Annotated in this window: 58 protein-coding genes (1 of these 58 running past the window's edge); 43 read left to right on the forward strand and 15 right to left on the reverse strand. The window is 40.6% G+C overall.

Annotated elements, in window-relative coordinates:
* From Q1X33_RS14815 to Q1X33_RS14920, 22 genes are all read left to right on the forward strand, one after another.
* A partial coding sequence (locus Q1X33_RS14815) for a helix-turn-helix transcriptional regulator (protein ID WP_301996794.1) occupies positions 1-175 on the forward strand: 175 nt, incomplete at its 5' end.
* A gap of 15 nt (positions 176-190) precedes the next feature.
* The gene (locus Q1X33_RS14820; RefSeq protein WP_301969747.1) at positions 191-859 is read left to right on the forward strand and encodes a hypothetical protein; all 669 of its coding nucleotides are present in this window, start codon (positions 191-193) and stop codon (positions 857-859) included.
* A 1-nt stretch (position 860) separates the two neighbouring features.
* Complete coding sequence (locus Q1X33_RS14825; protein ID WP_301969746.1) at positions 861-1,271, forward strand: DUF6508 domain-containing protein; 411 nt, start codon at positions 861-863, stop codon at positions 1,269-1,271.
* A gap of 13 nt (positions 1,272-1,284) precedes the next feature.
* Positions 1,285-2,271 carry a hypothetical protein gene (locus tag Q1X33_RS14830; RefSeq protein ID WP_301969745.1) on the forward strand — a complete coding sequence of 329 codons (987 nt, stop codon included), beginning with the start codon at positions 1,285-1,287 and terminating at the stop codon, positions 2,269-2,271.
* Complete coding sequence (locus tag Q1X33_RS14835) at positions 2,268-3,281, forward strand: hypothetical protein (protein WP_301969744.1); 1,014 nt, start codon at positions 2,268-2,270, stop codon at positions 3,279-3,281. Before Q1X33_RS14830 ends, Q1X33_RS14835 begins: the two co-directional genes overlap by 4 nt.
* An 18-nt stretch (positions 3,282-3,299) precedes the next feature.
* Positions 3,300-3,569 carry a hypothetical protein gene (locus Q1X33_RS14840; protein WP_301969743.1) on the forward strand — a complete coding sequence of 90 codons (270 nt, stop codon included), beginning with the start codon at positions 3,300-3,302 and terminating at the stop codon, positions 3,567-3,569.
* On the forward strand, positions 3,569-4,165 hold the full coding sequence (locus tag Q1X33_RS14845) for a hypothetical protein (RefSeq protein WP_301969742.1): 597 nt from the start codon (positions 3,569-3,571) through the stop codon (positions 4,163-4,165). Before Q1X33_RS14840 ends, Q1X33_RS14845 begins: the two co-directional genes overlap by 1 nt.
* Positions 4,166-4,731: 566 nt before the next feature.
* A complete protein-coding gene (locus tag Q1X33_RS14850; protein ID WP_301969741.1) occupies positions 4,732-6,393 on the forward strand; it encodes a phosphoenolpyruvate carboxykinase (ATP) in 1,662 nt (553 codons plus the stop codon).
* A 73-nt stretch (positions 6,394-6,466) separates the two neighbouring features.
* A complete protein-coding gene (locus Q1X33_RS14855; protein WP_005230069.1) occupies positions 6,467-6,895 on the forward strand; it encodes a VOC family protein in 429 nt (142 codons plus the stop codon).
* Positions 6,896-7,230: 335 nt separating this feature from the next.
* Positions 7,231-8,061 carry a prenyltransferase gene (locus tag Q1X33_RS14860; protein WP_005230072.1) on the forward strand — a complete coding sequence of 277 codons (831 nt, stop codon included), beginning with the start codon at positions 7,231-7,233 and terminating at the stop codon, positions 8,059-8,061.
* A 109-nt stretch (positions 8,062-8,170) separates the two neighbouring features.
* Entirely contained in the window at positions 8,171-8,863 is a 693-nt protein-coding gene (locus Q1X33_RS14865) for a response regulator transcription factor (RefSeq protein ID WP_005230074.1), read from the forward strand.
* A complete protein-coding gene (locus tag Q1X33_RS14870) occupies positions 8,856-9,839 on the forward strand; it encodes a sensor histidine kinase (RefSeq protein ID WP_005230080.1) in 984 nt (327 codons plus the stop codon). Before Q1X33_RS14865 ends, Q1X33_RS14870 begins: the two co-directional genes overlap by 8 nt.
* A 93-nt stretch (positions 9,840-9,932) precedes the next feature.
* Entirely contained in the window at positions 9,933-10,691 is a 759-nt protein-coding gene (locus tag Q1X33_RS14875) for an ABC transporter ATP-binding protein (protein WP_005230082.1), read from the forward strand.
* 3 nt (positions 10,692-10,694) lie between these two features.
* On the forward strand, positions 10,695-12,668 hold the full coding sequence (locus tag Q1X33_RS14880) for an ABC transporter permease (RefSeq protein WP_301969740.1): 1,974 nt from the start codon (positions 10,695-10,697) through the stop codon (positions 12,666-12,668).
* A gap of 320 nt (positions 12,669-12,988) precedes the next feature.
* Entirely contained in the window at positions 12,989-13,681 is a 693-nt protein-coding gene (locus tag Q1X33_RS14885; protein WP_005230086.1) for a M23 family metallopeptidase, read from the forward strand.
* A gap of 127 nt (positions 13,682-13,808) precedes the next feature.
* Complete coding sequence (locus Q1X33_RS14890) at positions 13,809-14,360, forward strand: CDP-alcohol phosphatidyltransferase family protein (protein ID WP_005230087.1); 552 nt, start codon at positions 13,809-13,811, stop codon at positions 14,358-14,360.
* Between the two features lie 141 nt (positions 14,361-14,501).
* Positions 14,502-15,485 carry a serine hydrolase gene (locus tag Q1X33_RS14895; RefSeq protein ID WP_005230090.1) on the forward strand — a complete coding sequence of 328 codons (984 nt, stop codon included), beginning with the start codon at positions 14,502-14,504 and terminating at the stop codon, positions 15,483-15,485.
* Positions 15,486-15,772: 287 nt separating this feature from the next.
* A complete protein-coding gene (locus Q1X33_RS14900; RefSeq protein ID WP_010749616.1) occupies positions 15,773-16,129 on the forward strand; it encodes a hypothetical protein in 357 nt (118 codons plus the stop codon).
* Between the two features lie 165 nt (positions 16,130-16,294).
* The gene (locus Q1X33_RS14905) at positions 16,295-16,597 is read left to right on the forward strand and encodes an antibiotic biosynthesis monooxygenase (RefSeq protein WP_015509867.1); all 303 of its coding nucleotides are present in this window, start codon (positions 16,295-16,297) and stop codon (positions 16,595-16,597) included.
* A 58-nt stretch (positions 16,598-16,655) separates the two neighbouring features.
* Positions 16,656-17,120, forward strand: coding sequence for a hypothetical protein (locus tag Q1X33_RS14910; protein WP_005230093.1), 465 nt, complete (start codon positions 16,656-16,658; stop codon positions 17,118-17,120).
* A 575-nt stretch (positions 17,121-17,695) separates the two neighbouring features.
* A complete protein-coding gene (locus tag Q1X33_RS14915; protein WP_005230094.1) occupies positions 17,696-18,067 on the forward strand; it encodes a hypothetical protein in 372 nt (123 codons plus the stop codon).
* A gap of 204 nt (positions 18,068-18,271) precedes the next feature.
* Complete coding sequence (locus Q1X33_RS14920) at positions 18,272-19,048, forward strand: MurR/RpiR family transcriptional regulator (protein ID WP_241761042.1); 777 nt, start codon at positions 18,272-18,274, stop codon at positions 19,046-19,048.
* A 1,036-nt stretch (positions 19,049-20,084) separates the two neighbouring features.
* Here the strand turns inward: Q1X33_RS14920 and Q1X33_RS14925 are convergent.
* Entirely contained in the window at positions 20,085-20,696 is a 612-nt protein-coding gene (locus tag Q1X33_RS14925) for a ChbG/HpnK family deacetylase (protein WP_301969739.1), read from the reverse strand.
* Positions 20,697-20,894: 198 nt separating this feature from the next.
* Between Q1X33_RS14925 and Q1X33_RS14930 the strand changes: the two genes are divergently transcribed.
* Positions 20,895-22,256, forward strand: a complete 1,362-nt coding sequence (locus tag Q1X33_RS14930; protein WP_034869387.1) for a PTS sugar transporter subunit IIC — start codon at positions 20,895-20,897, stop codon at positions 22,254-22,256.
* Between the two features lie 45 nt (positions 22,257-22,301).
* Positions 22,302-23,663: a 6-phospho-beta-glucosidase gene (locus Q1X33_RS14935; protein ID WP_005230099.1), complete on the forward strand. Its 1,362-nt coding sequence runs from the start codon at positions 22,302-22,304 to the stop codon at positions 23,661-23,663.
* Between the two features lie 300 nt (positions 23,664-23,963).
* Here the strand turns inward: Q1X33_RS14935 and Q1X33_RS14940 are convergent, their stop codons facing one another.
* Entirely contained in the window at positions 23,964-24,560 is a 597-nt protein-coding gene (locus Q1X33_RS14940) for a hypothetical protein (RefSeq protein ID WP_005230101.1), read from the reverse strand.
* Between the two features lie 128 nt (positions 24,561-24,688).
* Positions 24,689-24,886, reverse strand: a complete 198-nt coding sequence (locus Q1X33_RS14945; protein WP_338389123.1) for a helix-turn-helix transcriptional regulator — start codon at positions 24,884-24,886, stop codon at positions 24,689-24,691.
* A gap of 771 nt (positions 24,887-25,657) precedes the next feature.
* Here Q1X33_RS14945 and Q1X33_RS14950 point away from each other — a divergent pair.
* Positions 25,658-26,071, forward strand: coding sequence for a VOC family protein (locus tag Q1X33_RS14950; RefSeq protein WP_005230106.1), 414 nt, complete (start codon positions 25,658-25,660; stop codon positions 26,069-26,071).
* An 88-nt stretch (positions 26,072-26,159) separates the two neighbouring features.
* Here Q1X33_RS14950 and Q1X33_RS14955 read toward each other — a convergent pair whose 3' ends face one another.
* On the reverse strand, positions 26,160-27,044 hold the full coding sequence (locus Q1X33_RS14955) for a LysR family transcriptional regulator (protein WP_005230108.1): 885 nt from the start codon (positions 27,042-27,044) through the stop codon (positions 26,160-26,162).
* Positions 27,045-27,381: 337 nt separating this feature from the next.
* Between Q1X33_RS14955 and Q1X33_RS14960 the strand changes: the two genes are divergently transcribed.
* From Q1X33_RS14960 to Q1X33_RS14970, 3 genes are all read left to right on the forward strand, one after another.
* Complete coding sequence (locus tag Q1X33_RS14960) at positions 27,382-28,353, forward strand: alpha/beta hydrolase (protein ID WP_213357375.1); 972 nt, start codon at positions 27,382-27,384, stop codon at positions 28,351-28,353.
* A gap of 122 nt (positions 28,354-28,475) precedes the next feature.
* Complete coding sequence (locus Q1X33_RS14965; RefSeq protein ID WP_005230112.1) at positions 28,476-28,988, forward strand: cyclophilin-like fold protein; 513 nt, start codon at positions 28,476-28,478, stop codon at positions 28,986-28,988.
* A 22-nt stretch (positions 28,989-29,010) separates the two neighbouring features.
* Positions 29,011-29,580, forward strand: coding sequence for a sugar O-acetyltransferase (locus tag Q1X33_RS14970; protein ID WP_005230114.1), 570 nt, complete (start codon positions 29,011-29,013; stop codon positions 29,578-29,580).
* A 78-nt stretch (positions 29,581-29,658) separates the two neighbouring features.
* Here the strand turns inward: Q1X33_RS14970 and Q1X33_RS14975 are convergent, their stop codons facing one another.
* Complete coding sequence (locus Q1X33_RS14975; protein WP_005230116.1) at positions 29,659-31,113, reverse strand: flotillin family protein; 1,455 nt, start codon at positions 31,111-31,113, stop codon at positions 29,659-29,661.
* 25 nt (positions 31,114-31,138) lie between these two features.
* Positions 31,139-31,666, reverse strand: coding sequence for an NfeD family protein (locus Q1X33_RS14980; protein ID WP_034869394.1), 528 nt, complete (start codon positions 31,664-31,666; stop codon positions 31,139-31,141).
* Positions 31,667-32,092: 426 nt separating this feature from the next.
* Here Q1X33_RS14980 and Q1X33_RS14985 point away from each other — a divergent pair, with 426 nt between their 5' ends.
* The gene (locus Q1X33_RS14985; protein ID WP_005236316.1) at positions 32,093-32,221 is read left to right on the forward strand and encodes a hypothetical protein; all 129 of its coding nucleotides are present in this window, start codon (positions 32,093-32,095) and stop codon (positions 32,219-32,221) included.
* Between the two features lie 79 nt (positions 32,222-32,300).
* On the opposite strand, the gene spxB is transcribed toward Q1X33_RS14985, so the two are convergent.
* The 3 genes from spxB to Q1X33_RS15000 form a co-directional block, all read right to left on the reverse strand.
* Positions 32,301-34,034 carry a pyruvate oxidase gene (spxB, locus tag Q1X33_RS14990; RefSeq protein ID WP_034869396.1) on the reverse strand — a complete coding sequence of 578 codons (1,734 nt, stop codon included), beginning with the start codon at positions 34,032-34,034 and terminating at the stop codon, positions 32,301-32,303.
* A 127-nt stretch (positions 34,035-34,161) separates the two neighbouring features.
* The gene (locus tag Q1X33_RS14995; protein ID WP_005230122.1) at positions 34,162-34,854 is read right to left on the reverse strand and encodes an N-acetylmannosamine-6-phosphate 2-epimerase; all 693 of its coding nucleotides are present in this window, start codon (positions 34,852-34,854) and stop codon (positions 34,162-34,164) included.
* Positions 34,855-35,033: 179 nt separating this feature from the next.
* A complete protein-coding gene (locus Q1X33_RS15000; RefSeq protein ID WP_005230125.1) occupies positions 35,034-35,519 on the reverse strand; it encodes a MerR family transcriptional regulator in 486 nt (161 codons plus the stop codon).
* Between the two features lie 137 nt (positions 35,520-35,656).
* Between Q1X33_RS15000 and Q1X33_RS15005 the strand changes: the two genes are divergently transcribed.
* Complete coding sequence (locus Q1X33_RS15005) at positions 35,657-37,135, forward strand: MDR family MFS transporter (RefSeq protein WP_005230127.1); 1,479 nt, start codon at positions 35,657-35,659, stop codon at positions 37,133-37,135.
* Complete coding sequence (locus Q1X33_RS15010) at positions 37,132-37,839, forward strand: DUF4811 domain-containing protein (protein ID WP_005230129.1); 708 nt, start codon at positions 37,132-37,134, stop codon at positions 37,837-37,839. Before Q1X33_RS15005 ends, Q1X33_RS15010 begins: the two co-directional genes overlap by 4 nt.
* A 134-nt stretch (positions 37,840-37,973) precedes the next feature.
* Here the strand turns inward: Q1X33_RS15010 and Q1X33_RS15015 are convergent, their stop codons facing one another.
* The 3 genes from Q1X33_RS15015 to Q1X33_RS15025 are packed head-to-tail and all read right to left on the reverse strand — an operon-like array spanning position 37,974 to position 41,342.
* Positions 37,974-39,128, reverse strand: coding sequence for a pyridoxal phosphate-dependent aminotransferase (locus Q1X33_RS15015; protein WP_005230130.1), 1,155 nt, complete (start codon positions 39,126-39,128; stop codon positions 37,974-37,976).
* 17 nt (positions 39,129-39,145) lie between these two features.
* Positions 39,146-39,868 (reverse strand): amino acid ABC transporter ATP-binding protein, encoded by a 723-nt coding sequence (locus tag Q1X33_RS15020; protein ID WP_005230134.1) that lies wholly within the window; start codon positions 39,866-39,868, stop codon positions 39,146-39,148.
* Positions 39,861-41,342: an ABC transporter permease subunit gene (locus tag Q1X33_RS15025; RefSeq protein WP_005230136.1), complete on the reverse strand. Its 1,482-nt coding sequence runs from the start codon at positions 41,340-41,342 to the stop codon at positions 39,861-39,863. The genes Q1X33_RS15020 and Q1X33_RS15025 overlap by 8 nt, the downstream gene beginning before the upstream one ends.
* 415 nt (positions 41,343-41,757) lie before the next feature.
* Here Q1X33_RS15025 and Q1X33_RS15030 point away from each other — a divergent pair, with 415 nt between their 5' ends.
* The 5 genes from Q1X33_RS15030 to Q1X33_RS15050 all read left to right on the forward strand — a co-directional run bounded on the left by Q1X33_RS15030 (position 41,758) and on the right by Q1X33_RS15050 (position 46,715).
* Positions 41,758-42,420, forward strand: coding sequence for a 2,3-diphosphoglycerate-dependent phosphoglycerate mutase (locus Q1X33_RS15030; RefSeq protein WP_005230139.1), 663 nt, complete (start codon positions 41,758-41,760; stop codon positions 42,418-42,420).
* Positions 42,421-42,523: 103 nt separating this feature from the next.
* A complete protein-coding gene (locus Q1X33_RS15035) occupies positions 42,524-42,790 on the forward strand; it encodes an ACT domain-containing protein (protein WP_005230142.1) in 267 nt (88 codons plus the stop codon).
* 8 nt (positions 42,791-42,798) lie between these two features.
* Positions 42,799-44,148 (forward strand): PFL family protein, encoded by a 1,350-nt coding sequence (locus tag Q1X33_RS15040; RefSeq protein ID WP_005230144.1) that lies wholly within the window; start codon positions 42,799-42,801, stop codon positions 44,146-44,148.
* A gap of 140 nt (positions 44,149-44,288) precedes the next feature.
* Positions 44,289-45,881 (forward strand): TPM domain-containing protein, encoded by a 1,593-nt coding sequence (locus Q1X33_RS15045; protein WP_034869398.1) that lies wholly within the window; start codon positions 44,289-44,291, stop codon positions 45,879-45,881.
* 216 nt (positions 45,882-46,097) lie between these two features.
* A complete protein-coding gene (locus tag Q1X33_RS15050) occupies positions 46,098-46,715 on the forward strand; it encodes an HAD-IA family hydrolase (RefSeq protein ID WP_005230151.1) in 618 nt (205 codons plus the stop codon).
* Between the two features lie 72 nt (positions 46,716-46,787).
* Here the strand turns inward: Q1X33_RS15050 and Q1X33_RS15055 are convergent, their stop codons facing one another.
* Together Q1X33_RS15055 and Q1X33_RS15060 are read right to left on the reverse strand one after the other, a co-directional pair.
* Positions 46,788-48,230 carry a cell wall metabolism sensor histidine kinase WalK gene (locus Q1X33_RS15055; RefSeq protein ID WP_301969750.1) on the reverse strand — a complete coding sequence of 481 codons (1,443 nt, stop codon included), beginning with the start codon at positions 48,228-48,230 and terminating at the stop codon, positions 46,788-46,790.
* On the reverse strand, positions 48,220-48,888 hold the full coding sequence (locus Q1X33_RS15060) for a response regulator transcription factor (protein ID WP_005230154.1): 669 nt from the start codon (positions 48,886-48,888) through the stop codon (positions 48,220-48,222). The genes Q1X33_RS15055 and Q1X33_RS15060 overlap by 11 nt, the downstream gene beginning before the upstream one ends.
* Before the next feature lie 170 nt (positions 48,889-49,058).
* Between Q1X33_RS15060 and Q1X33_RS15065 the strand changes: the two genes are divergently transcribed.
* From Q1X33_RS15065 to holA, 6 genes are all read left to right on the forward strand, one after another.
* On the forward strand, positions 49,059-50,858 hold the full coding sequence (locus Q1X33_RS15065; protein WP_195961641.1) for a penicillin-binding transpeptidase domain-containing protein: 1,800 nt from the start codon (positions 49,059-49,061) through the stop codon (positions 50,856-50,858).
* A 198-nt stretch (positions 50,859-51,056) separates the two neighbouring features.
* Positions 51,057-52,097 carry a CAP-associated domain-containing protein gene (locus tag Q1X33_RS15070; protein ID WP_087627577.1) on the forward strand — a complete coding sequence of 347 codons (1,041 nt, stop codon included), beginning with the start codon at positions 51,057-51,059 and terminating at the stop codon, positions 52,095-52,097.
* A gap of 121 nt (positions 52,098-52,218) precedes the next feature.
* A complete protein-coding gene (locus tag Q1X33_RS15075) occupies positions 52,219-52,860 on the forward strand; it encodes a helix-hairpin-helix domain-containing protein (protein WP_005231939.1) in 642 nt (213 codons plus the stop codon).
* Positions 52,861-52,953: 93 nt separating this feature from the next.
* Complete coding sequence (locus Q1X33_RS15080) at positions 52,954-53,451, forward strand: ComE operon protein 2 (RefSeq protein WP_005230159.1); 498 nt, start codon at positions 52,954-52,956, stop codon at positions 53,449-53,451.
* A complete protein-coding gene (locus tag Q1X33_RS15085; RefSeq protein WP_005230160.1) occupies positions 53,423-55,666 on the forward strand; it encodes a DNA internalization-related competence protein ComEC/Rec2 in 2,244 nt (747 codons plus the stop codon). Before Q1X33_RS15080 ends, Q1X33_RS15085 begins: the two co-directional genes overlap by 29 nt.
* A 31-nt stretch (positions 55,667-55,697) precedes the next feature.
* The gene (holA, locus tag Q1X33_RS15090) at positions 55,698-56,717 is read left to right on the forward strand and encodes a DNA polymerase III subunit delta (protein WP_034869424.1); all 1,020 of its coding nucleotides are present in this window, start codon (positions 55,698-55,700) and stop codon (positions 56,715-56,717) included.
* Between the two features lie 52 nt (positions 56,718-56,769).
* Here holA and rpsT read toward each other — a convergent pair whose 3' ends face one another.
* Entirely contained in the window at positions 56,770-57,024 is a 255-nt protein-coding gene (gene rpsT / locus Q1X33_RS15095) for a 30S ribosomal protein S20 (protein WP_005230162.1), read from the reverse strand.
* A 236-nt stretch (positions 57,025-57,260) separates the two neighbouring features.
* Here rpsT and Q1X33_RS15100 point away from each other — a divergent pair, with 236 nt between their 5' ends.
* Positions 57,261-57,671: the start of an inorganic phosphate transporter gene (locus Q1X33_RS15100; RefSeq protein WP_005230169.1), read on the forward strand. 645 nt of this gene lie beyond the right edge of the window; the window shows 411 of its 1,056 coding nt (coding positions 1-411); it begins with the start codon at positions 57,261-57,263; the stop codon falls past the right edge of the window.

The following is a 57,671-nucleotide window of genomic DNA, read 5'->3' on the forward strand; positions in this document are numbered from 1 at the left end:
CGTTTCTGAACTTGCCAGACGTATCGGCCAGACTCCACAAAATTTCAATAAGAAATTACAACGTGAAACGGTAACCTTGGATGAGTTGAAAGCCATCGCAGATGTACTGGGTGTCAGGTTTGAGCAGGCATTTATTTTGCCCGATGGAGATGAAATAAAAATATCTAACAAATAAAGGAGGCGGTCTAATATGATGATTAGTCCGGAAAGTTACTATGAAGAGTATCTCAAAGGAAAAACAAAAGAAGAAATAATGACCGCCATCCGAGGACTTAAGCAAGAAATAGGTCGTCTAAAAAATTCTATGGAAAACCCGTATGATGGCATGAAAACTGTTATTCTTCCAAGTGAAGATACCCGCATTTATTGGAGCCGTGAATATTTGGATAAAGCCAAGCAAGCCTATGTTGAGGCTGGCGGAACTTATTCTTTATCAAAGTCTGAAGAAAAGGCAGCCGATTTTGATGCGAACATAAATGATATCCGCAAGATCACCTTCAACATTGGTGGTTACTTTGGCGGTTATAGCACCTATATTGTAGAGTTATCCGAAGAAATGAAAGCATATACGAAGTTATGGGAAGATGAAGAACCACTTTTTTTATTAGATGATAATGAGGAGCCATTTACAAAGAATAGCTACATTGCTGCACTTAAGGAACTTCACATCGGTGAGTGGCGAAGACGTTATACGACTAAACGTTTCGGATACATGGTACTTGATGGAACACAGTGGGAGTTGGAATTCGAATATAACAATGGCCATAAGCCAGTAAAATTTGATGGCGATAACTCTTACCCTTATAACTTTGATAAGTTCCAAATGTTATTTGGCATTGATGATCCTGAGGAGGATTAGGATGAGTAAATTCGATATTTTGACAAAATACATACCTATAATTCAGGCGGATAGCATTGGTGAATGGGTGATTGATAATGAAAACGATGGAACACTGGAACATCCGATACAGATGCCTTTTGTAGATTATTCCGAAATGGTAGATAACTTTATCGATGATGTTTATGCCTTTGAAGAAAGCAATAAAGATATGGAGCTTACCCGTTATGAAGATATTCTCAAAGATAACGGACTTGAATGGGATTCAGAATCTATGAAGAATGCTGATATTTCAAGTTTGAATGCACAGTGTGTGCTTGCGCTTATTATGGGTGCTGTTAGAGCAGAACGCTTTTGCGATGGTGCATTATTAGATTTCTTCAAAAGTGGCTGCATATTGAAGTGGCTTGATAGATTAAAGAATATTGAGTAAAGGGGGGATAAAATTGGATATAAACAAAATGAAAGCTTTACCTTATGATGAGCTGCGTGCATTGTACAGGAACTTCCTACATAGCCAGAACATTTCGCAATTAACAATTAATACTGCTTATACAGATACCTTCTACCTTTGGAGGAAAGGAAGCAAAGACCTATTCTGGAAAGCAGTGACTGATACTGATTTTGAGGATATAGCAAAAGACGAGTTAATAAAGGCTCTTTCTGAGAACTCGACCGGTAATGCTAAATCACTTGCTAATAGTTACTTGTCTCACCTTAGAAGGTTTCGAATATTTTTAGCTTCTGATGGAACTGCCGAGCCATCTGCGCCTACGCAGGAAAAGACTGCTTACCGTGCATATACTCGTAAAAATAAAATGGACATTGACGTTCCTAATCCTTCAATCGAGCAGGTTGAGATTTATCTTACAAAGTGGGACGGCCTTGAGAACTACCACCTGCAGGAGGATGCACTTAATAAACTGTTCTTTGAGCTATGCCCTGAGAATACAGACGTTATCGATATTCTATTAAAGGCATCAACGCTTAATGATTTTTATAGTACTAACATTTTCTCAATCTACCCGGTGGCTAAGCATATATGCGCTTTGGATATCGATTTGAGACTTAAAACTGGTGATGTTACCCTGGTTGGAGATATCCAATATGTAAATATCGGGGATACATTGAAGAATTTTTACTCCTTTGCTTCAAAGTATTGTAGCCATCACAATCCACTTGATTATCCGATTTATGATAGCTATGTAGATGAGGTGCTTCGGTATTTTAGAAATCGTGATAACTTCTCGGATTTTCAAGATTGCGAATTGAAGGACTATGTTAAATTCAAAGGTATACTGATAGATTTCCGTGCCTTCTATGGCTTAGATAAATATAACCTAAAGCAAATTGATCAGTATGTTTGGCTACTTGGGAAGGATTACTTTCCAAAAAATTATGGAAAGAAAAAGAGAGGAGACAAGCAGAAATGAAAATTCACTATTTTCAGAGATACCATGCGAAAGAAAATGTTGCTACAGCAAATACAATGTTGTTGTTATCTCGCCTATATCAATATTCCTCTGATAAGTTTTTTCGCTTTTTAAAGTCGGAATTTTTCTCTGATTCCTTTGAGCCAGAAATCGTATTTAACTTACAAGAGAAGAGTGTTGATAGTATTCCTGATGCGACCATAACACAGGAAAGCTTTAAGATTGTTGTTGAAACAAAAATGTCTGACTGGTTTTATTCTGAACAACTTATGAGACATTTGAATTCCTTTGGTGATGAGAAGTATAAGGTAATGATTACTCTAGCCCCTGAGTTAATGGCAGAAGATAAAAAGAAGATTTTTGAACAACAATTAAAGGAATATAACTCTGCACAAAGTAAACCAGTAATTCATATCAATACAACATTTGAAGGTATAGTAAATGCAATACAGGAAGTAATTGATGATAGGGATTACGAAATGCAGGAGGTTTTGGATGATTATCTGAATTACTGCTATAACGATGGCCTCATTGCTGTTTCAGATTCATGGAAATTTATGAGGATGCAATTGGCAGGAAAAACACTAGATTTTAATGTAAGTCAGGATATTTACTATGATAATGCTGAGCGTGGTTTTCGCGCACACGATTATTTGAGCTTGTATAAAAATAAAAGCGTACGTGCGGTTGGCAAGATTAGTGCTCGTATCACGGCTGTAGATACTGATAATGGTATGCAATATGAAGTAGAGTTTGGCGAATTGACCGACGAAAGAAAACAGAAAATTGCAGATGCAATTATTGATGGTGTTCAACATGGATATGATATAAAAAGTAGTAAGCACAGATACTTCTTTGTTGAAAAATTCTATGAGACTGATTTCAAGAAAATCACACCGAGGCCTCCTATGGGAACGAGGGTATTTGATTTAACACAAATCCTGGAGACGGAACATCTACCTGAAACTAAGGATATTGCAGAGCTATTAAAAACAAAAACATGGAGTTAATAGATTGGAGGATATAAGATGGCTAATTCAAAAGTTCCTGTTGCTACAGCGATTTCTCTATCTTCGATGGATGGAGAGGAGTTTTATGCAGTTATTACTCAGGAAGAAAGAAGTAAGAGAAAGTGGAATATAATGTGGCTGTTCCGAAAAGGATGTGGAGTGGCACATTTTTGCGTGGAGACAAGTGCGGATAATGATGATGGTACCATGACACCAGATGGAATTAAAGCATTGGACGCAATAGGGCGTTTTGATGAAAACAAAGAAATGCTTATCGAGGAAAACTAATGGCTAAAAGAAAACAATATGAAGTACTCGTTATACTTACAAATAATGCGGCTCTCATATGGAAAGAAGCTCGTGGGATTGCACCAGATTCGGCAGCAGATAAGTTGGACGATGCTATGCTCGAATGGCAAAGTGAATTAACAAAAACATTGAAAATTTGGATTGATAAAGGTCTCGCAATGACTACAGGTGAGCTGATTCTTGCTCGTGCAAATCTAGGCGCAGTCGTTGAATCATGGCTGAAATTCTTTTACTGTGTTTATTATGATGATTATTGCAAGAACCCCATTACAAATAATAAAGGCAAAATGATAGAACCAGAAAAAGCCTCGTTCAATGATCTTAAAGATTTTAGTTGTGGAAAGCTATGGGATGATAAAAATTCTCAGGAGTATGTTTGGGTTGATTCTGTACAGCATAAAAGGAATGCAATTCATTCGTTTAGATATAGAGATATTGGAACTACACTGGAATTTTTAGATGATATTAAGCATCTTTATAGTTTTGTAGATAATGTACTTTCACACTTTCCACCACTTGAGGACTGTATCGAGGTATATCCAGCAGGCTATGTGATGAATCCATATCTTGATTGATATGTTCCCTCATACAAAAGCCCTCAGTGGATATGTTCCCTCAAAGATAATTTAGCAGAAAAGTAAAATGAAAATTTTCCTTTGACAGCTATCCACTCATCTCAAAACATGTGGAGTGTGTCGTGTTGTTAGAACGTCGTTAAGAAAAACGAGTTCTTTTCAGTGATTTTGACCGTGAGTTCTTTTTATGGTAATTGTCATAAAGTCTTACGATAACAAAGTTACTAGAGAAGGCGAGTCAATTGAGAAATAAGCAACTATAACCCATCTGTCTATCTAATTACGTCGATTGTGATGTTTGGAATGGATGAAATATAAAACCAGAAACTGGAGCAGAAAGACATTCTTTTTTGTTCCAGTTTTTTTGTTCTTTCTCACTATTGATGAGCGGGGAGAAAATCAATGCAAAAAGCAGGGAAGCTACAAATATGCAGACAGCCAAATCCTTTAACAAAATGGTTTGTCGGCAATTTATAGTTAATGTGTATAAAAATATGGCGTGTGGTGATTAGAAAGTATTATAATAAACGTAGTGAATAGAAAATTTTTGTTAGGAGGGATTGCACATGGCAACGATTCGTGCATTTTCACACAAAGAGATTACACCGCAAAATACGCATTTGTCTAGTTTTAAAGTGTTGATAGAGTCAGCTTTTTATGGGAACAATGTCACTTGGATTCATGATCTAGCCACTGCCTATCACTTAGCAAAAGAATCTTCTGGCGCTATTCTTACGGATATGCCGGTAACACACACCAAGGAGTTAGGACTACCAGAGGATGCAAAAGTCATCGTGTTTAATGACGGAAAAGTGGTTGGACGGACAGCGGCAGCTCGACGCATCATCGGGCATCCTGGAATCCAGCGAGAATTATATGAAGACATTTTGCGAGATGCCTTATACCAAGGAACCCGCAAGCAATTTTATGGTGGTGAAGTTGTTGTAGGATTAGATGAAGCGTTTATGGTCAAAGCTCACCTGTTGATACCAGAGCACTATGAATCCAACTTTTACTCTTATTTGTTGAATTTTCAATTGATGACGAAATCATGGGAAGAAAGGTACCAACGTTCCAAAGAATATCCAGAGACGGACATTTTTTTGTACGCTGATCCAGACTGGTCTCATCCTGATTTTCCTTATGGGCTGTCTCTTTTTGATCCTGAACACAATGTTGCGGCAGTCTTAGGCTTAAACTATTTTGGTGAATTGAAAAAAGCGACATTAACTTTGGCTTGGGCTACCGCGCATCGCCATGGCTTTGTGGCGTGTCATGGGGGAATGAAGCAGTATCAGTTACCGAATCGAACATTTACGATGGCTGCTTTTGGTCTTTCAGGATCAGGAAAATCGACCATCACATTGGCAGAACATGGTGGCAAATATGAGATCAAGGTTCTGCACGACGATGCATTTGTGATTAATCAAACAAGTGGTGCCTCCACTGCTCTGGAACCTTCTTATTTTGATAAAACGCAAGACTATCCATTAACCAACCCAAATGTCCGCTACTTTATCACCTGTCAAAATGTTGGGGTTACTTTAGACGAGAAAGGAAAAAAGGTCCTCGTGACCCAAGATATTCGTAATGGGAATGGTCGAACCGTCAAATCACGATATGTCACACCTAATCGGGTGGACCATTTAGATTCGCCGATCGATGCCGTATTTTGGATCATGAAAGATGACACGCTGCCTCCGGTAGTAAAAATTGACGATCCGATTTTAGCCGCTGTTTTTGGGTTGACCTTAGCTACGAAGCGCACGACAGCTGAACAGATTGTCGAGACCACGGATATAGATAAACTGGTCATCGAACCTTATGCCAATCCATTTAGAGTCTATCCTTTAGGGGAAGATTTTGCCCATTTCATGCACTTGTTTAAAGAAAACCAAACGGCTTGTTACATTCTAAATACAGGCTTTTACAAAGACAAGAAAGTCACGCCTGAAGTCACGCTGACATCGATTGAAAAAATTGTGGAAGGTGAGGCTAAATTTAAAAATTTCGGCGGGATCACCGAAATGAGTTTCCTGCCAGTAACAGGCTTTAAAGTCGATTTTCAAGATGCCTCCTATGTTGCTCATTTAAGAGAGCGGATGCAAGGACGGCTGGACTTTATTTTGGCTCAAGAGACAGAAAATGATGGCTATAATAAGTTGCCTAAAGAAGTAGCAACGGCAATGGAAAAGGTGATTTCTACATTAAGTGAGCTTCCTAGCTAATTTAGTTGAATCAAACTTCCGCAAGCGGCTTTTTTCCTGAAACACTTAATTTGTTAGCCAGAAAGGAGCGAATATGAACATTCAGTTTCACCATATCCAAATCACAGTCAATGATGTAAAAAAAGCAGAAGGCTTTTATGATCAATTATTTGCAGTATTAGGTTTTGACCTTCAGAAGAAATATTCTGGGTACTTAGAACATGCCGATATGGAAGTTGTAGAATATATAGGCGATTCATTTGATTTCGGCATTTGTTCCCCACGAAAAGAATGGAAGAACGAGAAAATCGATTCAAGAAAACCGGGCTCTGTTCAACACATAGCATTTAAGGCGGAAAGCCGCGAAGTCGTAGATGCGATCTTTCCCAAAATAAAAGCTTTAGGGGTAAAGATCCTTCACGATCGACCAATGGAATACAAAGAGCGCATCGCCCCTAACTACTATGCCTTATTCTTTGAAAGCCCAGAAGGCATTCGTTTTGAATTATTTCATTATGCCTGATTCCTTTTACTAAAAGAGTGGGGCATGAACTTGTTGCGTGAGCGTGTTCCTATTCAGGTGATCTTTCATTATGGGGTTCGGATGATCATGCGATTTCAGAGACAAACTTTTTTAAAACCTGTCATCAGGAAAACTAGAACATTCTTTTTAAAAGTACGTCCGTCGGGAAAAAACTATTTGATTTCTAAAATTCATTTGGACAATTCAAAAACAAAAACTTAACTCATGTGTTAAAAAACGTTCGAATTTTTATCATTCTAGAAGCGAGTGCACCGTGGGTCAATGAGGATTATTGGGTTGATTGCACGACACTTAAGAGATGGAGGAAGATCAATATGGATCAGAGGGTTCAGCAAGACATCGAGGCAATCATTTCCCATCAATATGATCATGGCGCCGATTTATGGTCGACGCCAGACCATAAATTACTAAAAGGAGCACCCTTTACGACCTTAGAAAGTCCTCTTTATTTACTTGAACTTGGCATGTCACGTGAGGAGAACTTATTAAAAGAAACAGCCGCATTAATCTTTCAAGGATGGAGAGAAGACGGCAGATTTAAAATTTCTCCGTCAGGGGGGATCTATCCATGTCATACGGCGTTGGCTTTGCGAACGCTGTGTGCTCTTGGTTACACAAGGGACCAGCGGCTGCAACAGACCTTTCACTATTTTCTTGCTACTCAGGAAGCAGATGGCGGCTGGAAGTGCAATAAGTATAGTTTTGGTCGCGGCCCTGAGACCCACTTTTCCACGCCAATGACGACGTTAACGGTCCTTGATGCCTTTCGCTATACTCATGATCGTGAACAGATGGAAACGCTTAAGCAAGCAAGCGAATTTTTGCTTGCTCATTGGGAGATCCGTCAGCCAATCAGTCCCTGTCACTATGGGATGGGTACATTGTTTATGCAGACAGAATATCCCTTTAGAGGATACAATCTTTTTTATTATCTGTATGTCTTGTCTTTTTATCCTTCTGCTAGAAAAGACGCACGATTTTTGGAGGCTTTGCAGCAGTTTGAATCGAAAGTTCAAAATGGCAATGTCATCGTAGAACGGGTCGTACCCAAACTGGGGAAACTGAATTTTTGCCAAAAAGGGCATATCAGTCCCTTTGCCACACAGCGTTACCAAGAAATTCTTGCTCGATTGGCAGAGGATTGAGGAAAAAAACAGCCCTTTGAAAGGTTCCCCCCATCTAGACGATTCTTTTTCTTTTCTGGTACACTGTCTGTAAAGAAGCAAGTGATTAATCAACAGAGAGGAGAAAGACATGCAAAAAATATATCTTGTTGAAGATGATGCAACGATCGTCTCTGTTCTAGCAGAATATTTGCAGCAATGGGGGTACGAATGTGTTTCCGCGAAGAATTTTGCTAGCATCTTGCAAGAGTTTCATGAGATCAAACCGGATATCGTTCTTTTAGATATTTCGCTGCCTTATTACAACGGGTATCATTGGTGCCAAGAAATTCGCAAGAAGTCAGAAGTGCCGATCATTTTCCTTTCGTCGATGGATCAACAGATGAATCAGATCATGGCAATGAACATGGGAGCAGATGATTATTTAACAAAACCCTTTGATTTAGCCTTCGTTTTGGCAAAAATCCAAGCATTGCTGCGGCGGAGCTATCAGTATAGCCACCAACAAGCGCTGACCTTTGAGATAGGGCAAGTAACCTTTTATCCCACAGAAAATGTATTAAAAAAACAGGGGGAACAGTTGCCACTGTCTCCAAATGAAGCTCGGATTCTTTCCTTGCTTTTGCAGCATCGAGGGAAGATCGTAGCCAAAGAGACCATCATTGAAATGCTCTGGAATAGTGAAGAATTCATCGATAATAACACATTAGCGGTCAATATGACTCGCTTGCGAAAAAAATTAAGCCAGATCGAACTATCCGATTTGATCCAGACGGTAAAGAATAAAGGGTATTTGATAGAAAAGGAACACGCCTATGACTAACGTGAAAGAATATTTCGTCCTTTATGGAAAGTTTTATCTCGTTTACCTGCTGTTTAGTGCGGGCCTATTTGGGCTATTCTTTCTCCACAGCCTTTCGTTGGAGCCCTTCATTGACTATGTGGTCTTTTCAGGGGTGATCTTAGGGGGACTTTCCCTTTTTCATTATTTTCGTTACGCACAAAAAAGAAAGCAGCTGCAGCATTTATTAAGAAAAGAACGTATGACGGAAGCGGCGTTGGCGTTCTTGCCTGCCACTCGAAATCGTTTAGAAGACGAATACCAAGCCCTTCTTAAACAATTGGCAAGAGAAAAAACCACTTCTGATTACAAGGCAGCGTTAAAAAATGAAGAAATTTATGAAGATTTCGGCTTGTGGCTTCATCAAATCAAAACGCCTCTAGCTGCGCTGGATCTTTTGGTCCAAAGCGATTCGTTGTCACCGACGGAGGTCAAAGCGGAATTATTTAAGGTGAATGATTACTTGCAAATGATGTTGAATTATTTGCGACAAAATTTAGCGAATGAAGATTTTGTCTTTGAGTCGATTGCTTTAGCGCCCCTCGTTCGTCAAACGATCAAAAAGTATGCCTTGTTTTTCTCGAAAAAGAATCTGCAACTGGACATGGCGGTGGATTTGACAGTGACATCCGATCGAAAGTGGCTCGTTTTTATTTTTGAACAGGTTCTTTTCAACAGCTTGAAGTATACCGAAACTGGTGGCATCAACGTTTTCACTAAAGACAATGCCTTGGTGATCCAAGATAGCGGCATTGGTATTCGTAAGGAAGACTTGCCAAGGGTGTTTGAGAAAGGATATACGGGACAAAATGGTCGCTTTCAGCAACGAGCGAGCGGGCTAGGCTTATATATGAGTCAACAAGCGGCTGAAAAAATCGGCTGCCGTTTAGCGATTGATTCTGAAGTAGGACAGGGAACCATCGTCACACTTCATTTTCCCACCGCAAATAACCGATAGCCGCAAACTTTCAACACTGTAAGTTTGCGGTTTTTATTGTAAGTCGCTTTTTTCTGCCAGTCAGCTTATTCTAAAAAGGAAGGAGGGAACAAGATGACACTTTTAAACATTCAACAAGTAAAAAAAATCTATCAAAGCCAGCTGAACGGACAACCCGTTGAAGCGTTGAAAAATATTACCTTTATGGTAGAAGAAGGGGAATATGTCGCTATCATGGGGGAATCAGGTTCGGGAAAGAGTACGCTGCTGAACTTGATGGCGACGTTAGACCAACCGACAGCGGGTGAAATGCAGCTGAATGGCATCGATCTGACCACGATCAAAGAAAAAGACGCAGCGAGTTTTCGACGGGATCACTTAGGCTTTGTTTTTCAAGACTTTAATTTATTGGACACCTTTTCGGTAAAGGACAATATTTTATTGCCATTAGTTTTATCGAAAGTTTCCGTCAAACAAATGGAAAAGCAGCTTCAGCCCATCGTACAAACTTTAGGGATCGCCGATTTATTGCAGCACTATCCGTATGAATTGTCTGGCGGACAAAAACAACGAGTTGCTGTCGCACGAGCAATCATCACAAAACCGGAACTGCTATTAGCAGATGAGCCAACCGGAGCGCTGGATTCGAAAACCTCTGATCAATTACTGACATTGTTTCAAAAGATCAATCAAAATGGACAGACGATCGTGATGGTCACTCACAGTTCGATCGCAGCCAGTCGCGCACAACGCGTCTTGTTTATCAAAGACGGGTATGTGTTTCACCAGCTGTATCGAGGGGATCGCAGCAATACCGCTTTTCTAGAAGCAATCGCCGAAACAATGACTGCTGTCTTTGCAAAGGAGGAGTAACGAATGTTCTTTCAGAAAATCGCCTTCTCCAATTTGCGTAAAAATGCCAAAGCTTACACACCCTTTTTATTATCTATGAGTTTCTTGGTGGCTGTTTTGATGATGACGCAAATCATCGTGAACAATCCAGGAATGAAGGAACTTCCTAGTAGTCAAAGCGCCATCTTCATGTTTCGTTTAGGAAATATCATCCTCATGATTTTTGCGGCGATCTTTTCCTTTTACACCAATAACTTTTTGATCAAACAGCGAAAAAAAGAATTTGGTCTCTACAATGTTTTAGGACTAGGAAAACGTGAGATCGCCTTCGTGGTCTTTTGGGAACTCTTTTACAGTTTTCTCATTAGCCTTGCCGCCGGACTGATCAGTGGCTTATTGTTTGCACGATTAGGATTTTTGATACTGAAGAAAATCTTAGCCGTAGGCGAGTTCTTTGTCTTCAAACTGTCATTTGAGAGTATTGGCTTGGTGATCCTGTATTTTATGTTCGTCTTTGGTTGTTTATTTTTATTTGACATACTGCAAGTACGCAAAACCAATCCACTTCAATTACTGCAAGGAAGCAAGCGAAATGAAAAAGAACCACGAGCAAAAGGTATTTTGGCACTATTAGGTGTCCTATGCTTAGTGGCAGGCTATACGATCTCTGTGACGATCAAGTCGCCCATCAGTGCCTTAGGCATGTTCTTTGTCGCCGTCGTCCTCGTAATCTTGGCTACCTATTTGTTGTTTATTGCGGGCAGTATCAAAGCATTGCAATTTTTAAGAAAACGAACGACCTATTATTATCAAACGACCCATTTTATCAATGTCTCTACCATGTTGTATCGGATGAAGCAAAATGCGGCTGGTTTAGCAAGCATTTGTATTTTATCAACGATGGTGTTAGTGACCGTTGCTACGACCGCCAGTCTTTATTTTGGACAAAAGAATGTGATCGAAACCCGTTTTCCTTACGATGTTCAAATTGAGTCAGCGGCTGATTCCCAGCAAATCAACACAGCAATTAATGGACTTGAAGAGAAGCTAACGATCAAAGAGCGCCAGCAAGTCACTACAACAAGACCGTTGCTTTTTACCTTTGAGGAACCAAATTTTGTTCCCTCAACTTCTTTTGAAGAAAATTTCGGTAGTTTTGATAAAGCTGTTTACCTTACTTTTCTTACCAGTTCTGAATACCATGGAATCACCGGGAAAACAGGACCGACACAAGATGAACTCTTCGTTTTTCCTGAAACGTGGACTCATCAAGTATTACCAGAAATGACGACGATCGATGAACGTCAATTTCGATTGCAGGAATTGAAAGAACTGCCAACATTCACGAAAACAGAAAACCCGGTTCAGCATCTTGTTCTCGTGGCAGATGATCAGTGGCTTACCGAAAAGCTAAGCTCTTGGTATCAAAACGAAGAGTTTCAACTTTACCAGCAACCTGTGACAACAACAGTCTTTAATTTTCAAACAGCAGAAGCAAGCGATCGTGAAACCATCGCAAAAGAGATTCGCAGTGAACTCCTATCAGCAGATGCCAATGCGAGCGTTGAGTCAAAAGATCTTTTTGAAGTTGAGACAAAAACATTTACCGGCGGCTTCTTCTTCTTAGGCTTGATTTTTGGTGTGATCTTTATTTTAGCTGCCGCATTGATCATTTATTATAAACAAGTTTCCGAAGGGATGGAGGACAAAGAACGTTTCGAGATCTTACAAAAAGTTGGGTTAAGCCATAAGGAAGTCAAACAAGTAATCCAGCAGCAAGTCTTGATGATCTTCTCATTTCCTTTGGTTGTAGCGATTATCCATCTAACGTTTGCTTTTCCGATGATTCAGAAGTTGTTGCTTCTTTTTGGTCTGTCAGATCGCAACTTATTGATTACGGTATCGATTATTTCTGTCCTATTGTTTACAATGATTTATCTGCTGGTGTATTCCATCACCGCAAGAGTCTACTATCGATTGGTGGATCGCAAACAGTAGAGGATGGACAGACGCTATTTTGTCAGACGATAGCTGGATGGATTAGCCGTCACCGACAGGAGCTACAAATATAAAATGTAAGAACACCTCATTCATAAAGCGACGCTCAAAAGTTAGAATTTTTGGTCTAACAGTTTGGAATCACTACATGATTGAGGTGTTTTTTTGATAGGCACGCCCGTTAGCCCACTTTTTAGAGTTGAAAAAAATCCTTAGGTGACCTATAGTGAAAAGGAGTAAAGCACGGGTATAGAGTGCCGCGCGATTGATAGTCATTTCAAAATAAAAGAGATCATGTGATCCAAAAAGGAGAAAGCCCTATGAAAGAGCAGCCGATAACCATTGGATTCCCCTTAAGAGGTGAGTGGCTTGCGCCGACTACACCAGCCGAGAAGATTCCTAGCCATGGTACCGATCGAATGGGGTTGCGTTATGCCTTTGATTTTTTACAAGTTAATTTTGAGGGGAAAACCAAAGCTTTTCATGATCGAAGCTTTTTGCGCTATTTCTTCTTAGGGGTCCCGCTGGAGAGCTGTTATTGTTGGGGCGAAAAAATCTATGCGCCTTGTGATGGCGAAGTCATTGTTGCAAGAGATGGCTATCGGGAACGGAAAATCGTTCACTGGATCAGAGATTTTTCGATCGCTGTAAAAAATGGTTTGTTTTTTAATGAACAAAAAGATGATTATCAACAAATAGCTGGCAACTACATTGTGATAAAAGCTTCTGAGGGCGTTTATATGGCATTTGTTCATCTGCAAAAAGGATCTGTCACTGTTTCCGTAGGACAAAACATCACCAAAGGGATGGTGATCGGAAACGTTGGCCATTCAGGAAATTCGACTTCGCCTCATCTGCATTTTCAAGTGATGGACACAAGTGATATCGCCCATGCAAAAGGTCTTCCTTGCCGCTTTCAAGAATATGAAGTATACCAAGCAGGGGGGTGGACAAAGGTGCAGAATCGGATACCAGGAAGTACGGATCGGATACGATTGTTGAAGGAATACTAAGAGCCAGTTTTGAAACATTCGCATCAGGGCTTGCAGGATGCTCAACTGAAAGAACGTTTAAAAGTCTTTGGACTACTTTTAAGTACGTAAAATAATCTTAGGCTTCAAAATTTGTGAAGAAAATGAAATGCAGGGAGTACAAATGAATTATTTACCCAATATCCTTACCACTTCTCGACTGATTCTCGCACCACTTTTACTATTCCTTCAGCCAATGTCTGGCTGGTTTTGGCTGCTTTATTCCTATTGTTTTTTAAGTGACCTCGTCGATGGGCTGCTTGCAAGAAGGATGAATCTTACGAGTGAGGTGGGTGCCTTACTAGATAGTTTCGCAGATGTAAGCTTTTTTCTCGCAGTTTTTCTTTCTTTTCTACCTCAGCTGTTGGCGGCACATACACTTTGGGTCTGGCTACTAGTGATTGCTATGATTCGTTTTGTCAGTTATCTGATTGGCTATGTAAAATATCGGTCTTTTAGTAGTCTGCATACATGGCTCAACAAAGCAGTCGGTTTTCTTTTAGGTATTTCCCCATTGCTGCTCATGGTGAGTCCTGCAAAAATTGTTGTCTTGATTTTGGGGACCATCGCCACTGTTTCCGCATTAGAAGAATTGCTGATAACGATCCTCTCAAAAAATCTGGATAGAAATCAAAAATCGATATTCGAAAGTTTTAAGTAAGGCACCTCTATCATTGAGGGCCTTTTTTTGCGTATTCATCGTTAATAGTCTTTTAAAAGACCCTTCAAAAACAATTTTAAAAATAACATTGAAAACAATTTTTAATGGTATTATGCTTATCTTTGAAGGGAGGCTTCACAAATGAATAGACAAGAACTGCATGCATGTATCAGTAAAAACCAGCCCAATATTTGCCAAATTGCTGCCTACCAAAATGGAAAGGAAGTTTACTCGGATGAATGGCATGAGTATAAGCCAGAGGATACTTGCCACCTTATGTCCGCTACGAAAAGTATCGTTTCTCTACTAGTTGGGATAGCGATCGATCAAGGTGTCATCCGAAGTGTCAATGACAAAGTACTCGATTATTTTCCAGACTATCAAGTAAAACGGGGCGAAAAAACGATTCAGGATATTACGATCAGACACCTATTAACGATGCGAGCCCCGTATAAATGCAAAGGTGATCCATGGACAAAGGTTTGTTCGAGTGACGACTGGACCAGCGCCTCGCTTGATTTATTGGGAGGAAGAAAAGGGGTGACAAATGAATTCAATTATCAAACCGTTTGTCTGCAGATCCTCACTGGTTTGTTAGCGAAAGCTTCTGGAATGACGACCGTTGATTATGCGAACCATTATTTATTTCGACCTCTTGGTGTAGCCGAACTGACCAATTATTATGCGGAAACGGCACAAGAGCATAAGCACTTTACGATGAGCAAGGCACCAAAAAAACCGGTTTGGTTTTGCGATCCTTTAGATATTGGCACTGCAGGTTACGGGCTTTGTCTTTCAGCAAAAGATTTAGCCAAAATTGGTGAGCTATGCTTGAACCAAGGCATCCATCAAGGACAACAAGTGATTTCTTCACAATGGCTCACTGAAATGGTCAATCCGCTAGAGACAAACATAGAGAAACTTCAAAATATGAGTTATGGGTATTTATGGTGGATCTTGGATGCTGAGAAAAGCACCTATGCCGCCATCGGCAATAGTGGAAATGTCCTTTATATTGATCCCGAATCAGAGACTGTTATCGCCATTACGGCGTATTTTAAGCCAACTGTCTTTGATCGCATCGACTTTATCGAGACAGAGCTAAAACCTTTCCTTTTGCACTAATGAGCGTTAAGAAAAAGCAGTCTGCTGTCAAAAGTTGATTGCTTTTTTTGTAGGCGAAAGCTTAATGATCCCTTTTGTGACTATGTCAGGCAGGTGACCTACTGATAAAGCTCGGCTGCTAGCCTTTTATGAAATTATAATTTAGCAATTTGATCCCGCAGGTAGCAGGCTAAATCAATAATAAACGGAAGATAAATGAGAAATGAATAAAATGACCAAACTATCAACGACGTAAACTTGGTATACTATAATTGAGAAGAAAATCACAAGTGAAAGGAGCGGTCGGGGTGTTTTCAGAAATCAGTATCTATCAAGTGAAACCCAGTAGTGTTGAGACCTTTGAAGCAGTCATGCAGGAAGCAACAGAGGCAATGAAGGCCATGGAGGGGGCTTTGTTCTTTCGATTAATGAAACGAACCCATTACATCAAAGAAATGAGGACCATCAAGGAAGGTCGCCTGCCAGATCCATTGACGAGAGTCATAAAATGTGTGAAATATGCTCACTATTGGGAGTTTGATAGCGAAGAAAATTATGGCAAAGCTCAAAAAAAGTTGTATGAAAGTTACTGGAAAGCAATGGAGAAATGTTTGATCGTTCCCCACGACAAACTATTGGGGGAAGTTCTTGAGTGCTCGCTTTAGTACCAAATGCTCTCCTTCTGAACGGACTTTTTGTTGCAACTGTTAAGAAAGGACAGGGTAGAAATACAACGGATGTTAAAAAAGTCATTTGAACGTTTGAATGGAGGACTGGTATTTTTTTTAAACACTCTATTTCTTGAAGGAATCTAAAAGGAGGAAGCCCCGATGGCACAGGTTGCTTTTCATAATTCGTACAAATTAAAAAAAGGCGTTTCAACAGCGGAATTTGTTCGTGTCGTTGAACAATTAAACCGAGAATACATTTCCAAACAAAGAGGATACCTTTCTTTTGAATTATTAGTAGATGGAGAAACTTGGGCGGACATCACCAAGTTCGAAACGAAAGAAGATGCGGAAACATTTGCCCGATGCGGCACGCCTAATGCCTTTGCACAAAAGTTTTATTCATTCATCAATCTAAACAGTTGCACCTCTCACCTATACACCATTGAAAAAACGTTCCAATAACTAGCCACTATGGAATGAACAGCTCAAAAAACAATTCATATGAAAAGAGGAACTTCTTATGACAAAACCAGCAGAATGGTATCAAGGAAAAGCCGGTCGGGCAGAACATTTGGTCTATTTAAATAAGGAAGCCAAAGAGCTTGAGAAACTGATTCACGGTGACAAAACAATGATCATTCGGGGGGCAGCCGGCAGAAAATCACCTTTAGGAGGAAGAGCCAAAATCAACGATCTTGTGTATTTTGTGGAGACCGGCGGTGATTTGACCATCACTCATCGGGGCATCATTGCCAACGTGATTGAATCTGAAAAGATGACGAAAGAAGAATCCATAGATTTTGTAAAACGCTATGAAAAAGAGTTGAATTTATCGAAAAAACAAGTCGATCGTTGGGCAGGGAAAAAGTATCTAGCGGTCTATGAAATCGCTGAATTAGAAGAAATAACACCATTTCAGTACAATCGTGAAAAAAATATGGATGATTGGGTCATCACAGATGATATCAACAAAATCAAATTGTAACGTAGCGAAAACCTTAAAAAACGAAGCGCAAAGGAGTTGAGTGGAAGGATGGAAGGCAAAAAGCAATTGTTTCGAGACAAAAACGTGAAACCAACAGAGCAGCTGATTGCAGAATCACTAAGAGTCGGATACAAGATTTAAAAATGAATGGGTCGAACGGTTCTATTATATTCCAAAATCAATGAATTTATCGCATGCTTCATTTAAAATGTGTCATTTTGGGTTGATCAGAAAGCATTGCCCTTGATCATTTTGGATTGAGGAGTTGTCAATATTCAAACAGAGTCAGAATACTTCATTCTGACTCTGTTTATTTTTTTGATTTGACTCAGTCATTGATCAAATAATCATAATCTAAAAGTCGTAAGTTACGCCATAAATCTTTTTAACTTTTATAATGCTTGTACAAAGTCAAACTTTAAATTCTTGTTTTTTAACAAAATCAGTGGAATCATGGCTCACGTGTCCTAGAAATGATAAGATTAATGTTAATTTGCATAAAATATTCATTTTTAAACAAAAACAATAGAATATTTGTTATAATTAGAAAAAATTCATTTAAGGAGAGATAACTATTGAGTAAAAGAAAGCTTTTTATGTCTTTATGGTTTGTTACAATTTTAGTTTGGATTATTGCTTTGATTCGTTTTGAGATTTTTCTGATCCAACTTAGCAATTACAGTACCGGAGGATTTGGCTATTTGTTTGGCGGATTTGAAGTTCCTTTTGTCCTGCATGGAATTATTTTATTAACTATTGTTAGTTTAGGGGCTTGGTTGTGGTCATTCTTTCCAGCGTTACTGTCGTTGTATTCGAAAGAATTAGTCGTTGCGAAAAATAAATTACATGAAATGACTGCTGAAAAAGAAGAAGATAAAGTTGATTCAGAGAAAAAAAGTGATATGAATGATGCAGAAGTAAATTTGAAGAATGATCAGGAACAATGAAGTGGTAACCTGTGATAATCTTTGAAGCACCTTTAATATGTTGTTTCAGCTCTAGTATTATTGGTTTTTGCGGAAAGATTGCTTAAAATAGAAATTTATTTTAGCTGATTCCTTGCTTAATTTTTGAAGAGTTTCATTTTTGGAATATGGTAAAAGACAAGATAAAATTTTAGGAAAGTTTGAGGAGAGAAATGATTGTTCAACATGGTTATTATTTTATTGGCTACACTGAATAGTGAGCCTATCGGGACAAATGATTATTGGCTTTCAAAATTTATTTTATGTCATTTAAAAGAGATCCATAAATATAATATTTCTGACCTTGCAAAAGCATGCTGTGTGTCAAATTCCAGTGTTTCTCGATTTTGTCGAAAAATCGGCTTTCAAAATTTTAATGAGCTGAAACTTCAGTTTTTCCAATATACAAATACAGCTGAAAAGAAATTTTTCTATCCAGGAGTTCAATGTTCTAACTTTAAAGATAGTTATATCGATGGAATCATTGAGAATCTCTTGCTCTTAAAAGAAAGTATTTGTGTGACCGACTTACACAGACTTGCCGAAGATATAGTTAATTATCCAAATGTAGCAGCATTTGGGTCATTGCATTCGCAAAGTGCAGTTTTGAATTTTCAGACCGATCTTCTTTCCAGCGGCATTGTTATGGATACTCGCATCTGTTTTCAAGAGCAGCTTGAATACATGGAACAAGCTGACTGTAATACGTTAATCGTACTTTTTTCAAGAGGAGGGAGTCATTTAAAGCGCTTCTTACTTCATCATCTTCAATTAAGTAAAAGAAAGCGCCCTAAAATCGTTATGATTACAGCAAATAAAAACTTGGCCTCTAATAAGTATATTGATCAATTTATCTATTATGATGAAAAAGAAGGATTTACGGCCTACCCCTATGCCGTCGAGGCTATTAAGGGCGTTTTAGTTTTAGAAGTATATCGTTTAGTGAACAAAAAAAAATTATAAATTTGCGAAAATGATTCATAGGCTCCAAAGAAAGTAAGCTATGGTAAAGTGAAGATATTTTGCCTTGATAAAAACTAAGTAAAAGATAAAAAGTAGTGAGGATCTGAATTACCACTAGTCATTCATTGGTCAATGCAGCTTAAATTTCCGCTAAAAATCTAGTGACTTAAGAGTAAGTTTTAATAAAATAAATTCGTTTGCGCCTTTCAGATCATGTCAACAGCTGGTAGTGATGAAACTAAGAAATAAAAAAGGCAGAAAGTGCGTTTCCTGAAAAAGGAAGCGCACTTTTTGATGATTATAATAAAATAAGAAACTAGCATAAGAAAAATGTTATCTAAGAAAGATATTTTGTGGTCTAAAGTTCAAAGGAGTTATTTTAGCTAATCAAAGAGATCGATTTCAGTCCTTGGAAGTTATGAAAATGCGTTGAACATCCGCAGGATTTTTCAGATGTTGAATGTTCCTTAAGCAATATTTGATAAGTTTCCTAAGTGAAAATAGCTGAAAGTGAATATCCTTTTTAAAAGGAATTACTGCTGTTTTTATGGAACAGTATGAAAGTTATTGACTGATTGAAAGATCCGAAGTAGTAAGTGAAAAGAATTCTCAAGTAATAGAAATATTAGTCTATGATGCTCAGTTCAGAGATACTGAGCATTCTCGAAATAAAGATATTGTATTATTTTGAAATTTCCTCTTAAATAAACAATACTTTTACAATTGATTTTTAATCTGTTAAGAACTATTTAAAGATTATAGAAAGATGTGTTTATCTAATTATTAAAGCATAACATTTCTTGAAAATCCCTCTCTATAAATTAGCTGAAAGTCTAACTGTTGACATCTGCATCATGAGACTTCTCTTTTTTTGATATAAAGAACTATAATTCTCGAAAAGTTATCAGATCAATATTGCGCTCGTTGAGTACCTTTTTTGTTTTAGAGGATTGTAAGGTGTCAACCTCAACGGCTCGTTCATAAATATAGCTACTGTTGTTTAAAATCCACTGGTCTAAGTAAGCAGGATGACACATCATTTCGTAAGAATGATTTTGTTTAAAAGAAACAGATGAAAAAAATCAGGGGAAATTGTTTTTCCATAAAAAGAATTGAGAAAATAATCAGCATATTTAAGTCCTTTCATAAACGGTAAAGTATATTCTATTTGTGCTTGCGTCCATGTTCGCGGATGAAATCGAATAGCTAGTTGAAATTCTTTAGCAAGTTGAAGATAGATTGGAAAAATATTAATCATCATGTGAATATGGTGATGAGAATCGATATGGGTGGGAGAAAGCCCCATTGAGTAAGCTGCTTCAATTTGATTACGCCACTCTATATATACTTCTTTTGGGCAGACATTGATTGAATTGGTGTTCAAATTATAACGGTTAAATTCATTATCATCTCCTAAAAGACTTGGAATCTTCGATTTTTCTGTTAGGGGTTTTCCTATGTCTAATGAAAGATGAACACCGATATCAAGTGATGGATTATTATTAGCTAATTGACACGCGTGTTGAAACGCATTTCCGGTCGTAAGAATGGTTGCAGCTGTGACGACTCCATTTTTGAAACAATCGATAATCCCGTAGTTTTGACCATTACTTAATCCGAAGTCATCTGCATTAATGATTAATCGCATTTATTTTACTCCTCTCGAAAGTGAATAGTTAAACTCTAACTCATAATCAGTAAATCAAATGGCAATTTTTAAAATTTGGAAATTTTTTTCATATAATGGAAATTCAAGTGGAAGTCAAAACACAACTATTATACTAGGAATTGCAACATAAATGGTTTATCTGATCAGACGAACGTAAAAAAAAAAGGAGATGAATGAATGGGGTTTATGGAAAAGTTTAATCATATCGCAGAAAAAAGTTTATTACCAATTGCAAATAAGCTAGCGGCGCAAAGACACTTGACGGCTTTGAGAAATGGTATGGTATCTTCAATACCATTATCAATTCTGGGTGGTGTAAGCTTAATAATTGCAACACCTCCTTTCAATCCAGACCAGTCAGGGGATGGGAATTTTTTGACTCGTTTATTAACTATTTGGTATGAGTGGGCACAAAGAAATTCAGAAGTGTTAAGGCTGCCTTTTATGATGACAATGGGATTGATGGGATTATTTATCGCTTTTTCTATTGCGTATAATTTAGCTCAAGAATATAATATGCCGCCTCTTGATGCATCTATCGTATCGACAGCTGTCTTTTTAATTGTGACTTCACCAGCATTTTCAGGAGTGCCTATTCATCAGATAACGGAGAGTACTTCTTTTGACCAATACAGCGAGTTAAGCACTCTAAGTTTACCTATGAATTATTTGGATGCAAAGGGAATTTTTACGGCCATTATTGTTAGTTTTGCTTGTGTTGAAATCATGCGGATATTAAAGGAAAAAAACATTCGATTTAAGATGCCTGACGGGGTACCGCCAGCTATTGCTTCATCTTTTGACGCCATTTTACCTCTTTTTTTATGTATAGGCTTGTTTTATAGTGCAAGTTTAGTCACTCAATCTTTATCTGATGGCAAATTAATACCAACGCTTATTATGACTCTTTTAGCTCCAGCTATGACGGGACTGGATTCGCTAATCGGTATTTGCTTAATTACTTTTTTAGCTCAGTTGTTCTGGTTTTTCGGTCTACATGGTGCTAGTATTACACAGTTTGTTCGCTTGCCTTTTATGAGTGCCTATATAATTGCCAATGCTACGGCATTTCAGAATGGAGAACCTTTGCAATATTATTTTACCCAACCGTTTTGGTCCTATATTATAGCTATTGGAGGAGGAGGATCAACTTTGGCGTTAGCTATTCTTATGCTCAAAGCCAAATCAGTCCAAATGAAGCAGTTGGGAAAACTATCGATCGTCCCTTCGTTATTTAACATCAATGAACCGCTTATTTTTGGAACTCCGTTAGTTTTAAACCCAATTATGATGATTCCTTTTCTTTTTGTTCCCGTAATTAATGCTATTTCAGGATATGTGTTTATGTATTTCGGATGGATTGGGAAGGGGTTTGTTGAAACTCCTTGGACGACACCGGCTCCAGTTGGTGCAGCTTTAGGAACCATGGATATTCGAGCTGGATTATTTGTTTTGGGGTTAATTGTTTTGGATATGGTTCTTTATTATCCATTTTTCAAAGTGCTAGATCAGCAGAGTTTGATAACGGAAAATAAATAGAAAGTACCAACTATATTTTAAAGCTAATGAAAAAGGGAGAAGAATATGACTAAAAAACAGCTGAAAATCGTCACAATCGGTGGCGGGTCTAGTTATACGCCAGAGATTATTGAAGGGTTTATTGAAAAGAAACTGCAAGGGCTTCTGCCTATTCAAGAAATACATTTAGTCGATATAGAAGATGGAAAAGAAAAATTGGACATTGTAGGCGGACTAGCACAACGAATGGTGGAAAAAGCGGGAGCAGACATTCAGATTCATCTAAGCCTTGACCGCAGAGAATCACTTAAAGGTGCCGATTTCGTAACGACTCAGTTTCGTGTAGGATTACTGCCAGCCAGAATCCGTGATGAGAAAATCCCCTTAAAGTACAACTTAATTGGGCAAGAAACTAATGGAGCTGGTGGAGCGATGAAAGCCTTGCGAACAATTCCTGTTATTCTAGACATTTGTAGAGATATGGAAGAACTGTGTCCAGAGGCCTGGTTAATTAACTTTACCAATCCTGCAGGAATCATAACGGAAACTGTGCTCAAACACTCTTCTATAAAGGTTCTAGGCCTATGCAATATTCCCATAGGAATGGTTAATAAAATTGCTAAATTATACGAAACAGATACAAAAAATGTGAAGATTGAATTTTCAGGATTGAACCATTTTGTCTTTGGGAGGAATATTTTTGTGAATGGATGTGAAGTGACAAAGGAAGTGATTGAAAAGATAAAAGATGGCACAGAAATTTCAGCAAAAAATATTCCCAATTTTTCTTTCCCAGCCGACATTTTGGAGGCTGTTGGGATGATTCCAGCGGGTTATTTAAAATATTATTATACCAGGGAAAAAATGTTGGAGGAATGCAAAAGAGCCGCACAAGAAGAGGGAACTCGCGGAGAAGTAGTTACTAAAACAGAAAAAGAACTTTTTCAATTATATAAAGACAAAAATTTAGCTGTGAAACCAAAGCAATTGGAAGAACGAGGAGGTGCTCATTATAGTGAAGCAGCGGTTAATTTAATTGATTCCATATATAACGGAGATGGTGAAATTCATTATGTGAATGTTAGAAATAATGGCACTATTTCTGATTTGCCAGATAACACAGCCATTGAATGTAATTGTATAGTCACACATGATGGTGCGAAGCCACTAACGGTCGGGAAGTTAGAGACTAGTGTTCGGGGACAGATTTCATTAATGAAGGCATATGAAGAATTGATTATTCAAGCTGGTGTTACTGGTGATTATTCGGCAGCTCTTAAAGCTTTTACAATTAATCCATTAATTAACGATAGTGAGAAAGCCAAAGCAGTATTAGTGAATATGTTGTGGGAAAATCAAGAGTATTTACCACAGTTTAATGAGTGGTTTGAGAAAATGAGGAAAGAACAAGTATCTAACTTTTCTTAGCACATCGTTCCCTCGTTTCAGCACCGTATATACGCAATGCTGATAATGAATGGCAGGACAAAGTATGCTTTATTAACGTGAATAGCTGTGGATTTTTGCAACTAATCCGATAGACTGAAAAGCCAATATGCTATATTCTAATAGTTTACTATAAAGGGTAAAGTTCTCTCTTGCGGTGACTTTACCCTTTGTTCTTCAAGAAAGGTAAAAACCTACTATCAATGTTTTGAATGTTTTTTCGCAACTTCAGGGACTAGGTGAAAATCGTTTTATTTTATTGTTGACATTTGGTGCAACAGATTATTTTTTTATTGAAATGCCATGTTTATTTACAAATTTACAGATGGAATAATATTCATCATTCCACCCTAAAAGTTTGAAAATGTTAATTAAAGATTCAAGATATCCTGGCTGATATTGTCCGTTTTGAAGCTTATAACAAGCAATTTGGTAGATGATCTTAGCTCGAATAGAAGATGATGAAAGATTGTTAGTAGAAGATAAATTTGAGCTTACTTGTGAATATTTGAGTGCCAAAGGATAATATGTTTCAAAATCTAGCGAATAGGTTGCCAAGTTATTTAGCAGAACACATGAAATTTCTTCATTTCGATAAAAACAGTATTTTTTTTCTATAAATGCTAAAGCCCTCTCGCCCAAGAGTACTGCTGATTCAATATCAAACATAAAAATACAATTGCAAATCAGCGCCAGTTCATAATATGTCCATTCTTCAATCTGAATTAAATACTCTTTGATTGGATCTAAATAGATTCTAGCTCCTGTATAGTCATTATTATTTTTTAATAAATGTAAAACAGATAAAGAGATTAATTCAACATGATAGAAGTAAATATCTCTATATTTTTCATTTAGGTTTTTCGCTTTAAAAGACAAATCACGCAGCTTTTTTTAATTTTTGAGTTTCACTGCTTCAGCGAGTTCACGTTCTATTAACGTTTTTTTTTCTAAATAATCATTCTCCATCAAAAGAATAAATTCATCATATTTTACATTTAATCTGTTTAATAAATCAAAAATTTTTCAGTAGAAGGTATCTGTGAGCCGCTCTCAATATTTGATAATTGAGATGTGGACATAAGGTTACTGCTTAGCTCTCTTAATGTCATACCTTTACCAATCCTTAAGTTACGAATTGTTTTTCCGATATAGTCTCTCATTAAACGATTCCTTTCTCTATAAAAGTGAAAAAGATGTTTCATTTGTTTATTATTGTAACTATTTTACCATATTACATAAAACTTCCATTATAATGAATGAGAAATGTGTTGAAAGGAGAAATGTAAAATGTGGGAATGGTTAAATGTAATTCTAAGTATCTTTATTACTAAATGACAAGTTAGTCTTTTATTAGTAAGAAAAAGCAAAATTCTATTGGATGGTAAATTGAAAATGTTCTGTTTTGAAGCAGTTCATTCTCTTCAAGGAATCAATAACTTTGTTTAAGGTAGTATTGATCTTTGCTTATAGTTGGAAATATGCTAAATGATATCGGCTATTATCTTTCAAACACAAAAATGTGGATTAATAATAGCAAGTGATCAATCATTACGAAATCTAGAAAAGCTGTACATGCACGATACTTCCCCGAACTTTTCTATTTTTCCTGATTGATCCCTTTTTAGTTATACGGTAAATTCTATGTATAGATGGCTCATAAGAAGTTTAAGAATGATTGCTGAATAATGCGCTATTTTAAAGGTATAAGTTCATTTTAAAAAAACTAAATAAAGATCGTGACCCTAATAACCTAATTTCATGATTAACAAGGAAAAGCCAATCAGTAAAGTCTAAATTCAGTTCAACTCATCTGATTGGTTTTTTTTATTTGAAACCATTAGGATAGTAAGGAAGATTTATATGATAGTCGCAGTTTAATAATTCCCTTCTGCGAATGTGTAATTATGAATAAAATATGTTAAAAAGTGTTTTTGAGCAGATTAAAGTAACAGACAGAAAAGGAGAAAAGACAAATGACTATTCAACGAATCACAGCTTGCGTTCAAGTCAAAGGAGACTATCAGAAGTGTTATCATTTTTATACGGAAAAAGTTGGTTTGGTACCAACTTATGGCGATGAGTCAGGTCCTTATACAAGCTTTGCATCGAAGAAAGAGGAGGCGCCTTTTTTTGGTATGTTCCAAGTGGATGCCGTGATCGATCAAATGGAGGGCTATCCGAATTCGGATAATCGGATTTCATCTGATACGCTTTCGGCAACGTTTCACACCACGGATTTTGAAGAAGATTATACGAGAATGAACAATGCTGGTGTAGTGTTTGAAGTGAATAAAACCGTTTTGGGGGAAGGGTACCAAGCTTTTCATATTGCCTATTTCCGCGATCCAGAAGGAAATTTGCTAAGCTTGGAGGATGGCGGTGTCTAAAGAGTTCACATACAAAAAGAATCAGAAGAAAACTTAAAGAAAGATTTATCTCATAATTGTTTTGAGATAAATCTTTTTTTATTTGAAATCATTCCTCTATAAAGCGTTCCTTCATCCGCTCCAAGAAAAGTCCAGAGGCTTTTGAAAAAACTTGGGTGTTCTTCCAAATGACTGCAAGATCTGATTCAAGAGTGGGACTCAATTTTCTAAAGCATAAAGGACTGTCAGGGGTGAAGTTGATTAATTTGTCGAGGGTCAATGCATAGCCGACGCCTTCTTCAACCAACTTTGACGCATTGTACACGAGATTATACGTGGCAACGACAGTCAATTTGTTCATGTCTTTTTTCAACCATTTAGAAAGCTCACTGCTGACCAGACTTTGTCGTGAAGTAATCAAGGGAACCTCCCAGAGATCCTTTGGTGTGATGACTTCGTTACTAGCAAGGGGACTGTCTTTTCGCATCAAGACGCCCCAGGTGTCTCTGGCAGGTAAGCGCAAGGAATGGTATTTTTTGACGTCGACGGGGCTGATCACGACGCCAAAATCCAACAATCCTTTGTCCAACCGTTCTTTGACCTCGTCAGCATTGCCGCTAAATAAATGAAATTTGACGTTAGGGTACTCAACTTGAATCTCCTTGATGATTTTTCCCAACATCTGGATCACGTAGGTTTCTCCAGCACCGATCGACACGTTGCCCGCAATCGTATCTCGAGGCGACAAAAATTCAGAACGGGTCTTTTCTAACAATTCTACAATTTCTTCCGCCCGCTTACGAAACAAGAGGCCATCTTCCGTCAGCGTAATTTTGCGATTGCCTCTGGTGAACATCGTGACACCTAATTCTTTTTCTAACTCCATTAACTGTCGTGACAGGGATGGTTGCGAGAGATGCAGATGTTTTGCGGCAGCTGAAATCGTTTCTTTTTCTGCAACTGTTAGAAAGGTGGTTAAACTTTTTAATTCCATAGGTCTATACTCCTTTTTCTATGCTATATATGAATAGTTGTGTATTTGATATTAGTATTTTACATAGAAAGATGCTGCAAGTACAATAGGTTTATCCAAAAATAGCTCAAGCGATCAAGAAAAAACGATCATCCAGACCTTGATCATTTGAGAAAAATTGGAGAATCGCCCTAAGGTACAGGATAGTTGACCGAGAAAGAAGGCGAATGAAATGAAAAAATGGCAAAAGAAGGCCCTTGTGTCTTTAGTTGTGCTGGCACCGTTGGTTTTAGGTGCTTGTAGCAGCAATAATGAGGAGACGAATGAAGAGCCGCAAGCCAGCTCAGGAGGAGAAACGATGACAGAAAATGTTTCATTGACAGATGAATGGGATAAAGTTTTCCCAGAAAGTGACACGGTGAATCACCGAAAAGTGACTTTCCAGAATCGTTACGGGATCACTTTAGTTGCTGATCTTTATGAACCAATTGATGCGCAAGGACCACTTCCAGCAATCGCCGTTAGCGGACCTTTTGGAGCAGTCAAAGAGCAGACATCTGGTCTATATGCGCAAACGATGGCAGAGCGTGGTTTTGTTACGATCGCTTTTGATCCGTCCTATACAGGTGAAAGCGGTGGCGAACCACGCTATGTGGCTTCCCCAGACATTAATACAGAAGATTTTCAAGCAGCCGTCGATTTTCTATCTGTCCAAGAAAACGTAGATGAAGAAAGAATCGGTTTGATCGGGATTTGTGGCTGGGGTGGTCTAGCTTTGAACGCCGCAGCCATCGATACCCGTGTGAAAGCGACTGTTTCTGCCACCATGTATGACATGTCGCGAGTCAATGCTCAAGGGTATTTTGATGAAATGGGAGCTGAAGGACGCCATGAATTGCGCCAGCAGCTGAACGCCCAACGTACAGTTGATTTTGCCAATGGCAGCTACGAACGAGCAGGTGGGGTACCAGATACACTGCCAGAAGATGCGCCGGTCTTTATGCAGGATTATTTTGATTATTACAAAACAGAACGAGGCTACCACGAACGTTCCTTGAACTCTAATGATGGTTGGAATGTCACGTCTTCGCTGTCATTCTTAAATATGCCACTTTTGTCTTACATTGATGAGATCCAAAGCGCCGTTTTATTGCTTCATGGAGAAGAAGCCCACTCACTTTACTTCAGTCAAGACGCTTTTGAGCAATTGCAAGGTGATAACAAAGAGCTGACAATTATTCCTAATGCTTCGCATGTTGATCTATACGACCAAACAGAGGTGATTCCTTTTGACCAAATGACCGAATTCTTCCAAGAGCATTTGAATTAAACCGCAACAACCAGCTGCACGACTGTTCAGTCCCGTTTCCTCTGCTGAGCAGTCGTGTTTTAGAAAATAAGCATTCTGTTGCCCGCCGCTACATCGAATCATCAGCAGAAAGGAGCGAAGCCATGTTGATAAAACTCATCCCTGCTGTCTTGCTGTTCCTACTAAGTGCCTGTGGGACAAGTGGAACAGAGGAGAGGCATGCGCTGACTGCCAGCGAAACTTCCTCTGAGGCAAGTCAGGATCATGATCAACCGACGATTGAATCAGCAACAGATGTGGTCATTACGGTTGGTCAACAGGATTTTATAGTAAAGTTTTATGAAAATGAGGCGTCTGAATACCTAATGAATCAAATGCCCTTCACGTTGACAATGAGTGACTTGAACAACAACGAGAAATATTATCGTTTTTCTGAGAATTTGCCAGAAATGACTACAGAACGGCCGGAGATCATTCACGCAGGAGAAATCATGAGCTGGAATAGTCATACGTTGGTTCTGTTTTATCAGACCTTTACCAATTCTTATGGTGGCTATAGTCGTATCGGCGTTATTGAAGATCCAGCAGGATTAAGGGAAGCGTTGGGGGAAGAGGACGTGGAGGTTGTCTTTTCGCTAGAAAATACTCGTGAGTAACGAATGATTAGGAGAAAAACAAATGACGATCGATCAATTAAACAAACTTATGGCAAGTGGTGAACCCTTACTTGCCGGTTCGCAAGCTTCAAAACAAATGATGGCTTTGAGTGCTGAGGCGAGAAAATTGACCATGAAAATCAATACGGTTTATCATGAACCTCATGAATTACAAGAACTTTTTGCCCAATTGACTGGGAAAGCAGTTGAACCGACATTTTCGCTTTTTCCGCCTTTTTATACAGATTATGGCAAAAACATCCAAATTGGCAAAGGGGTGTTTCTTAACGCCGGTTGTCATTTTCAAGACCAAGGAGGGATCACGATCGGTGATGGTACCCTAATTGGGCATAACGTTGTTCTAGCTACCTTGAATCATGGACTTCACCCTGAAGATCGTAGCACGCTTTATCCAGCACCCATTACGATTGGGAAGAATGTCTGGATTGGTTCAAATGCAACGATCGTTGCTGGTGTGACCGTCGGTGACCATGCAATCATTGCTGCTGGGGCAGTGGTGACCAAAGATGTCGCTGAGCGCACGATCGTGGCTGGTGTACCTGCAAACTATGTCAAAGAGGTCACTGAGTAAGCACAATAGCAATGAGTAAGAAAAAAACTGCTGTTCGCCTTGTCGCTTTTGAAGCGATGAAGACGAACAGCGGTTTTCTTATTCTTGAGGCGGCTCGCTCGTATTGGAACCGGCGAAGTTTTCGATCAACGATTTCACATCCAGACCGAGGGTTTCTTTCAAAGTTTCTTGTGTGGTCGATAAGAGATTGGTGGCGTAATTGGTGACACGATTGGCACCGCCGCCTTCACCTGATCCTGTATCAACGACCGAAATTTTATCGATATTGCCTAATGGGGCGGCAGCCTCTTTGACTAATTGCGGCATGATCTCAACGATCATGCTAAGGATCGCTGCTTCATCATATTTCTTGAAGGCTTCAGCGATTTTTTCCTTCGTTTCAGCTTCCGCCGTTCCTTTCGCCAAGGTCGTCTCGGCTTCTGCCAAACCAATCAGACGAATCTTATCGGCTTCAGCTTTTGCCAACGACTCTGTTCGAAACTGCTCAGCTTCAGTGGTTGCTAACGCAGACGCTTTTTTCGCTAATGCTTCTTGTTCAAGCGCATAACGATCGGCATCGGCTTTTTTCTTGATCTCAGAATCAAATTGGCGTTCACGACGCAAGATTTCTTTTTCTTCCAATTCGATTTGTTTTTGTCGTTCAACGACTTCAACTTCAATCTCTTGTTCTCGAACTTTTTGTTTCATGATGGCACTTTGCAGATGATAGGCTTGATCGGCATCGGCTTTGGCGATGTCTTGTTCTTTCTTATAAAGCGCCAACTTCAATTCTTTTTCCTTTAATGCTTCAGCGATTTCGGTCATGCGTTTTGATTCCGCTGTTTGCGATTCTTGTTCCGATTGGGCTTTTTTGATGCGGGTTTCTTTCAGCGCTTCGGCTTCTGCAATTTCAGCATCCCGTTTGACTTGGGCGATTCTAGGTTTTCCAAGAGAATCTAAATAGCCATTTTTGTCTCGTACTTCTTTGATCGTAAAGGAGACAATGATCAAGCCCATTTTCGCTAGATCGACAGAGGCCACTTCTTGCACGCTTTGGCTGAATTTGTCGCGATTTTGATAGATTTCTTCGACGGTCATCGAACCAAGGATCGAACGCAGGTGACCTTCCAAGACTTCTCGTGCCTCATTTTCTAATTCTTCACGGGTTTTTCCTAGAAACTGTTCCGCTGCCGTTGCGATTTCTTCTACGGATGAGCCAATCTTGATAATGGAAGTTCCATCACACATAACGGGAACTCCTTGTTCCGTATATACTTCTGGTGTTGAAACATCCAGCTTGCTGGAAAGTAAGCTGATTCGGTTTGATCGTTGGAACACTGGCAAAACAAAGGCTCCGCCACCACGCACGATTTTGATTTTGTTATTGCTCTCATCCGCATGAACATTTTTGTTGCCAAGGTAACTTCCGCTGATAATCAACGCTTCATCGGGCTTGGCTGTTTGATATTTCGTGACAAAGATGATCAAAAGCATCAGTAAAATGAACGCCACGATTGCGATCGGAAAGACAATTGGTGATAAGAAAATATCCATAGATGCACCTCTTTAGTGATTTATTTTAGTTGTCCAAAAATTTTTCTGTATAGGGAACGACGTAGCAAATACGCTCTTTGACTTCAATAATCAACACTTTTGATCCTGCTGCTAATGGTTCATCGATTGGTTGAAAAGCCGAGGCTGGACGATTACTTGAACCAGTGACACTTATGAGTTGAATTTCACCCATTCCTTCACAAGGAATCGGCGTCAGCACCGTTGCGATTCGACCTTCAAAGTCTTTCTCGGAACTCGAAAGCGTCGCTTCAGCATTCCTCATGGGAATCAGCACGTAAAAATTCAAGAGAAAAACGAGCCCTGTAGAAAGACAAGCGCTACCAATGAAAAGCATCATCGAATAGCCTGGGAAAATAGTTTCCCCTAAGTAACCGAAAAGACTCGTAAAGGCAAACCAGGGGATGATCAACATCGGATCAATTGGACCATCAAAATCGAAGATATCGCCAAACAGAAGCAGCAAAAAGGCTAAAATGGCACAGCCAATCAATACATACAAATAAATCTGATCAGGTGCGTAAGTGTGCAGCACGTATCCACCTCCTTTCAAATAGAGTGATTTGTAAGAACAATGAAAGCTAAGAAACAATCGAAAGAAGAACGAGGGAAGGAAAAGAACGGAATAGGTGTTCTGTTATAATTATACCAATAAATAATAAAAAAACTTAAATAAAATAGTAAAATTGAACAAATAGTACAACAAAGGGAGGTTTATTTTTTTGAAAGAGCCGATCAAAAATCAGCTTTTTTTCATCAGCCATTGACAAACCAGGAAAATCCAAGTAGATTAAATCAGGGTACTAGAAAAAGGCAAAATTAGCTGCAGATGATTTGAATCGTAAGAGGCAGCTTTTATTTTCTATTACCATAGATCGAAGGTAGTTGTTCGCAAACATAAAAGAAGTCAGGAACACTTCTTTTCAACCGACAGTATTGCTAAGAAATAGAGGTGGAATCGATGGATCAAAAAGAAAAAATGTTAGAACTAATCAAGAAAAAACAAGGCGGCGGCCGTTCAAAAAAGATGGAATCCCCAAAAAATGATCGAAAAAACATGCGTAAAGGTCCGAAAATTTATAATAAGTAAGGCGATGCATTAGAAACATGAAATGGTTGATGAAAAAAAAGAGAGAAGGACAGGATTTCTGTCTTTCTCTCTTTTTTATTTACTCTTGAGAATCCACGTACAACTCACTCAAAGCTCGCAGATCATGGACTTGGTATTTTGCTTTAAAAGCTGCGATTTCTTCAGCGCTGAAGCGGTTCGGATCAAGTTTCAGTTCTTCGACAGGAAGAGGTCGTTCGTTAGCGATCTTGACATCGATCACCACAGGTCCGTGGCTTTCTTTAGCTTGTGTAAAGACGGATGCTAATTCTTCTTCCTTCGTTACCGTGAAGCCTTTCGCACCCAATGCTTCCCCAACTTTACCAAAATCAGCACCGGCTAATTGGACACCGAACTTGGTTTGCTCGGTATCTTCTTGCTCCGCTTCGATGAAGCCGAATGAGTCATTGGAAAAGACCACGTTGATGATTGGCAAATCATATTTCACTTGGGTGATGATGTCTTGCATTTGCATCGCAAAACCGCCATCCCCACTAAAGGTAAATACTTGGCGATTCGGATAGCTCAATTGAGCTGCGATCCCACCAGGTACACCATTACCCATTGTCGCAAACCAGCCAGACGTTGTAAAACGCTGTTCACCCGTCATTTCTAAATGACGGATACTGTGGATCGTCACATTACCGACATCCGTGACAAACAGAGCATCAGGAGCTGCAATCCGGTTGATTTCTCGATAGATAGGTTCAGGACGCAAAGGCTCTTGCGAATCATGGTAAAAACGATGGCGCCATTCATGCCAATTGCGACAGTTTTCTTGATTGGCTTTTAACCAAGCATCTGCAGGACGAGGGGCTGCCATCTCTGTCCATTTTCTAAGAGCGGTCGCACCATCTCCTAAAACGGAGACATCCGTCTGATGACGACGACCAAATTTCGAGGCGTCGATATCAACTTGGACAAAGTTGGCACCAGGATTGAAAAAGCGGCGGCCAAAAGGGAAGTCACTGCCGACAAAAACGATGAGATCGGCTTCTGCCAAAGCTTCATTGGCAGGTTTTGTCGCAACCCGTCCAGCAAATCCAAGAAAGTTTTCATAAAGATCAGGCACGATGCATTTGGCTAAGACAGAAGCTGCGATAGGCATCGAGAAATGCTTAGAAAAAGCATCGATGGCATCAAAATGACCAAAGAGACCTTGTCCGATATAAAGGACGGGTTTTTTTGCTTGTTCAAAATAAGGAAGGGCAGCCTGTAAATCCTCTTCATCAGGCTGGAGAACACCTGTCTTATGATTTTTTGCGGTTGCAATCTCCTGTTCGTCGATTTCTGCAAACCCGTAATCGACTGGGATCGTTACCACAGCGACTCCTTTAAATTTGTAGGCTGCTTTAATGGCTTCGTCCACCACGTGGGGCAAACTTTCAGGGGACATGACCGTGCGATTGTAGATACTGACATCAGCGAACATCGGATTTTCATTCATTTCTTGAAAATCATTGTAGTTCATCGAGCTCGAAGCTACTTGTCCTAACAAGGCAACGACGGGCACGTTATCCATTTGAGCATCATATAAGCCATTGATCAAATGGGTGGCACCCGGACCAGCAGAACCAAAAACCGCACCGACTTTTCCCGTTAGCTTGGCATCAGCCGCTGCTGCCAGCGCACCTGCTTCTTCATGACGTACTTGAATATACTTGACCGATTGCCGTTCATGGTACAAAGCATCCATCGTTGAGTTGAAAGAGCCACCGGGAATTCCATAGATATGGTCGATGCCCCAAGCTTCAAAAACCTTGATCATTGCTGTACCAGCATTGATTTTTGTCATTTTCTTCACTCGCTTTCTCTGTTGTCATTCGTTCTCTTTTAAGTATAAACGTTTCTCAAAAAGACAACAAAGAATGCGCCTTCTGTCACAAGGCGCAGTGAAAGACTTATTTTAGGAAATGAACGACTCAGTTGCGCAGCTCTTGCACGAATCGGCTGGCGATCTCTTTGGGTCGGGTGATGGCACCACCAACCACGATACCCGTCACACCCATATCTTGGATTTTCTTTGCTTGTTTCGGGGTGTGGATCTTGCCTTCGGCTATCACTGGAACCTTTGCCGCAACCAATTGCTGGATCAATTGATAATCTGGTTCGTCAATGGTGGGACTATTCGCCGTATAGCCGGACAAAGTTGTACCAACAAAATTGACGCCCGCTTCAAAGGCATTGATGCCTTCCTCATAGGTGGCGATATCTGCCATGAGTAGTTGATGGGGATAAAGAGTTTTGATTTGTTTGATAAAGGCATTGACCGTCAAGCCATCGTGACGTTTGCGCAAGGTGCAGTCCAAAGCGATCACCGCAATCTGTAAAGCTGCTAATTCGTGCACCTCTTTGATGGTCGCTGTGATAAATGGTTCTTCAGGTGGATAGTCTTTTTTGATGATTCCGATGATCGGCAGATCAACAGCGACTTGGATTTCGCGAATATCGCGAACGGAATTGGCACGGATGCCAACAGCTCCAGCTTCTTGAGCTGCTTTTGCCAATAGGGGCATGACACCGCCGTTTTCGGTATACAAGGGTTCTCCAGGCAATGCTTGACAAGAAACAATCAACCCGCCCTTGATTTGTTGGGTAAAGACTTCTTTTTCCATTTATATGACACTTCCCATTCTACTAAAGGTTCGTTTCTCCCTTCGACTATATCATGAGGTTTTTTGCTTGTAAATGAATCAACACCTCTTTGAATCAAAGGCAAGACATTCAAAAAACGTGCAGCAAGCATCATTGTCATGGATACTTGCTGCACGTAACGAATAGGCTAGGCAGATTTTTATTCTGCTTGTTTTGACGTGCATTGCTTGAACTTTTCAAAATCGATCGTTTGATTAGCAGGCAGCACTTCGTATTGCAATCGTTCTGTTTCTTCATCGTGAATGATATGGAGGATTTTTCCTTCGTCATCTACTGGTCCCAGACTGATGATCGTAAAGCGTTCATTGATGACTTCTAAATTTTGTAAAACCCCAGAAAACACTTTGCGAATATGATGGGCGGTTTTGATTTTTTTGTCCGCTTTTTCAACAGCCTTGGCCAACGTAAAGCCTTCATCTAAAAACGTTTTGATCATTTCCACTTTGACGACCGTGGGCAGTCGGTATTTTCGTGGGGCATTTTCTTCTTGTGGGACCGATTGAATAAATCCTTTTTGTTCCCAATAACGCAATTGGCGAGGGGAGATATCACACATTTGGCTAAGTTCGCTGATGCCGACCAACAAGTTTTCATTATCAACGAGTTTTCGAAAAAGATGAGACATACGGACTCCATTCTTGTAAAGGTATTTGTTGATATTGTAACTTGTTTTACTTTTATGTCAAGTAGGTTGACAAATTTCAGGGAAAGATTTAAAGTAAAGAAGGTTTTATGAAAAATATACTGAAAAGAGTGTGAAATATGTCAACGAGTCGTCCTTTAGATATCTACGGCAAACCTTACAACCGTTCCTTACTGGTCATGGTTTTGCTGATCGGTACGTTTTGTACTGTTTTGAACCAAACATTGTTAACAACGGCTTTTCCAACTTTGATGGATGCCTTTGACATCTCAGCATCTGATGTTCAATGGCTGACCACTGGTTTCTTGCTGGTCAATGGGATCATGATCCCGATCACCGCATGGCTGATCAACAAGTTCAGCTCAAGAAGTCTTTACTTAACGGCAATGAGCATCTTCCTTGCAGGAACGATCGCTTGTTTTGCTGCACCGAACTTTTCTACATTATTGATTGGCCGCTTAGTGCAAGCTGCCGGTGTAGGGATCTCGATGCCGCTTTTGCAAAATATCATGTTGTCGATCTTCCCACCAGAAAAACGCGGTTCAGCCATGGGCATGTCAGGAATCGTTATTGGGTTAGCACCAGCCTTAGGCCCAACGTTATCTGGTTGGATCATTGATCATTATGACTGGCGCTATTTGTTCGGAATGGTCATTCCGATCGTCGTTTTAGTCTTAGTCTTAGCGCTCTTTCTAATGAAGAGTGTGATTGAATTGTCGCATCCGAAAATCGATCTGTTCTCAGCGATTTTATCAACCCTTGGTTTTGGTACATTGCTCTATGGCTTTTCAAGTGTCGGTGACAAAGGGTGGGGCAGTATGGAAGTAATCGGTTTTCTAGCAGCCGGTGTCTTTTTCATTGCTTTCTTTGCATGGCGTCAATTGCACATTGAGCATCCGTTCTTAGAGTTGCGCGTGTTCAAATCAACGACCTTTACCTTGGCGTCGATCCTTTCAGGGGTCACGAATATGGCGATGATCGGTGCTGAAATGGTTCTCCCATTGTATATCCAAAACATTCGTGGTGAGTCAGCGTTTCATTCAGGATTGATGTTATTGCCAGGTGCGTTGATCATGGGGATCATGATGCCGATCACTGGTGCGATCTTTGATAAGTATGGTGCAAAACGTTTAGCTATCACCGGGATGTTTATCTTGACTGCCGCAACCTTACCATTTGCTTTCTTAACAAAAGATACACCGATTTTGCATATCATCATTCTTTATGGGATTCGGATGTTCGGGATCTCAATGGTGATGATGCCAGTAACGACTTCAGGAATGAATGCCTTACCTGGTCATTTGATCAGTCACGGTACCGCGGTAAACAATACGTTCCGTCAAGTAGCCAGCTCAATTGGTACGGCTATCTTGATCAGTGTCTTGACAAACGTAACCAAGGGCAACTTGCCAAGTGATTCTTTGCTGGATGCAACGCCTTTGGCATACAAAGAAAAAGCAATCGAAGCGACTTTATCTGGCTACCATGCCGCCTTTTATGTGGCAGCGGTCTTTAGCTTCTTAGGATTCTTGATCGCCTTCTCCTTAAAGAAAAAAGAACCACGATTGACGGTTCTTGAAGGAGGTGTGGACAAATGATCTTGCTTTTGATCGTTCTTAGCGTGTTAGGGTTTGCAGTACTGAATGTCTTTGCCAAAAACAAGCTGCAAACAGGTTTATCATTGGTCTTAGGTCTAGTCTTCGTGGCAAGTGTCGTCGCATTGATGGCCAATTTGACCTATCATTTTGGAATGGAAAAAGAAACGACTGCTAAAACAACCCCACTGGTTTCTAGTGCCGATAACGAGAATTTTGATTTGCTATTGTATCAGCCATTAGGAGATGGTACGGAAAAAATCTACCTATATAAAACGGATGCTGATCAAGAGGAACCAAAACAAACCGGTACTGATAAAGTGACCAATGTCGTGGAAACAGGGGCTGATTCAGCTCAATTAGAAACAAAAACGACGCGCTGGGTTTATAAAAGTGACCTATCACGCTTCTTGTTCGGGATCGCTGATAACGATGGCCAATATGTCAGCCGTACCAATACGTTCTCATTGCCAGATTCATGGGAAGTCTTGAGTGTGGATCAAGCAAAAAAACTGGCTTCTTTAGCGAAAGAACAAGCGGACACCATGAAAACACAAGGACAAGCCTATGTCCAAGAAAAAATGCAAGCTGCATTAATGGCTGATCCAACTATGGATGAGGCAGCCCAAAAAGCAAAAATCGCTGAATTGACAGAAGCTTATCAAAAAGAAGCGATGGCAAAACTGCTGGAAGAAGCAAAAAAGTAAAAACGAGCAGATAGTCAGGGGAGGGAAGAATCAAATCGGATTATTCTGTCCCTTTTTTATATGGAACGTGATACTTTTGAAAAACGGCTGCCACCAAAAAAAATCCCACACACTAGAAGTGAGTGGGATTTTCTTTAATCAAATGAGCACGCGGCAATCCGGTCGAAAGCTTCTTTTAACAAGTCCAACGATTGGGTGGCAGCTAAGCGAACATAGCCATCGCCGGTCGTTTCTCCAAAGGCTTTCCCAGGGATCATCAGCACACTGGTTTCCTTTAATAATTTCTCGACAAAGCTGACAGAGTCCAACCCCGTTTGTTCAATGTTGATGAAGGCATACATGCTTCCTTTGACTGGGGATAAGGAAAGGAACGGGATCTCAGCAACCCGTTGTTCAATGTAAGTCAGTCGTTCCTTAAAGACAGCAACCACTTGCGGCACGAGGGTATCATAGTGATTCAATGCGTAAATACCTGCCCGTTGTGAAGGAGTTGGTGCCGAATAGGCGATCGCCTCATTGATCAGTTTTGCCGTAAGATTGATCGATTCAGGTGCGATCATGTAACCGATCCGCCAGCCTGTCATGGCAAAGGCTTTTGAGAAACTGCTGAATGTGATGGTGTTCTCAGGTGCGAAGGCTGCCATCGGTACAAAGGTGTCATCAAAGCAAAAGGCTTCATAGACTTCATCTGAGAGGATTAGTAAGTCATGTTCAATGGCAACTGCTGCGATTTTTTCAAAAGTTTCTGGAGAAAAAACAGCACCAGTAGGATTGTTGGGTGAATTGATAATGATTGCCCGGGTTTTCTCAGTGATAGCGGCCTTTAAAACCTCGACGTCGATTTGAAAGCCATCTTTTTCAAAGGTCGGAATAAAGACTGGCACACCACCGACTAGTTCGACTTGTTGTTTGTAAGGCGAAAAGTACGGTTCGTGAATAATCACTTCATCACCGGGATCAATGATGGCAGCCAAAGCTAAGTACATGCCATGCAATGCACCGACAGTTCCTCGTACTTGGCTAGGAGAAAAAGTAAGCTGGTATTGCTTTTGATAAAAATCAACGACAGTTTGGATAAAATCAGCACTGCCGTCTGAAGCGGTGTATTTTGTATGACCTGCTTTGACGTCAGCAAAAGCTGCTTCAATGATTGTCGCATCTGTAATCAAATCAGGATCACCAATCGACAAATCAATCAAATTTGGGGTTTTCTTCGCAAGAGTGGCGATCTCCATTAAAAGATTTTCTTCTGGTTGTAAAAAACGTTCTGCAATCAACGGACGGTTCATTTTGTCATCTCCAATTTCTATAAAACTTTGCTTAAAAAATCCTGTGTCCGCGCATTTTGCGGATGCTCAAAGATTTGTTCTGGTGTTCCTTGTTCTTGAATGATACCGTCAGCCATAAAGATGACACGATCGGCAACTTCTTTAGCGAAGCCCATTTCGTGGGTAACGACGACCATCGTCATGCCTTTTTCTGCCAAAGCTTGCATGACCGTCAACACTTCTCCAACCATTTCTGGGTCCAATGCTGAGGTTGGTTCGTCAAAGAGCATTACATCAGGATCCATTGCCAATGCTCTAGCAATAGCCACCCGTTGCTGCTGCCCGCCAGAAAGGCTAGAGGGGTAACTATCCGCTTTTTCAGCTAAGCCAACCTGCTCCAGCAATCCTTTCGCTGTCTCTTCGGCAGCAGCTTGCTCTTGCTGTTTGACTTTGATCGGGCTGATAGTCAGATTTTCTAACACCGTTTTATGAGGGAATAAATTGAAGCTTTGAAAGACCATTCCCATTTTTTGACGAATCTGATCGATTTTCACCCCTTTTGCCAATAAATCATTGCCTTCGAAGGTAATTTTCCCGCCAGTCGGCTGTTCAAGAAGATTCAAGCAGCGTAAGAAAGTACTTTTCCCACTTCCTGAGGGTCCGATGATCACAACGACTTCACCAGGTGTCACTTCAAGATCAATTTCTTTTAAGACGGTATTCTCGCCAAATGTTTTCACTAATTTTTCAACTTTAATCACTAGTTTTCATTCTCCTTTCAGCAACACCCAATAGACGTGAGAGGGCGAAGGTCAATACAAAGTAGATCAATGATACGATAACGTATGGTAAAAATGGTTTGAAGCTGGCCCCTTGAACGACGCCTGTTTGGAAAATCAGTTCAGACACACCGATTACCGATACGACCGAAGACTCTTTGATGACCGTGACAAATTCATTTCCTAAAGCAGGCAAGATGTTTTTGATGGCTTGCGGGAAAATGATGAAGCGCATCGCTTGGATCTGATTCATGCCTAATGAACGAGCGGCTTCCAGCTGTCCTTTATTGACGGCATTGATCCCAGCACGAATGATTTCTGCCACATAGGCGGCACTGTTTAGTGCTAAGGCAATACAGCCAGCAGCTAACTTCGAAAGCTCTAAGCCTAACACGCCTGTTCCAAAGTATACAATAAATATTTGTACTAACAAAGGTGTTCCCCGAACATATTCAATATAGACAGCGGCAATGACTTTCAATGCTTTTGACTTAGAAAGCTTCATAAAGGCTAACAAGCTGCCACCGATAGAGCCGAATAATACCCCAACCAAGGCTAGGAAGATCGTATAGCCAGTTCCAGTGATGTAAAAAGGTAGATATTTTTCCCAAAAGCTTTGCTCTTCATCGATCGTGCCTTCTTCGGTAAACATCAATCGATAGGCATCTTCTTTGTATTGGCTTAAAAGATCATTACTAATGATAGTTTCAATGGAGGAATTGAGTTTTTCCAGTAAAACTGGCGCTTCTTTCGAGATGGCGATCGCGGTCTCCTTCACGCCGTTTTCAAACGTGACATTTTCGGCTAATGCCAAGGTATCATTCGCCGTCACATAAGCTTCAGCGACGGGACCTTCCATCACGATCGCATCGATCTTGCGTGATTTTAGATTGGTGATCAAATCAGGCACCCTTTGCAAAGAGGTGACGGTCGAGCCAGTCAATTCTGTATTTGCCAGCTCTTCTTGTGTGGTTTGTCGTTGTGCACCGACAGCTACACCATCAAAATCAGCCGTCGATTGGAAACGATCCGCGTCTTCTGCTCGAACCAGAACGGTCTGTTGGACTTCCATATAGGTGTCAGTGAAATTGACTTCTTTACGGCGCTCATCCGTAGCAGCCATCCCAGAGATGACGACATCGATTTTACCCGTTTTTAGAGCCCCTAACAGCGCGTCGAACCCAAGCTCCTCAATTTTCAGATCGACCCCTAAGTCATCTGCAATTTTTTGGGCAATCGAGATATCGATCCCCACGATTTCATTTTTTCCATCAACATTGGCACGGAATTCATATGGTGCATAATCGGCAGATAAACCCACGACCAATACACCATTTTCTTTGACTTTTTCATAGATTGGATCGGTTTCTTCTGCATGTGCTTGTCCGACAAAGAAAAACGGCAGCAACGCTGTGATGATCCCTAATAAAACAGTACCCTTACTAAACCTTTTCATGTAAACGCCCCTTTAACTTTTTCTGCGCATCTATTAAAAATGCAAATAATAACTGATAAATGTATAAAAATACATATAAGTGATAGAAACTATCATAGCATAACATCAGTTGAAGTCAATAAGTCAGAGAAAAAAAGTCAAAAATTGTTGTAGAGCGTAAAACCATTTATTCAAATTATTTGCAATCCAAGGAAGAACAAAGTGGAGAAGGAGCAGCAGCCATTTTCTATACACATCTATTTGAAAGTATGCTTAGAAAATAACGGATAGTGAAGAAAGAAAGCAGCTTCGCTTAAACGAGAAACAGGATCTGCAATGACAAAATAAAAAGTTGTCTGAAACAAAGCGGCAAAAACGAAACATAAGACATTTTTTGGATTTCTTGCGATAATAAAAGAGAAGAGGAGGCGATAGAATGAAGGTCGTATTGATTCGACATGGTGAAAGCGAAGCAAATTTTGAAAATTACTGGACAGGGTGGCTAGATGTTTCTCTGACCGAAAAAGGCCGACAACAAGCTTGGGCAGCGGGGGAACAGATCAAAGCATTGGGGATTTCCTTTGATTTTGCCTTTACATCTGTGCTGCAGCGAACGATCATCACTTGCGATGCCGTTCTGGAAGCCAGCGATCAGCTTTGGGTCCCTGTGAAAAAAACATGGCGCCTAAATGAACGTCATTATGGCCAATTAGTAGGGGTCAATAAAGATGAGATGGTGGCAAAGTATGGAAAAGAACAGGTGCAAAAATGGCGACGTGGATATGATGAACCGCCTTTATATGTGGAGAAAAATGATTTAGACCGACGCTATGATTCTTTAGACCCTCGCTTGATACCTAAGGGAGAAAATCTGGGGATGGTGGTGGCGCGAGTAGTCCCATTTTGGCAAGACCAGGTGGTTCCGTTACTTAAAGATCATAAGAATATTCTCATTACTGGTCATGGGAACAGCTTGCGGGCGTTAGTCAAATACTTGGAAGACGTGCCAAAAGATGCCATGGATACGATCGATATTCCTAACGCACAGCCGATCATTTATGAGTTTGATAGCCAAGCAAACTTGATTGAACGGGCGTAATAACGAACATTTAAAGAATAAACCACATTTTCGTTTGATGTTACATCGAAAATGTGGTTTTGTTGTGCTATAATAAGAAAAATTTTATGAAAGGCGGGAGGATATGAAAGCCGTATTAACCGTTATTGGAAAAGACAAGGTTGGGATCATTGCTGGTGTTAGCCAGAAATTAGCAGAATTAGAAATCAATATTTTAGATGTGTCCCAAACGATCATGGAAGATTACTTCACGATGATGATGCTTTTAAACATGGATGCCAATCAGGATTTTGATGGTGTTCGTGAGGAGCTTCACCAAATTGGTCGTACATTAGGTGTAAAAATCAGCATTCAAAATCAAGAGATTTTTGATACCATGCACAAATTATAGGAGGCACTATGGAGACAAATCAAATACTTGAAACCATTCGCATGGTGGAAGAAGAAAACTTAGATATTCGTACCATCACAATGGGGATCTCATTATTGGATTGTATTGACGCCGACATTGATCGTACCTGTGAGAAAATTTTTCAAAAAATTACAACAAAAGCGAAAGATCTTGTCAAAGTCGGCGAAGAGATCGAAAGTGAATATGGCATTCCGATCATTAACAAGCGGATTTCGGTTACCCCTGTAGCGATCGTAGTGGCAGCTTGCCAGCCGACACCCGCAGACTGTATCAAAGTTGCGAAGACCTTGGATCGAGCGGCGCAAGAAGTCGGAGTAAATTTCATCGGCGGCTATAGCGCACTAGTAGAAAAAGGCTATCAAGGCGGCGACCTTGCATTGATCGAATCGATTCCAGAAGCCTTGGCTCAAACCAATTTTGTCTGTTCGTCGGTCAATATTGGATCAACGAAAGCTGGGATCAACATGGATGCAGTACGTCTGATGGGAGAAACAGTCAAGAAGACGGCTGAGGCATCAGATATGGGCTGTGCGAAGCTCGTCGTCTTTGCGAATGCAGTGGAAGACAATCCCTTTATGGCGGGTGCTTTTCATGGGGTCGGTGAAGCTGATGTGGAAATCAACGTTGGTGTCAGCGGACCTGGTGTCGTCAAACGTGCCTTGGAAAAAGTCAAAGGCGAGTCCTTTGATGTTGTGGCGGAAACAGTCAAAAAAACAGCTTTCAAGATCACGCGGATGGGGCAATTGGTCGGGCGCGTGGCTTCAGAGCGCTTGGGCGTTCCATTCGGGATCGTCGATCTTTCGCTGGCGCCAACTCCTGCAGTCGGCGATAGTGTGGCATTGATTTTAGAAGAAATGGGTCTAGAATCTGTCGGTACCCACGGAACGACGGCGGCTTTGGCCTTGTTAAATGATGCAGTAAAAAAAGGCGGCGTAATGGCATGTAACCATGTTGGAGGTCTGTCGGGTGCCTTTATCCCCGTTTCTGAAGACGCAGGGATGATCAAGGCTGTAGAAGCTGGTTTATTGAATTTAGAAAAACTTGAAGCCATGACGGCGATCTGTTCTGTCGGTTTGGATATGATTGCGATTCCAGGAGATACTTCTGCTGAGACGATCGCCGCAATGATTGCGGATGAAGCAGCGATCGGCGTCATCAACCACAAGACGACAGCTGTCCGAATCATTCCAGCGAAAGACAAAAAAATCGGCGACCGCATTGAATTTGGTGGATTATTAGGGACGGCACCAGTGATGAAAACCAATCCTGCACAGTCTACTGATTTCATTTTACGTGGGGGACGTATTCCCGCTCCGATCCATTCATTCAAAAATTAATTTGTACTCCTTTACTAGGAAAATATGATAAAATGACCTTTAAAAGACCGACCAAAATGCTGTCTTTTAAAGGTTTTTTAGTCATGTAACTATTTTTTTCATGCTTAAGGCGGATGTTTTATCATTTGAAATCGAATACAATGAAAGATAACACGATGAAAAGGGGTGGTAAAATGAAGAAAATCTTCCAACTTGGGATGTTGGTTTTTGTTGGTTTGATGGGATTTTTTGTCCTTCAACCATCAATTGCCTTTGGACAGACATTTGTTCGTGATGATGCCGGGGTCCTTTCACAAGAGACGATCAAACAAATCGATACTTTGAATAAAGAGGGCTTTCAATCATTGACTGGAGCACCAGAATATGCTGTGATCACGATCCCTTCTTTAGATGGACAATCGATTGAAGAGCGTAATTTGGAACTGTTCAATGAGTATGGTTTAGGAAATCCAGAGGACAATAATGGACTATTGTTTCTCTTTGCCATTGACGATCGTGAATTTCGTCTGGGTTATGGCGATGGACTATCCTATGTCTTCAGTGAGCTATCGGAAGATGATTTAGTGGATGAAGATGCCAAAGACGCATTACGAGATGAAGATTATGATACAGCGATATTGGCAGCTTCTAATGAAGTCTATCAGCGAATGAAAGAAGCGGATGAAACGATTGGTTTAGGGACGATCTATCAAGATGGCAAGCAAATGTTAGCAGAAAAACAGGCACAAGAAGCAGAAGCCACTAAGCAGATGTGGTTCACTATTGGTAAAATCGTCAGTGGTGTCGTAGCGGCAGCAACTGCAGGCCTTGTCGGGTTCATCAGTTTTCGCCATCTTAAAACCAAACGGCGTTTTGAAGAGCACCTGCCATTGCCGAAACATCTGTTAGAAGATAGTCACTTCCAACAGAAAGATTTCTTGAAATGGGCTAGCAATAGAAAGAACTATCAGCGTTACCATCAGTATCAGACAGCAAAAGATTGTCAACAAGCATTTACGCAGTATGTGACGAGGACTTATGTGCCAGCGAAATTGACTTCGGTCACTGGATTGTCGACAGCGGATAAACGAGTCATCCAACACGGCTTGACGAATCCAGCAATTGGCGCCTATTTTTCAAACTTGCTGATGAAGAAACAAACCACGGTCAAACATTTCGGTCAGGTGATCCTTACACAACATGACACCTTAAAAACCTATGAAGCCCAATTAGGCAGGGAAGTGTCTGAACGGATGGCAGACTACGATTTGACTGATGCGGTGTTACCCGAAAATCTGCCTTTAGCAGATGCTTATCGAGCAGAAATAGCCAAGCAAGCCAAAGAAGAGATCAGAAGACGCAATGAGCAAGGGCGATACTTAGCTCAACTTGTGACGGAAAAAGCGACCTATCCTGAGATGGTACAAGCCATTCCAAAAGAAGTTTCTAATGTTCTAGCGGAAGTGAAAACAGATGCCTTGTTCCAAGTTGACTTGAAACAGGTTTATCAAAATCACCCAGATTTAGCGAACAAATTATCCTCATTTGATGCTTCTGATCGAGCAGCCGTTTTGAATAATGCTCGCCAAGAGTATGACCCCCATGGTATGAATATGGCGTTGTTCTTTGTAATGATGAATAATCATGTGACCCATCAAGAACAAGTCATTGCCGATACGCAAAGTTCGTCGAATGATTTTGGCGGCTTTAGCGGAGGAAGCAGCAGCGGTGGCGGTGTTTCTGGTAGCTGGTAATTTTTCGTAGTGAGGAACGTTCATTGTTCTGCAATGCATTCGCTTGCATGTAGGTTTGTGCAAGCGTAAGGATTGTATGGTCAATGGCGTTTTTTCTTGTAGAGGAAATCCCTTGATAAATAAGACAAACCAAACAAAGTGTGGTAAACTTTTTAGAGTTACTGAAAATGAATGGAACTTTCATTCATTTGAAAAAGGGAGAAAACGAGGGATATCATGTACCAATCTTACATATGGGATTTTGACGGAACACTTTACGACAGCTACCCAATCATGTTAAAAGCTTTTATCAAGACATTGAAGGAGTATGGCTTTGATCCAGATCCAGCGGAGATTTATTATATACTGAAAGATTCATCTTCCAAAAAAGTTGCTGAAAAATACAACTTAGATTTTCAAGAGTTCACTAAAGCATTCAAAGCAAATGAAGCGCTGGATGATCGTTTGCCGCTTTCCTTTGCAGGAACCAAAGAAACATTAGAAGCCGTGGTTGCTGCTGGGGGCAAGAACTACATTTTGACCCACCGCGATGTCGTCTCAACGAAAGAGTTATTAGAAAAAGAACAGATGGCAGACCTGATCGTTGAGATCGTTGGCCCAGAAAACAACTTCCCCCGCAAACCGGATCCAACTTCCCTGATTTATCTTGTTGAAAAGTATCAACTAGACAAAGATCAGACTGTCATGATCGGCGATCGCACGATGGATGTTTTTGCAGGACAAGGAGCAGGTGTCAAGACGATATTTTATGATATAGAAGGTCTCTTAAAAGATGTATCTGCCGACCATACCGTCCAATCAATGGCTGAAATACAAGAAATCATTAAGTCTTGAGAAATCAAGGCTTTTTTTGTGCAAAGAAAGTAAGACATTCAGTACTCATGACGAACGGTATAAACGTGGTTCTCACTGGTCTTCTAGTCTCGGCACAACAAACCAAAAACAAGTCACGCCATTTTTCGACTCAGCGCCATATTCGAAGGCATGAGAAGTCAAAATGGTTTTTACGATCGCTAAGCCGATGCCGGTTCCTTCTTTATGTCCTGCTTGATGTTGGACGCGTTGGTATCTTTCCCAAATAAGTTCGAGTTGTTCTGGAGGGATATCTTTTCCAGGGTTGATGACAGCAACTTTTGTTCCTGCAGATGTATTCGTTAATTTGATTAAGAGTCGTTCATTTTTAGGTGTATGGTTGATGCCATTGTTTATTAAATTACGCAAAACCTGTTCCATTTTTATGCGATCAAAAAGAGCATTTCCATTCGTACGATCTGCTTCAAAATCGACAGTGATGTCATATTGATTGGCGATCCCTCTTGCGTAAGCAACGACGGAGGAAACCACCTCGTATGTATTCCAGATTTCATTTTTAAGTTGTGTGTAGCCTGCTTGCATGATAGAGAAATCCATGATGTCATCGACCATAGCACTCATGCGGTGGGCTTCGCTGATAATTAGGTCCATATGTTCTTTTCGAAGGCGTTCGTCGCTTCCAGATACATCACGTACCATCTCCCCATAGCCAGTGATCAACGCGAGGGGGGAGCGTAGTTCATGAGAAACATTGGCAATCACTTCTTTTCGCAAGACGTCTACTCGCTGAAGTTCTGTGCTTAAGTCCGCAACCGATTCAGAAAGTGTACCTAATTCATCACTACGCTTAAGTTTGGGTACGGAATAAAGCTCACCGTTAGTTAAGCGGATGATGGCTTCTTTGATGGTTTGGATCGGGCGAATAAAATGCTGTGCTAAAAAAAAGGAGATCGTTGACGCAAAAATAGTTAATATGATGGTGAATAGAAGGAGTTGCTGTCGATTCAAGCTTTGAAGCGCTTCGATTTGAGTGATCGTATTGGAGAGCAAAAGGGCAGCTGGGCGTTGGAAAAGAGTGGTAGGAACGCCAATAAGAATGGCAGAAGACTTTTCAAAGTCTTCTACAGCACTCAGGCTCTCACCATCAAGGACAGTTGGTGCGTGAGATAACAACCAGTTGAATTCGTTGCTCAACCCATCTATGTTTAATTGTTGGCCATTGTTAAATGCCACCAGAATTTCGCCATCCTCGTCGACTAAGAAAAGAGTCCCAACGATCGTTTTACTAAGAAAAAGTAATGGCTCTTCTGGTAAATCATCTGGATCTACTGCCATTTCTTCAATAGCGGCAGCTGTTTCCTGAACTGTTTCTAAAAGTGATTCTTTCGTTAGATTGATATAATTTGGTTCAAAGAGCAAAATTTGAACAGTCCACAAAAAAGCGATGCCAATGATGACCAGCAGCATATTGGCGGACCAAAGCCGCACGAGTAATTTACTTTTGATGTAAGTAAAACCTAACCGACTAGTCTTCATAATCAAATTTATACCCAACTCCCCATACCGTTTGGATCAACTCACGGTAATCCCCTAGACGCTCTCGCAAGGACTTGATGTGTGTATCCACTGTTCTGGTATCTCCAAAATAATCAAAGCCCCAGACACCTTCTAAAATTGATTCTCGGCTCAAAGCGATATGATTATTTTTCGTCAAATAGACCAGCAGATCGAATTCTTTTGGCGTAAGCGGCAGAGGATTCCCATTGATCGTTACAGTATGAGAAAAAACATTGACTTCGAGATCACCAAAAACGATCTTTTCGAACTGAAACTGACTGCTTCGTTTCAACACAGCTTTGATGCGAGCCATCAGCTCTTTAGGGCTAAATGGCTTGGCAATATAATCATCGGCACCAAGATTGAAGCCAAAGAGTTTGTCATACTCTTCCTTTCGAGCGGTAATCATAATGACTGGCGTGTTACAGCTTCCTCTGATTTCCGAAAGCGTCTGAAAGCCATCTTTTCCCGGCATCATGACATCTAGGAGGATCAAATCGAATGAATGATTGGTTAATTTTTCCAAAGTTTCTTTTCCATCCGCTGCCTCAAAACATAGATACCCTTCGATCTCCGCATAAGTTTTCACTAAGGCGCGCATATGAGTATCATCATCAACGATCAATATTTTTTGCAATTTTATTCACATCCTTAAAAATAATTTATATTTTTTAAAGTATATCACAGCATAATCGCTGATTTAATAGGAAAATGACTCTTTGGAAAATAATTGTTCTTTCCCTCACAAGATCATCACAAATACCCAATACTATAGAGGTATATTCAATCGAAAGGAGCGCTTTGGCGATGTATGACTATCATATGGTCAGAAAGAAAAAAGCAAAGAAAAATCGTAAGCTAGTCGGTCATTGGTTATACATAATCAGTCTTGCGCTTTTTATGGGGTTTTCTGCACGTTTGATTTACATTGTTCAAGTCGGCGTGATTGCAGGCGTCTCTTTGTCTGAAAGAATAGAAAATTTGTATTATAGTTCACGATCGATCGAAACAAGTCGAGGGGCGATTTTTGATCGGCAGGGGACAGTGATCGCACAAGATATTCTTTCCTATACTGTTCGAGCGGTTCTTTCTGAAGATTACATTGACAATGGACGACCCATGTATCTAGACAGAGCGCGCTTTGAGGAGACCGCAACGATTCTTTCGGAGTATTTACCTATTTCTAACGAGCAAGTTTTGTCAATCTTGTCAGATGGTGCGAATCAAACAGATCCGCCTGTCTTTCAAGTGGAATTTGGCAATGTTGGCAGTGGTCTAAGTGTGACTACTCGAAATCAAATCGAAGCGGCGTTTGATGCAGCTGGAATCAACGGTATCTATTTCGATGCTCGTTCAAGTCGCAGTTATCCGAATGGTATCTTTTCTTCACATTTGATAGGGACAACGTCAGATGATGAAGAGATTCGAGTCGGTGTTTCTGGATTAGAATATGTACTGAACGACTTTTTGAAGAATCAAAATGGGCGAGAGTCCTTTCAAGTCAATGCTTCAGGGAATCCTGTTCCCGCAACCAATCAAACCGTAGAAGAAGGAGTAGATGGGAATGATGTTTGGACGACATTAGATGCTCATCTGCAGTTATTCACTGAATCAGTGATGGATGAAGTTATGGAACAAACACGACCAGAAAATCTAACGGCTTTATTGATGGATGCGAAAACTGGGGAGATTTTAACGATGGCTCAAAGACCTAGTTTTCATCCAGAGACCCAAGAAGGAATTACGGATGAACACTTTATTTGGCGTAATCTTTTTACGGAAGAGATGTATGAACCTGGTTCGACCTTGAAGCTGGCAACCGTTGCCGCAGCTATTGATGAAGGTGTTTTTGATCCGACGGAACGCTACAATCCTGTGAGTATGCAGATTGAAGATCGAGTCATCAATGACCACGACTCAGGAGCAAATGGTGAGTTGACGATGCGGCAAGCGTTAGCTTGGTCAAGCAACACTGGGATGGTTCGACTTCAGCAACGGATCGGTTTTGATAATTGGGCACAGTATTTAATTGATTTTGGACTAGGGAATGTTACAGGAAGTGAGCTTCCTGGGGAAGTGCCTGGGATCTTACCTTCAAGAAATCGGGTGGATTATGCCATGAGCTCCTATGGCCATGCGATCGGCGTCAATCAGATGCAGATGATGCAGCTATTTAGTGCATTTGCCAATGGTGGCGAGATGATACGTCCGCAATTGATTCGGCGAGTAGGGGAAGAGACCCAAGTTTTTCCAGAAGTCGTTTCCCAGCCTATTTCACAAGCAGCAGCTGATGCTGTTTTAGAATACATGACCGATGTAGTGACGGATGAACGTTATGGCACCGCTTATGATGTATACCAACTGACGAACCATGAGATTTCTGTCAAAACTGGGACTGCTCAGATCGCCAATGAGAATGGTCAAGGCTACATGACGGGAGAGTTTGATTATATTTATTCGGCGGTCTCCATCTACCCAACCGATGATCCACAGTTTATTCTTTACCTCACTATCAAGCGACCAGAAGAATACGATCGACATACATTAGCTAAAATCGCCAATCCCTTGATGGAGCGTTCGATGGCGCTGCAAAGTTTTCGTGAGTAAAAAAAGTTTCTTAACAGGAGCTTAAAAAGACCTAGATCATCTAAGAAATTTCATGATGCAGCTGGTCAACTTCCCACAGGAATGATAGTCTTTAGAAAAGACAAGAAGAGTGCATCAGCGATCCAATCTAGGGATGAATGAATGGATAAACGATCGTGCTAAAGCTAACACATAAAGATTCATTGACGGAGGTGTCATATGAAAAAAATAAAATTCTTGATCAAAAGTATTTTTCTCATCGGGCTTCTTTATTTTGCAAGCCAGATGATCACATGGCAAGACGGGCGCTTGGCATTTCGGGATGCCCGACTCAACGAGATCACTCAATCTCTCTCGTCCCAATTTTCTCTTTCACAAGACACTTCAGCAAGGCCAGCGGCAGAAACGCCTGCCCAGACATATTTATATAATGAATCACGACAAGTGATCGAAGAAACCTTTGGGGAAGCGATCAATGAATCAGCGAATCGGTATGGACTGAACTGGACTTCCTATCACGATGATTTTCGTAACTTCATGATGGTGATGTATGATGAACATGATATTGCGCAAGGGATCTATACGAATCAAGACACGATTCTTATCGATGACACACTAGGTATTGGGTCTTCAAAAGCAAACGTTCGTAATCAGATGGGGACGCGTCAAGAAAGTCTACAACGAGGATCACGACGGTATCGGATCGATTCGGATGCTGACTATGATCTGTTCTTGCAAGACGATCAATTGATTACTTTTTTCTATGATGTTCATGCTGAAGATACAGTGACTGCGATCCAAATCATCAATCGCTCCCTAGAAACACGCCATGCGAATGATTTTCGCCAAAATCAAGCCGCCATTTTAAGCGGTTTACGAACACAGTTATTTGAATTAACGAATGCCACCCGAGTGAAATTTGGTTTGTCACCCCTTGGTTTCAGCGAAGCAACCAGTGAGACTGCCGTGAAGCATAGCCAAGATATGGCAGAACATCGATACTTTGACCATATCGGGTTAGATGGATCAACTCCATTTGATCGGATGCAAGAAGACGGGATCAGCTTCACTGCTGCAGGGGAAAATTTGGCATTTGGCCAAGCCAGTAGTATTTACGCCCATCAAGGTTTAATGAATTCAGAGGGACATCGGGCAACGATTCTAAACGATGAGTATCAATTTCTCGGGATCGGTATTGCGATCGATACCAGCGAACAGCCATATTATACAACGTTGTATCACCGAGGATCGGCGTCGTAAATTCCTGAATTGCTTGAAACTGATACTTGTTAGCCAGTAAAAAAAGTCGACACGTGGAAAGTGTTGACTTTTTTTCTGTCCTTGATTACTTTTTGCGTATTTCATCTATGAGGTGGTGAAAATGGATCAATGGAAGCTGCTCAAAGACTATTGGCGATTTGCAGTTGGTGGTGCTGTTTTGATGGTTTTGCTGATCATCTGGTTTGTACCGTTCTCGCAAAACAAAGAAACAAACTGGCAATCAATGGCAGATGCAGCAGGTCAATCGTCTGAAATGGGGGAAGGTGGAACCTTTCAAGAAGATGGTCTTCACGATGAAGAGTATGAGATCGTTATCGATGTCAAAGGAGAAGTGCACCAACCGGGCATTTATCGTTTAAAATCAGGTGCGCGGATGTATGAATTGATCGAACAAGCAGGTGGTCTGACAGAAGAGGCGTTAGAAACAGCCATAAACTTAGCACAGGTGCTGCAAGATCAACAGATGGTGATCGTCCCGCATAAAGAGGATCAAGCGTTTACGGAGATGAATGCTTCAGGAGTAGGTGGCAGCCAGACAGCAGTGACACAAATCAATCTGAATCAAGCCAATGCGCAGCAACTGCAAGAACTGCCAGGTGTGGGTGCCAAAAAAGCAGAAGCAATCATCGCTTACCGCGAAGAATATGGCTTTTTTAAACAGATTGATGACCTAAAAAAGATCACAGGCATCGGAGAGAAGACCTTTGAGTCCTTGAAAGAGATGATTACAGTGACGGACTGAACCAAATAAAAGTAAGAAATACTAAGAAATGACGGTTGAAAATTCAAGAAATTCGATTAGAATAGAACTAATCAATCGCAAAGGAGCAAATGAATGAGCAATACGAGAATCCCTTGGGACCAGTATTTTATGGCGCAAGCTGTTTTACTTTCTTTACGCAGTACGTGTTCCCGACTTGAAGTCGGCGCTACATTAGTCAAAGATCGCCGAATCATCGCTGGAGGCTACAATGGGTCAGTCAGTGGCGATGTACACTGCATCGACGATGGCTGTTATGTTGTCGATGACCATTGTATTCGAACGATTCATGCAGAAATGAATGCCTTATTGCAATGTGCAAAATTAGGGGTGTCAACAGACAATGCGGAAATCTATGTGACGCATTTTCCTTGCCTTCCCTGTACAAAAGCAATTTTGCAAGCAGGGGTCAAAACGATCCATTATTTGAATGACTATCGTAACAATCAGTATGCAATGGAATTGATTCAACAAGTAGGTGCTTCCGTCCACCAAGTTGAACTTGATCCGGTGTATTTTGAAAAACTTTCATTTGGTGTGCTGAATGATGCACAACCAACAAAAGAGAACTGATTCATTTTTATTTCTTAGTATTATTTTTGCTTGTTCGGTGACTGCTTACTATGTGCAGTCCATCTTACTGGGACTCATTGCACTTTATTATTTCGGGATGCTTGTCTTAAGACGACAAGCATTTTTGTGCATGATTTGTTTTGTAGGACTGTTGCTGTTAAGTGTCCGCGTCTGTCTTTCTCGGACTGGAAACATACAAGAAGGTGAGTATCAAGGGGTAGTCAATGTGTTGCCAGACACGATCAAAATCAATGGCGATCTGCTTACGTTTGAAGCAAAATCTTCCGCAGGTAAAGTGATTGGCCGTTACACGATTTCTTCAGAGACTGAAAAACAGCAATGGCAGGATCGATCCGATTGGGGAAGAAAGCTGCTGGTGAAAGGATTTTTTTCTCTTCCTGAAAAACCACGAAACCGCCACGGGTTTGACTATTCTGCCTATCTAGCCAGTCGATCAATTACTGGCACAGTCCATATCGAGCAAATGGTAGGAATGGAAGCAGCAGACTCAGGCTTTTCGCTTGCAAAAGTTCGAGCAGAGGTTATTTCTTCTGTGCAACGAATCTTTCCTGAACGCTCAGCAGCCTATATCAATGCGTTGCTCTTTGGTTTTAAAGACCATGACTTTCAAGAAGTACGTCAAATGTATCGTGCTAGTGGCTTATTGCATTTCTTTACGATCTCAGGAATGCATGTCGTCTTATTTTTCAAGTGGTTTCGCGGATGCTTCTGCCGATTGGGGTTTACGCAAAAAGAAATGCTGTTGCCAATGGGGGTCTTTTTCTTGGTCGTAATTGGGATTTGTGGCGGCGGCATTAGTGTCTGGCGTGCTGTCTTGGCATTGTCGGTTACTCAAGTGACCACTCTTTATCAACAACGGCTATCGGCAAGTGATCATTATGGGATCGTCTTAACGGCTCTTTTATTCGTTGATCCCAAAGTATTGCTTCAAACATCGGGGCAACTAAGTCTTTTGATGACCTTCCTGATAGTGATGCAGCGACCGATCAAATTGACGTGGTTTTGGCGCAGTCAGTTCCTCACGGTGCTGGCTGCCCCTGTCATTGTCTCGCTCTTTTATGAATTTCCATTATTTGGGGGCTTTTTGACGTTTGTCTTTTTACCGTTTTTTCAATTGGTTTTGCTGCCAGCCTGTTTCTTAATGTTCATTGCTGGGACGCTTTTCCCAACCATCAGTGGGCCGATTGCCCTTTTTGAAGGGCTTTTATCACTTATGGAAGTTGTCGTGGGCGCTGTAGGAGACGTATCGATAACGGTGGGTGCCCTTCCTGCAGGATTGGCAGCTAGTTGTTGTTTGCTTGGCCTGCTCTGTTACCAAAAGAAACGGTGGCTGCTGGTGATCTGTTTTTCGCTTGTTGTACCAATCGTCTTTCAACAGAATCGAGTTTTACCCACCATTAGTTATGTCGACGTTGGTCAAGGCGATAGTATCGTTTTACAGGCAGAAAAAAATCGCGAAGTTTATGTGATCGATACTGGAGGTTCTCTGTCTTTTCCGAATGAAAACTGGCAAGAGCGCAAACGACAAGCTGCCGCTGAATCTACATTGATTCCTTTTTTGAAAGGGGAGGGAGTCAGGAAGATTACTGGTTTGTTTCTAACTCACGGGGACACGGACCATATGGGAGATGCGCTAGCATTGATGAAGGCGATTCCTGTTGAAACGTTATATCTTGTACCAGGAAGTGAACAAGATCACCGCATCGCCAAGCTTTTAAACGAACTGCCTAAGCAGACAAGCGTTGTTTGGACGACGGTTGGCCAAGTGGTGGGTGATTTCCTTCAGTTGCAAGTATTGGCACCAGAATCAGGTGCAGGACAAAACGAAGATTCGATGGTGATTAAAACCAAGGTAGGGGATAAAACATTTTTGTTTACTGGCGATCTCGAACAAGCAGGGGAAAAAAAGTTGATTCATGATTATCCGAATTTAAAAGTTGATGTTTTGAAACTAGGGCATCATGGCAGTCGAACCTCGTCGGCACCTGAGTTTGTTGCGGCAATCGATCCCCAATTCGGGATCGTTTCAAGTGGACGGAACAATCGGTACGGGCATCCTCATGAAGAGGTGCTTGAAACGTTGGCAAATCAGACCGTTTTGCGAACCGATCAGCAGGGCATGATCCAATTTATTTGGTCTGAAAAACAACAATCATTTTTGATAAAAACGCTGCTAGACTATCCGATTGACTAATGGTAGGATAAGAATGAAAGCGGGGGGAACGATGGAATTACAAAAAGCGTTGCAAGCAATTCGAACCAAGGAGTTGCAATCGATTTATCTGGTCATCGGCAGTGAAATGTTTTTACAAGAGCAAGTTCGCACGGCCTTTTTGGAGCGTTTTTCCGTTGGGAAAGATGATCTGAATTTTGCTTCCTTTGACATGGAGAAAGATCCCCTTGATATGGTGATCCAAGAAGCCCAATCGTTGCCTTTTTTTGGCGATCAGCGATTACTGTTCGTTGAGCGGCCATTTTTCTTAACGGCTGAAAAAAAGAGCAATGCACCTGAGCATGACCTAGATGATTTTTTGAATTATATCAAAGACCCATTGGAATCATCGGTAATGGTGATTTTTGCAGATGTCGATAAATTAGATGAACGGAAAAAAATTACTAAGCAGTTGAAGAAAGCCGCAGTTGTGATTGATGTCGCACCTATGAAAGAAGCCGACGTGCGTCAGTATCTCCAACAGTCGTTGGCCAATGATGGCATCGAAATGAGCCGAGAGGCGTTTGATTTGTTTTTACGGTTAACGGATCTGCACCTATCAAAAGCGATGCAGGAGTTACAGAAACTACGGCTGTATGCAGGAAATGGCAATAAAATTACGAAAGAGATCGTCTTGCAGTTGATCCCTAAGACGTTGGAACACAATGTCTTTGAATTAACCAGCGATGTCTTAAAGGGGAACGTATCGGATGCGTTGCGCTTATATGACGATCTATTATTGCAAGGGGAAGAGACGATCAAGATCAATGCTATCTTGATCAGCCAAGTCCGTCTGCTGTTACAGGCGGCGATTTTGATGAAAATTGGCTACCAGCAAGCCAATATCGCAGAAACGTTGGGGATTCATCCGTACCGAGTGAAGTTAGCGATGCAGCAAGCTCGGGGGTTTGGAGAAAAGCAATTAGCGGCACTATATAGTGAATTGATCGAAAATGATTACTTAGTGAAAAGTGGTCAGATGGACAAAGAGTATTTGTTCCAGCTATTTGTTTTAAAACATGGCAAACAGTAAGTCAAAAAGAAAGGCGCAGCAATCGATGATTGCTGCGCCTTTCTTAATTTGCTTATTTTGCAATTTTTTTACTTAAACGAGATTTGTCGCGACTAGCTTTGTTCTTGTGGATCAATCCTTTAGTCTCAGCCATATCGATTGCTTTAACAGCATCTTTATATAACGCATCTACGTTATCAGCACCAGCTTCAACAGCTTGATCAAATTTTTTGATTGCTGTACGCATTGTGCTTACTTGAGATGAATTCTTAGCATTAGCCGCTTCGCTTGTGCGAACACGTTTGATTGCAGATTCAATGTTTGGCATGTATTTCACCTCCGAAAAAAAAGTTCAATTACGTTTAGAAAACGTATAAATCAACACTAGTCATTATACCTAATGCCAAGAGTGATTGCAATAAAAGTTGTAAAGAAATTTTACTTAACACAAAAATTTGTTTTTGGGCCGTGCTATTTTTTGCTTTATGGATTTTAAAAATGCTTCTTTACACATTTTTTACTGAATAGTTATGAAAAGTTTACACAGAAACAGCTTTCTATGCTATGATTACTTCGGAATTTTTAAATGGGGGAATCTATGTGAATATCGCTTTGTTTCTAACGATTGTGTTGTCATTAGGGGTGATTTTCGTCAACGGCTGGACGGATGCGCCGAATGCTATTGCAACCGCTGTCTCCACGAGAGTCTTACGCCCGAATATCGCCATTGGCATGGCAGTCGTCATGAATTTCTTAGGTGTGCTAGTGATGACGTATTTTAATGCGCAAGTTGCAGAAACCATCAGCAACATTGTGACTTTTGATTCAGGCGGGAGTTTTCGGGTCTCACAGATCGCATTAGCCGCTGCCTTGTTTTCAATTGTTGTTTGGACGGTCGCAGCTTGGTATTTTGGGATCCCAACTAGTGAATCTCACGCGTTGATCGCAGGACTGACTGGTGCAGCCATGGCCCTT

The organism is Enterococcus sp. B2E4 (assembly GCF_030499455.1).
GTDB lineage: Bacteria > Bacillota > Bacilli > Lactobacillales > Enterococcaceae > Enterococcus_D > Enterococcus_D casseliflavus.

Bases quoted from the DNA above. Each gene is read 5' to 3' on its own strand.
- Q1X33_RS14820 (WP_301969747.1), top strand. From the start codon at position 191: ATGATGATTAGTCCGGAAAGTTACTATGAAGAGTATCTCAAAGGAAAA.
- Q1X33_RS14825 (WP_301969746.1), top strand. From the start codon at position 861: ATGAGTAAATTCGATATTTTGACAAAATACATACCTATAATTCAGGCG.
- Q1X33_RS14835 (WP_301969744.1), top strand. From the start codon at position 2,268: ATGAAAATTCACTATTTTCAGAGATACCATGCGAAAGAAAATGTTGCT.
- Q1X33_RS14840 (WP_301969743.1), top strand. From the start codon at position 3,300: ATGGCTAATTCAAAAGTTCCTGTTGCTACAGCGATTTCTCTATCTTCG.
- Q1X33_RS14845 (WP_301969742.1), top strand. From the start codon at position 3,569: ATGGCTAAAAGAAAACAATATGAAGTACTCGTTATACTTACAAATAAT.
- Q1X33_RS14850 (WP_301969741.1), top strand. From the start codon at position 4,732: ATGGCAACGATTCGTGCATTTTCACACAAAGAGATTACACCGCAAAAT.
- Q1X33_RS14855 (WP_005230069.1), top strand. From the start codon at position 6,467: ATGAACATTCAGTTTCACCATATCCAAATCACAGTCAATGATGTAAAA.
- Q1X33_RS14860 (WP_005230072.1), top strand. From the start codon at position 7,231: ATGGATCAGAGGGTTCAGCAAGACATCGAGGCAATCATTTCCCATCAA.
- Q1X33_RS14865 (WP_005230074.1), top strand. From the start codon at position 8,171: ATGCAAAAAATATATCTTGTTGAAGATGATGCAACGATCGTCTCTGTT.
- Q1X33_RS14870 (WP_005230080.1), top strand. From the start codon at position 8,856: ATGACTAACGTGAAAGAATATTTCGTCCTTTATGGAAAGTTTTATCTC.
- Q1X33_RS14875 (WP_005230082.1), top strand. From the start codon at position 9,933: ATGACACTTTTAAACATTCAACAAGTAAAAAAAATCTATCAAAGCCAG.
- Q1X33_RS14880 (WP_301969740.1), top strand. From the start codon at position 10,695: ATGTTCTTTCAGAAAATCGCCTTCTCCAATTTGCGTAAAAATGCCAAA.
- Q1X33_RS14885 (WP_005230086.1), top strand. From the start codon at position 12,989: ATGAAAGAGCAGCCGATAACCATTGGATTCCCCTTAAGAGGTGAGTGG.
- Q1X33_RS14890 (WP_005230087.1), top strand. From the start codon at position 13,809: ATGCAGGGAGTACAAATGAATTATTTACCCAATATCCTTACCACTTCT.
- Q1X33_RS14895 (WP_005230090.1), top strand. From the start codon at position 14,502: ATGAATAGACAAGAACTGCATGCATGTATCAGTAAAAACCAGCCCAAT.
- Q1X33_RS14905 (WP_015509867.1), top strand. From the start codon at position 16,295: ATGGCACAGGTTGCTTTTCATAATTCGTACAAATTAAAAAAAGGCGTT.
- Q1X33_RS14910 (WP_005230093.1), top strand. From the start codon at position 16,656: ATGACAAAACCAGCAGAATGGTATCAAGGAAAAGCCGGTCGGGCAGAA.
- Q1X33_RS14920 (WP_241761042.1), top strand. From the start codon at position 18,272: ATGGTTATTATTTTATTGGCTACACTGAATAGTGAGCCTATCGGGACA.
- Q1X33_RS14925 (WP_301969739.1), bottom strand. From the start codon at position 20,696: ATGCGATTAATCATTAATGCAGATGACTTCGGATTAAGTAATGGTCAA.
- Q1X33_RS14930 (WP_034869387.1), top strand. From the start codon at position 20,895: ATGGGGTTTATGGAAAAGTTTAATCATATCGCAGAAAAAAGTTTATTA.
- Q1X33_RS14935 (WP_005230099.1), top strand. From the start codon at position 22,302: ATGACTAAAAAACAGCTGAAAATCGTCACAATCGGTGGCGGGTCTAGT.
- Q1X33_RS14945 (WP_338389123.1), bottom strand. From the start codon at position 24,886: ATGAAACATCTTTTTCACTTTTATAGAGAAAGGAATCGTTTAATGAGA.
- Q1X33_RS14950 (WP_005230106.1), top strand. From the start codon at position 25,658: ATGACTATTCAACGAATCACAGCTTGCGTTCAAGTCAAAGGAGACTAT.
- Q1X33_RS14955 (WP_005230108.1), bottom strand. From the start codon at position 27,044: ATGGAATTAAAAAGTTTAACCACCTTTCTAACAGTTGCAGAAAAAGAA.
- Q1X33_RS14960 (WP_213357375.1), top strand. From the start codon at position 27,382: ATGACAGAAAATGTTTCATTGACAGATGAATGGGATAAAGTTTTCCCA.
- Q1X33_RS14965 (WP_005230112.1), top strand. From the start codon at position 28,476: ATGTTGATAAAACTCATCCCTGCTGTCTTGCTGTTCCTACTAAGTGCC.
- Q1X33_RS14970 (WP_005230114.1), top strand. From the start codon at position 29,011: ATGACGATCGATCAATTAAACAAACTTATGGCAAGTGGTGAACCCTTA.
- Q1X33_RS14975 (WP_005230116.1), bottom strand. From the start codon at position 31,113: ATGGATATTTTCTTATCACCAATTGTCTTTCCGATCGCAATCGTGGCG.
- Q1X33_RS14985 (WP_005236316.1), top strand. From the start codon at position 32,093: ATGGATCAAAAAGAAAAAATGTTAGAACTAATCAAGAAAAAACAAGGC.
- spxB (WP_034869396.1), bottom strand. From the start codon at position 34,034: ATGACAAAAATCAATGCTGGTACAGCAATGATCAAGGTTTTTGAAGCT.
- Q1X33_RS14995 (WP_005230122.1), bottom strand. From the start codon at position 34,854: ATGGAAAAAGAAGTCTTTACCCAACAAATCAAGGGCGGGTTGATTGTT.
- Q1X33_RS15000 (WP_005230125.1), bottom strand. From the start codon at position 35,519: ATGTCTCATCTTTTTCGAAAACTCGTTGATAATGAAAACTTGTTGGTC.
- Q1X33_RS15005 (WP_005230127.1), top strand. From the start codon at position 35,657: ATGTCAACGAGTCGTCCTTTAGATATCTACGGCAAACCTTACAACCGT.
- Q1X33_RS15010 (WP_005230129.1), top strand. From the start codon at position 37,132: ATGATCTTGCTTTTGATCGTTCTTAGCGTGTTAGGGTTTGCAGTACTG.
- Q1X33_RS15015 (WP_005230130.1), bottom strand. From the start codon at position 39,128: ATGAACCGTCCGTTGATTGCAGAACGTTTTTTACAACCAGAAGAAAAT.
- Q1X33_RS15025 (WP_005230136.1), bottom strand. From the start codon at position 41,342: ATGAAAAGGTTTAGTAAGGGTACTGTTTTATTAGGGATCATCACAGCG.
- Q1X33_RS15030 (WP_005230139.1), top strand. From the start codon at position 41,758: ATGAAGGTCGTATTGATTCGACATGGTGAAAGCGAAGCAAATTTTGAA.
- Q1X33_RS15035 (WP_005230142.1), top strand. From the start codon at position 42,524: ATGAAAGCCGTATTAACCGTTATTGGAAAAGACAAGGTTGGGATCATT.
- Q1X33_RS15040 (WP_005230144.1), top strand. From the start codon at position 42,799: ATGGAGACAAATCAAATACTTGAAACCATTCGCATGGTGGAAGAAGAA.
- Q1X33_RS15045 (WP_034869398.1), top strand. From the start codon at position 44,289: ATGAAAGATAACACGATGAAAAGGGGTGGTAAAATGAAGAAAATCTTC.
- Q1X33_RS15050 (WP_005230151.1), top strand. From the start codon at position 46,098: ATGTACCAATCTTACATATGGGATTTTGACGGAACACTTTACGACAGC.
- Q1X33_RS15055 (WP_301969750.1), bottom strand. From the start codon at position 48,230: ATGAAGACTAGTCGGTTAGGTTTTACTTACATCAAAAGTAAATTACTC.
- Q1X33_RS15065 (WP_195961641.1), top strand. From the start codon at position 49,059: ATGTATGACTATCATATGGTCAGAAAGAAAAAAGCAAAGAAAAATCGT.
- Q1X33_RS15070 (WP_087627577.1), top strand. From the start codon at position 51,057: ATGAAAAAAATAAAATTCTTGATCAAAAGTATTTTTCTCATCGGGCTT.
- Q1X33_RS15075 (WP_005231939.1), top strand. From the start codon at position 52,219: ATGGATCAATGGAAGCTGCTCAAAGACTATTGGCGATTTGCAGTTGGT.
- Q1X33_RS15080 (WP_005230159.1), top strand. From the start codon at position 52,954: ATGAGCAATACGAGAATCCCTTGGGACCAGTATTTTATGGCGCAAGCT.
- Q1X33_RS15085 (WP_005230160.1), top strand. From the start codon at position 53,423: ATGATGCACAACCAACAAAAGAGAACTGATTCATTTTTATTTCTTAGT.
- holA (WP_034869424.1), top strand. From the start codon at position 55,698: ATGGAATTACAAAAAGCGTTGCAAGCAATTCGAACCAAGGAGTTGCAA.
- rpsT (WP_005230162.1), bottom strand. From the start codon at position 57,024: ATGCCAAACATTGAATCTGCAATCAAACGTGTTCGCACAAGCGAAGCG.